The sequence below is a fragment of the Pantoea endophytica genome (assembly GCF_002858935.1).
Taxonomy (GTDB): Bacteria; Pseudomonadota; Gammaproteobacteria; order Enterobacterales; family Enterobacteriaceae; genus Pantoea; species Pantoea leporis.
This window is the reverse complement of record NZ_PJRT01000033.1, coordinates 288,358-346,028: the sequence shown is the minus strand read 5'-3', so window position 1 is coordinate 346,028 and position 57,671 is coordinate 288,358. Positions and strand designations below refer to the sequence as shown.

Annotated in this window: 51 protein-coding genes (2 of these 51 only partly in view); 26 read left to right on the top strand and 25 right to left on the bottom strand. The window is 55.5% G+C overall.

Annotation, left to right across the window (positions count from 1 at the left end):
- A protein-coding gene (locus tag PZBJ_RS22305) for a carboxylesterase/lipase family protein (RefSeq protein ID WP_101764326.1) crosses the window boundary here: on the bottom strand, positions 1 to 236 show its start. 1,282 nt of this gene lie to the left of the window's left edge; 236 of the gene's 1,518 nt are visible here — the first part of the coding sequence; it begins with the start codon at positions 234 to 236; its stop codon lies off the left edge, out of view.
- 192 nt (positions 237 to 428) lie between these two features.
- Here PZBJ_RS22305 and PZBJ_RS22300 point away from each other — a divergent pair, with 192 nt between their 5' ends.
- A complete protein-coding gene (locus PZBJ_RS22300; RefSeq protein ID WP_101764325.1) occupies positions 429 to 863 on the top strand; it encodes a DoxX family protein in 435 nt (144 codons plus the stop codon).
- 54 nt (positions 864 to 917) lie between these two features.
- Here the strand turns inward: PZBJ_RS22300 and hglS are convergent, their stop codons facing one another.
- Positions 918 to 2,255: a 2-oxoadipate dioxygenase/decarboxylase HglS gene (gene hglS / locus PZBJ_RS22295; RefSeq protein ID WP_206098232.1), complete on the bottom strand. Its 1,338-nt coding sequence runs from the start codon at positions 2,253 to 2,255 to the stop codon at positions 918 to 920.
- An 88-nt stretch (positions 2,256 to 2,343) separates the two neighbouring features.
- Positions 2,344 to 3,678 carry an MFS transporter gene (locus PZBJ_RS22290; RefSeq protein ID WP_101764324.1) on the bottom strand — a complete coding sequence of 445 codons (1,335 nt, stop codon included), beginning with the start codon at positions 3,676 to 3,678 and terminating at the stop codon, positions 2,344 to 2,346.
- Between the two features lie 322 nt (positions 3,679 to 4,000).
- Here PZBJ_RS22290 and PZBJ_RS22285 point away from each other — a divergent pair, with 322 nt between their 5' ends.
- Entirely contained in the window at positions 4,001 to 4,921 is a 921-nt protein-coding gene (locus tag PZBJ_RS22285) for a LysR substrate-binding domain-containing protein (protein WP_101764323.1), read from the top strand.
- On the opposite strand, the gene smrA is transcribed toward PZBJ_RS22285, so the two are convergent.
- Positions 4,918 to 5,484: a DNA endonuclease SmrA gene (gene smrA, locus PZBJ_RS22280; RefSeq protein WP_101764322.1), complete on the bottom strand. Its 567-nt coding sequence runs from the start codon at positions 5,482 to 5,484 to the stop codon at positions 4,918 to 4,920. The two genes, PZBJ_RS22285 and smrA, sit on opposite strands and share 4 nt — an antisense overlap.
- 296 nt (positions 5,485 to 5,780) lie before the next feature.
- Between smrA and PZBJ_RS22275 the strand changes: the two genes are divergently transcribed.
- Together PZBJ_RS22275 and uspE are read left to right on the top strand one after the other, a co-directional pair.
- Complete coding sequence (locus PZBJ_RS22275) at positions 5,781 to 6,533, top strand: fumarate/nitrate reduction transcriptional regulator Fnr (RefSeq protein WP_008106391.1); 753 nt, start codon at positions 5,781 to 5,783, stop codon at positions 6,531 to 6,533.
- 118 nt (positions 6,534 to 6,651) lie between these two features.
- Positions 6,652 to 7,608, top strand: coding sequence for a universal stress protein UspE (uspE, locus tag PZBJ_RS22270; RefSeq protein ID WP_101764321.1), 957 nt, complete (start codon positions 6,652 to 6,654; stop codon positions 7,606 to 7,608).
- 78 nt (positions 7,609 to 7,686) lie between these two features.
- Here the strand turns inward: uspE and pntB are convergent, their stop codons facing one another.
- Both pntB and pntA read right to left on the bottom strand, forming a co-directional pair.
- Positions 7,687 to 9,075 (bottom strand): Re/Si-specific NAD(P)(+) transhydrogenase subunit beta, encoded by a 1,389-nt coding sequence (gene pntB / locus PZBJ_RS22265; RefSeq protein WP_101764320.1) that lies wholly within the window; start codon positions 9,073 to 9,075, stop codon positions 7,687 to 7,689.
- Positions 9,076 to 9,086: 11 nt separating this feature from the next.
- Entirely contained in the window at positions 9,087 to 10,616 is a 1,530-nt protein-coding gene (gene pntA, locus PZBJ_RS22260; RefSeq protein WP_101764319.1) for a Re/Si-specific NAD(P)(+) transhydrogenase subunit alpha, read from the bottom strand.
- A gap of 539 nt (positions 10,617 to 11,155) precedes the next feature.
- On the opposite strand from pntA, the gene ydgH reads away from it, so the two are divergent.
- Complete coding sequence (ydgH, locus tag PZBJ_RS22255; RefSeq protein ID WP_101764318.1) at positions 11,156 to 12,112, top strand: DUF1471 family protein YdgH; 957 nt, start codon at positions 11,156 to 11,158, stop codon at positions 12,110 to 12,112.
- A 224-nt stretch (positions 12,113 to 12,336) separates the two neighbouring features.
- A complete protein-coding gene (locus PZBJ_RS22250; protein ID WP_101764614.1) occupies positions 12,337 to 13,728 on the top strand; it encodes an amino acid permease in 1,392 nt (463 codons plus the stop codon).
- On the opposite strand, the gene PZBJ_RS22245 is transcribed toward PZBJ_RS22250, so the two are convergent.
- Positions 13,725 to 14,138, bottom strand: a complete 414-nt coding sequence (locus PZBJ_RS22245; protein WP_008106403.1) for a hypothetical protein — start codon at positions 14,136 to 14,138, stop codon at positions 13,725 to 13,727. The genes PZBJ_RS22250 and PZBJ_RS22245 overlap by 4 nt on opposite strands.
- A gap of 176 nt (positions 14,139 to 14,314) precedes the next feature.
- Between PZBJ_RS22245 and rstA the strand changes: the two genes are divergently transcribed.
- From rstA to PZBJ_RS22220, 6 genes are all read left to right on the top strand, one after another.
- Positions 14,315 to 15,040, top strand: a complete 726-nt coding sequence (gene rstA, locus PZBJ_RS22240; RefSeq protein WP_101764317.1) for a two-component system response regulator RstA — start codon at positions 14,315 to 14,317, stop codon at positions 15,038 to 15,040.
- Positions 15,037 to 16,347, top strand: coding sequence for a two-component system sensor histidine kinase RstB (gene rstB / locus PZBJ_RS22235; protein WP_101764316.1), 1,311 nt, complete (start codon positions 15,037 to 15,039; stop codon positions 16,345 to 16,347). The genes rstA and rstB overlap by 4 nt, the downstream gene beginning before the upstream one ends.
- 12 nt (positions 16,348 to 16,359) lie before the next feature.
- Positions 16,360 to 17,847, top strand: coding sequence for a carboxypeptidase M32 (locus PZBJ_RS22230; protein WP_101764315.1), 1,488 nt, complete (start codon positions 16,360 to 16,362; stop codon positions 17,845 to 17,847).
- Between the two features lie 170 nt (positions 17,848 to 18,017).
- A complete protein-coding gene (asr, locus tag PZBJ_RS22225) occupies positions 18,018 to 18,488 on the top strand; it encodes an acid resistance repetitive basic protein Asr (protein WP_101764314.1) in 471 nt (156 codons plus the stop codon).
- An 81-nt stretch (positions 18,489 to 18,569) separates the two neighbouring features.
- Positions 18,570 to 18,650, top strand: coding sequence for a small membrane protein YdgU (gene ydgU / locus PZBJ_RS24555; protein WP_455843913.1), 81 nt, complete (start codon positions 18,570 to 18,572; stop codon positions 18,648 to 18,650).
- 116 nt (positions 18,651 to 18,766) lie between these two features.
- Complete coding sequence (locus PZBJ_RS22220; RefSeq protein ID WP_101764313.1) at positions 18,767 to 19,573, top strand: trypsin-like serine peptidase; 807 nt, start codon at positions 18,767 to 18,769, stop codon at positions 19,571 to 19,573.
- A 155-nt stretch (positions 19,574 to 19,728) separates the two neighbouring features.
- On the opposite strand, the gene hrpA is transcribed toward PZBJ_RS22220, so the two are convergent.
- Positions 19,729 to 23,625 (bottom strand): ATP-dependent RNA helicase HrpA, encoded by a 3,897-nt coding sequence (hrpA, locus tag PZBJ_RS22215; protein ID WP_101764312.1) that lies wholly within the window; start codon positions 23,623 to 23,625, stop codon positions 19,729 to 19,731.
- A gap of 230 nt (positions 23,626 to 23,855) precedes the next feature.
- Between hrpA and PZBJ_RS22210 the strand changes: the two genes are divergently transcribed.
- The 3 genes from PZBJ_RS22210 to PZBJ_RS22200 all read left to right on the top strand — a co-directional run bounded on the left by PZBJ_RS22210 (position 23,856) and on the right by PZBJ_RS22200 (position 25,956).
- The gene (locus tag PZBJ_RS22210; protein WP_101764311.1) at positions 23,856 to 24,455 is read left to right on the top strand and encodes an FMN-dependent NADH-azoreductase; all 600 of its coding nucleotides are present in this window, start codon (positions 23,856 to 23,858) and stop codon (positions 24,453 to 24,455) included.
- A gap of 88 nt (positions 24,456 to 24,543) precedes the next feature.
- Positions 24,544 to 25,248, top strand: a complete 705-nt coding sequence (locus PZBJ_RS22205) for a GNAT family N-acetyltransferase (protein ID WP_101764310.1) — start codon at positions 24,544 to 24,546, stop codon at positions 25,246 to 25,248.
- Positions 25,249 to 25,296: 48 nt separating this feature from the next.
- Positions 25,297 to 25,956: an NAD(P)H-binding protein gene (locus PZBJ_RS22200; protein ID WP_101764309.1), complete on the top strand. Its 660-nt coding sequence runs from the start codon at positions 25,297 to 25,299 to the stop codon at positions 25,954 to 25,956.
- 5 nt (positions 25,957 to 25,961) lie between these two features.
- Here PZBJ_RS22200 and PZBJ_RS22195 read toward each other — a convergent pair whose 3' ends face one another.
- The 4 genes from PZBJ_RS22195 to PZBJ_RS22180 are packed head-to-tail and all read right to left on the bottom strand — an operon-like array spanning position 25,962 to position 30,446.
- Entirely contained in the window at positions 25,962 to 27,275 is a 1,314-nt protein-coding gene (locus PZBJ_RS22195) for an MFS transporter (protein WP_101764308.1), read from the bottom strand.
- Positions 27,276 to 27,310: 35 nt separating this feature from the next.
- Positions 27,311 to 27,631, bottom strand: a complete 321-nt coding sequence (locus tag PZBJ_RS22190; protein WP_101764307.1) for a YdbL family probable chaperone protein — start codon at positions 27,629 to 27,631, stop codon at positions 27,311 to 27,313.
- A gap of 11 nt (positions 27,632 to 27,642) precedes the next feature.
- Positions 27,643 to 27,831: a YnbE family lipoprotein gene (locus PZBJ_RS22185; protein WP_008106429.1), complete on the bottom strand. Its 189-nt coding sequence runs from the start codon at positions 27,829 to 27,831 to the stop codon at positions 27,643 to 27,645.
- On the bottom strand, positions 27,828 to 30,446 hold the full coding sequence (locus PZBJ_RS22180; protein WP_101764306.1) for a YdbH family protein: 2,619 nt from the start codon (positions 30,444 to 30,446) through the stop codon (positions 27,828 to 27,830). Before PZBJ_RS22180 ends, PZBJ_RS22185 begins: the two co-directional genes overlap by 4 nt.
- 171 nt (positions 30,447 to 30,617) lie before the next feature.
- Between PZBJ_RS22180 and PZBJ_RS22175 the strand changes: the two genes are divergently transcribed.
- The gene (locus tag PZBJ_RS22175) at positions 30,618 to 31,610 is read left to right on the top strand and encodes a 2-hydroxyacid dehydrogenase (protein WP_101764305.1); all 993 of its coding nucleotides are present in this window, start codon (positions 30,618 to 30,620) and stop codon (positions 31,608 to 31,610) included.
- A 16-nt stretch (positions 31,611 to 31,626) separates the two neighbouring features.
- On the opposite strand, the gene PZBJ_RS22170 is transcribed toward PZBJ_RS22175, so the two are convergent.
- Entirely contained in the window at positions 31,627 to 31,899 is a 273-nt protein-coding gene (locus PZBJ_RS22170; protein WP_061718809.1) for a putative hemolysin, read from the bottom strand.
- Between the two features lie 189 nt (positions 31,900 to 32,088).
- Between PZBJ_RS22170 and PZBJ_RS22165 the strand changes: the two genes are divergently transcribed.
- Entirely contained in the window at positions 32,089 to 32,745 is a 657-nt protein-coding gene (locus PZBJ_RS22165; RefSeq protein WP_061718808.1) for an MgtC/SapB family protein, read from the top strand.
- A 138-nt stretch (positions 32,746 to 32,883) separates the two neighbouring features.
- Positions 32,884 to 36,411, top strand: coding sequence for a pyruvate:ferredoxin (flavodoxin) oxidoreductase (gene nifJ / locus PZBJ_RS22160; protein WP_101764304.1), 3,528 nt, complete (start codon positions 32,884 to 32,886; stop codon positions 36,409 to 36,411).
- Positions 36,412 to 36,467: 56 nt separating this feature from the next.
- On the opposite strand, the gene PZBJ_RS22155 is transcribed toward nifJ, so the two are convergent.
- Positions 36,468 to 36,668, bottom strand: coding sequence for a DUF2767 family protein (locus PZBJ_RS22155; protein ID WP_008106442.1), 201 nt, complete (start codon positions 36,666 to 36,668; stop codon positions 36,468 to 36,470).
- Between the two features lie 282 nt (positions 36,669 to 36,950).
- On the opposite strand from PZBJ_RS22155, the gene ttcA reads away from it, so the two are divergent.
- On the top strand, positions 36,951 to 37,886 hold the full coding sequence (gene ttcA / locus PZBJ_RS22150; protein ID WP_101764303.1) for a tRNA 2-thiocytidine(32) synthetase TtcA: 936 nt from the start codon (positions 36,951 to 36,953) through the stop codon (positions 37,884 to 37,886).
- A gap of 50 nt (positions 37,887 to 37,936) precedes the next feature.
- On the opposite strand, the gene PZBJ_RS24260 is transcribed toward ttcA, so the two are convergent.
- The 3 genes from PZBJ_RS24260 to PZBJ_RS22140 form a co-directional block, all read right to left on the bottom strand.
- Positions 37,937 to 38,083, bottom strand: coding sequence for a hypothetical protein (locus PZBJ_RS24260; protein ID WP_167391210.1), 147 nt, complete (start codon positions 38,081 to 38,083; stop codon positions 37,937 to 37,939).
- Positions 38,084 to 38,338: 255 nt separating this feature from the next.
- Complete coding sequence (gene zntB, locus PZBJ_RS22145; RefSeq protein ID WP_101764302.1) at positions 38,339 to 39,322, bottom strand: zinc transporter ZntB; 984 nt, start codon at positions 39,320 to 39,322, stop codon at positions 38,339 to 38,341.
- A gap of 121 nt (positions 39,323 to 39,443) precedes the next feature.
- Complete coding sequence (locus PZBJ_RS22140) at positions 39,444 to 41,063, bottom strand: peptide ABC transporter substrate-binding protein (protein ID WP_101764301.1); 1,620 nt, start codon at positions 41,061 to 41,063, stop codon at positions 39,444 to 39,446.
- A 209-nt stretch (positions 41,064 to 41,272) separates the two neighbouring features.
- On the opposite strand from PZBJ_RS22140, the gene mpaA reads away from it, so the two are divergent.
- On the top strand, positions 41,273 to 41,986 hold the full coding sequence (gene mpaA, locus PZBJ_RS22135) for a murein tripeptide amidase MpaA (protein WP_101764300.1): 714 nt from the start codon (positions 41,273 to 41,275) through the stop codon (positions 41,984 to 41,986).
- On the opposite strand, the gene ycjG is transcribed toward mpaA, so the two are convergent.
- The gene (ycjG, locus tag PZBJ_RS22130) at positions 41,955 to 42,941 is read right to left on the bottom strand and encodes an L-Ala-D/L-Glu epimerase (RefSeq protein ID WP_101764299.1); all 987 of its coding nucleotides are present in this window, start codon (positions 42,939 to 42,941) and stop codon (positions 41,955 to 41,957) included. The genes mpaA and ycjG overlap by 32 nt on opposite strands.
- A 154-nt stretch (positions 42,942 to 43,095) precedes the next feature.
- Here ycjG and tpx point away from each other — a divergent pair, with 154 nt between their 5' ends.
- The 3 genes from tpx (at position 43,096) to PZBJ_RS22115 (ending at position 47,297) form a co-directional block, all read left to right on the top strand.
- A complete protein-coding gene (gene tpx / locus PZBJ_RS22125) occupies positions 43,096 to 43,599 on the top strand; it encodes a thiol peroxidase (RefSeq protein ID WP_101764298.1) in 504 nt (167 codons plus the stop codon).
- A gap of 285 nt (positions 43,600 to 43,884) precedes the next feature.
- Positions 43,885 to 45,264 (top strand): glycoside-pentoside-hexuronide (GPH):cation symporter, encoded by a 1,380-nt coding sequence (locus PZBJ_RS22120; RefSeq protein ID WP_101764297.1) that lies wholly within the window; start codon positions 43,885 to 43,887, stop codon positions 45,262 to 45,264.
- Positions 45,261 to 47,297, top strand: a complete 2,037-nt coding sequence (locus tag PZBJ_RS22115) for a glycoside hydrolase family 31 protein (protein ID WP_101764296.1) — start codon at positions 45,261 to 45,263, stop codon at positions 47,295 to 47,297. The genes PZBJ_RS22120 and PZBJ_RS22115 overlap by 4 nt, the downstream gene beginning before the upstream one ends.
- A gap of 420 nt (positions 47,298 to 47,717) precedes the next feature.
- On the opposite strand, the gene tyrR is transcribed toward PZBJ_RS22115, so the two are convergent.
- The 7 genes from tyrR to pspA form a co-directional block, all read right to left on the bottom strand.
- Complete coding sequence (gene tyrR, locus PZBJ_RS22110; protein WP_101764295.1) at positions 47,718 to 49,283, bottom strand: transcriptional regulator TyrR; 1,566 nt, start codon at positions 49,281 to 49,283, stop codon at positions 47,718 to 47,720.
- A gap of 213 nt (positions 49,284 to 49,496) precedes the next feature.
- Entirely contained in the window at positions 49,497 to 50,570 is a 1,074-nt protein-coding gene (locus PZBJ_RS22105; RefSeq protein WP_101764294.1) for a YcjF family protein, read from the bottom strand.
- The gene (locus PZBJ_RS22100) at positions 50,567 to 51,964 is read right to left on the bottom strand and encodes a YcjX family GTP-binding protein (protein ID WP_101764293.1); all 1,398 of its coding nucleotides are present in this window, start codon (positions 51,962 to 51,964) and stop codon (positions 50,567 to 50,569) included. Before PZBJ_RS22100 ends, PZBJ_RS22105 begins: the two co-directional genes overlap by 4 nt.
- Entirely contained in the window at positions 51,945 to 52,193 is a 249-nt protein-coding gene (pspD, locus tag PZBJ_RS22095) for a phage shock protein PspD (RefSeq protein ID WP_007888070.1), read from the bottom strand. The genes PZBJ_RS22100 and pspD overlap by 20 nt, the downstream gene beginning before the upstream one ends.
- Before the next feature lie 47 nt (positions 52,194 to 52,240).
- Complete coding sequence (pspC, locus tag PZBJ_RS22090) at positions 52,241 to 52,588, bottom strand: envelope stress response membrane protein PspC (protein ID WP_101764292.1); 348 nt, start codon at positions 52,586 to 52,588, stop codon at positions 52,241 to 52,243.
- Complete coding sequence (gene pspB / locus PZBJ_RS22085) at positions 52,585 to 52,812, bottom strand: envelope stress response membrane protein PspB (protein ID WP_007888081.1); 228 nt, start codon at positions 52,810 to 52,812, stop codon at positions 52,585 to 52,587. Before pspB ends, pspC begins: the two co-directional genes overlap by 4 nt.
- 60 nt (positions 52,813 to 52,872) lie before the next feature.
- A complete protein-coding gene (gene pspA, locus PZBJ_RS22080; protein WP_008106471.1) occupies positions 52,873 to 53,538 on the bottom strand; it encodes a phage shock protein PspA in 666 nt (221 codons plus the stop codon).
- A gap of 164 nt (positions 53,539 to 53,702) precedes the next feature.
- Between pspA and pspF the strand changes: the two genes are divergently transcribed.
- The 3 genes from pspF to sapB form a co-directional block, all read left to right on the top strand.
- The gene (gene pspF, locus PZBJ_RS22075; RefSeq protein WP_101764613.1) at positions 53,703 to 54,701 is read left to right on the top strand and encodes a phage shock protein operon transcriptional activator; all 999 of its coding nucleotides are present in this window, start codon (positions 53,703 to 53,705) and stop codon (positions 54,699 to 54,701) included.
- Between the two features lie 470 nt (positions 54,702 to 55,171).
- Positions 55,172 to 56,794: an ABC transporter substrate-binding protein SapA gene (gene sapA / locus PZBJ_RS22070; RefSeq protein ID WP_101764291.1), complete on the top strand. Its 1,623-nt coding sequence runs from the start codon at positions 55,172 to 55,174 to the stop codon at positions 56,792 to 56,794.
- A gap of 2 nt (positions 56,795 to 56,796) precedes the next feature.
- Positions 56,797 to 57,671, top strand: partial view of a putrescine export ABC transporter permease SapB gene (gene sapB, locus PZBJ_RS22065; protein WP_101764290.1) — the 5' portion only. Its footprint extends 91 nt past the window's final position; only the first 875 of its 966 coding nucleotides appear in the window; its start codon is at positions 56,797 to 56,799; its stop codon lies beyond the right edge, outside the window.

Below are 57,671 nucleotides of genomic sequence, written 5' to 3'. Positions count from 1 at the left end.
GGATCGCCACCGCCGGCGGCCACGCAATAGTCACGATTTTGCCAGCTTGCTGCGCCCCATTCGGTCGCATCACGCACCTCTTGCCACGGCTGGACCGGCTGCGGCGGTCGCCAGCGTAAAGCGCCAGTAGGTGCAGCTGCGTACGGTATTCCTTTAAAGACAAAAAGATCTTCGTCCATCAGGCCTCTGAGTTCCCCTTCTGCGGTCATGATCCTCAGACGTCGTTCATTTTTCATCTCGGGTTCCCTGATAATGCATCGTTCCATTATTTGCAGGCCTTGGACGAATGTCCATGTTCTGAAAGCATTTGCAGATTAAGCCGAAACGCGGCGCGATTCTTTGAACAACTCCATCAAATATTTTGGCTAACCCCATCGAGGCCATTTGTTTTAAGGTTGCAAGTTAACCTGGCGCGACGGAGAAACACCATGTTTGGTGGCATTAATCAAATGTTCAACCGGATGTGCGATCACCCGGACCTTGGCAAACTGCTTTTGCGCCTGACGTTTGGCGGATTGCTGCTGTTTCATGGGGCGTTCAAAGTGGTGCATGGCGTGGGTTGGATTGCGCACATGCTCGCCGTCAAAGGAATGCCAGGTTTCATCGCTTACGGTGCTTACATCGGGGAAATAGCGGCACCTGTAATGGTGATCATCGGATTTTTGACGCGCCCTGCGGCGTTCATTATTGCGGTGAACATGATTGTTGCGACACTGCTGGTAAAAATGGGCGCTGTCTGGCATCGCACCGACGTTGGTGCGTGGGCGCTGGAGACAGAAGCGCTTTACCTGCTGGGTGCGCTCGCCATTATGTTTTTGGGTGCCGGGAAGTACACGCTGGTGCGTGACGCGCGCTTGCAATAACCACAAGAAAAGCAGCCGGTCTGCTGAATTTCAGACCGGCTGTAACATTTCTCCTCAGGCTACGCCACAGCGTTCCAGACTGCGCTGCTGCATCTGCTGGTACAACGCCATTTCATCCTGCACCGTGCAACCTAACGCGCTTTCAAAATCCGCTCGGCTGGCATTCCCCGCGCTGCGTGTTTGCGCCACGTCGCCCAAATTCGACTGGAAAATCCCCGCGGCACTGACCGGCAGGAAATCTTCATAAACGATCGGTTCGGCGCTCAAACGCTCTTCAGCCAGCAACTGCGTCACGCTTTCGCCCGCGCGTGGCGGCAGATGCTCGCCTTTTTCGGTCAGGCGATAGCGGAACCACGCCAGCTGCTGCTCGCGCAAAGACTCTTCGTCGTCGGGGAAATCACTAAACACCGCGCTAAGATGTTGCTGGTGATGCTGGTTATCGCTGCCGGTACCGGCTTCGGCCAGCAGACGATCGTAAAGTTCGCGTCCTTTCGGGGTGAGCGCCGCGCCGCGCTGTTCGATCTCACCAAAGCGCGCGGTGTGCGTCCCCGGCGTACCATCGTTAAAGTGCACCGCTTCTTCCAGCGCTTTGAAGCTGGTCTGGCGCAGCAGAATCGGTACTTTACGCTGCGGCGGGCCTTCAATCAGGGTTTTGGGATCGATGCCGCGTGAAGGCATCAACGCTTGCACCCGATCAATATCCAGCGTGCGCGGCGTCAAATGGTTGATGTGACAACCACGGAAACACACCACATCGGCAATCAGACGATGCTGCTGGCTCAGTGCGCGATAAGTGGCGCTGTCTACGGTGGTGTGCGCATGCCAGCGGAAGGTTTCCAGCGCTTCCTGCACGAAAGTGGCGGCATCTGCGGCGTTCAAACCGCCCTGCTGCTGATGCTTAGCGATCAACGCGCGGCAACCTGGCGTAAAGATATCGCGCGCGGCGAGAATTGCAGCGGCCTTCTCGCGCAGCGCCGCATCATCAATCAGTTCCAGACGCAGCAACGAAGTGAAAACGCGGAATGGATTATGGCGCAACGCGCGATCGCTGACCGGACGAAACGCCGTGGAGTGCACCGGCACACCGGCTTGCGACAGGTCGTAATACCCCACCGCTTCCATGCCCATTACGGCGAACATCTGGCGCAACGTGCTGAGTTCATCAGCCTTGCCGACGCGAATCGCACCGTGACGCTCGACGCTCAGGCGACTCAGTTCATCGGCGGCCGACAAGCGGTTTTTTAACTCGGGATTGGCTTCCAGCGTACGTTCATTAACAGCGGTGACCAACTGCGTCAGCGTGCCGTATTGCGGCACTTCCTGCTGATACAGGGTCGACATTGCCTGCGAGAACAGCGTGCGGATGGCATCGCTGCTGAGAAAGTTTGGCATCATCATCACCTTGGGCTAACGGGTTGTTGCTACTGTAGATCAACCCTTTAGCGGCGGGTAACAATTTCATGGAACTGTGATCGCCTTGTCACTCGGTGAGGTTTGACTGGTCACCAAAGCGACATTTCAGCACCAGCATGATGGTGGTTAACACGGCGGGAATCGCCAGCAGCAGGAAGATCTGACTGAACGTCCAGCCAAGCGTTAACAACTCGGCACCGACAAAGGCGCTAATGATGGCGCCGATGCGCCCTATGCCGTGCATCCAGCTGGAGCCGGTGGCACGCGCATGAGTTGGGTAATAACTGGCGGAGAGCGCATTCATGCCGGTATTGGCGCCGTTAAAACAGAAGCCGCTGCAGAAAGCGATGGCGCTCATTAAGCCGACCTGCGCGGGTGAAAAACCCAGCGCCACAATGGCAATGCCACCGCAGAAATAGATCACCGCCAGCGCCAGATTGGCGTTGATGCGGTCCATCAACCAACCCGCAAACAGCGAGCCAAGGGTTCCGCCGGCCTGATACATCGCCGTGACAATCGCCGCTTCCGTCACCGACATGCCGAGCGTGCTGATCAATGAAGGCATCCAACTGCCAATCAGGTAAACGAGGAACAGCCCCATAAAGTAGCCGCCCCACAACATCAAACTGCCGAACAGATATCGGCGCGACACCACGGTCGCCACCGAGCCTTTACGCGCGGTCGGCAGCTCAGTGCTTTGATAATGGCTATCCGGCTGCACGCTGCCGGGCAGCATACGTTCGAGGATGGCGTGAATACGTGCGGCAGGCGCGCGACGGCTAATCAGAAAACGTACCGATTCCGGTAAGCCGCGCACTAAAAAAGGCAGCACCAGCAGCGGCAGCACGCCGCCCATCAGCATAACGGAGTGCCAGTCATAGCGCGGCAGCAGCCACGAAGCGGCAAAGCCTCCCGTCGCGGCACCAAAGGTAAAGCCACAGAACACCACGGTAATAATAAATGAGCGGCGACGTTCGGGCGCGTATTCGGCCACCAGCGTGCCCACGTTGGGCATCGCGGCCCCAAGCCCTAAGCCGGTGAGAAAGCGGAACAGCATCATCTGTTCGATGTTCTGCGCCATCGCCGTGGCCAGCGTCCACAGACCGAAAAACAGCACGCTGATGAGGATCATCACGCGGCGACCATAGCGATCGGCCAGCGGTCCAGCGACCATCGCCCCCAATGCCAGACCAATCAGCGCCGCGCTGATCACCATGCCGAGTTGATGATTCGTGACGCCCCAACTGGCTTTCAGCGTGGGCGCAATAAAGCCCATCAGCGCAATGTCCATGCCGTCCAGCGCCACCACCACGAAGCACAGCGCGATTAAGCGCTTCTGCCAGCTGCTAAGCGCACTCTTATTGATAAGCTGGCGAACGTCTACTGCTTCAACGCTGGTCACGTAACGACTCCTGCACTTTTAACCGTTTAGGGCATCAGTTTTAGTAAAAAAAACGGCGCTTATCATAGCTCATCGTTAACAATAACAGGCACTCTTTTTGGATGTAATTGAGAATTATTCAACTTTTTACGCTGTATGTTATTGATTTTATAGCGCGTGAATAGGCTGCAAAAAGTGTCTTTTTCAGCTTTACTCATAAATACATCAGGTTAGCGGCGAAGCTTGCATAGCGGTGTTTTTGTTAATATAAATTTGCAGGCAAGTTAACATAATTAACGTTTCCTCATTGCTGCTCCTCGGAATAACTCATTATGTTGGGCGTATGGACAAAAATATCCTTTTCAATCAGCGCATTCGCTTGCGTCATTTACATACCTTTGTGGCGGTGGCGCAGCAAGGCACGCTCGGTCGTGCCGCTGAAACGCTCAATCTGAGCCAGCCCGCTTTATCGAAAACACTGAATGAGCTGGAAGAGTTGGCGGGCGCGCGACTGTTTGAGCGCGGACGCCTCGGCGCGCAGCTCACCACGCTGGGCGAACAGTTTCTGGTTCATGCGGTGAAAGTGCTGGATGCGCTTAATCATGCTGGTCAGAGCTTCAACGCGCCCCAGCCGGGCCGACCGGTGGTGATTCGGCTCGGCGCGCTGACGACTGCGGCGATGGGCATGCTGCCGCAAATTCTCGATCGCTTCCATGAACAGCAACCTAACACCACGGTGCAGGTTGCGACATTGCATAACAACGTGTTGTTGGCCGGTTTACGTGCCGGTGAGTTTGATGTCGGGATTGGTCGTATGGCGGACAGCGATATGATGGCCGGACTCACTTATGAATTGCTGTTTCTGGAATCACTCAAACTGGTGGTGCGCCCCGATCATCCGCTATTAAGCGAGAACGTTATGCTGTCGCGCGCGATGCAGTGGCCAGTAGTGATTTCGCCGGAAGGCACCGCACCGCGCCGTATCGCGCAGCATATGCTGAATGAGCAAGGTTGTACCTTACCAGCAAACTGCGTCGAAACTTCATCGACATCGCTGGCGCGACAGCTGGCACTGCGTTACGACTATGTGTGGTTTGTGCCTTCTGGCGCCATCAAAGAAGATTTGAATCACGATGCGTTGTGCGCGCTACCGATTGCCTCGCCGGGGCCGGGCGAACCGGTGGGCATAATTACGCGCAGCGGCAGTCCATTAAGCCTGAGCGCCGAAGTGTTGATGGCGACCATCCGCAAATTCCACAGCTAGCGACTGTGTTTTGCATGACGCTCACGGTTCTCAAGGCGCGCCTGTTCGGTTTTTCGTAAACCGACATAGAGCGCGCCCGCCCCACCATCTTTCGGCTGCGCCGTACAAAAGGTCTGCACTTCTGCAAACTCCGGCAACCATCGCGCCACATAGCTGCGCACGATATTGGCGTGCGACTCATCGTCGCGCCCTTTTCCATGAATAATCAATAGATTGCGCAACCCATGTTTATTGGCCTGCCGCATAAAACTGAACAGCGCCTGACGACAGGTTTCCACTGGCTGACGCAACAGATTAAGGCTGGCTTCAGGCGGATATTTGCCCAGTCGCAGCTTATCCAGCACGCCTTGCTGTACGCCTTCAACTTTAAATTCCAGCGGTGTTGTCAGTGGAACGATGTCGAGATAGCCACGCGTGAGGAAATTTTCCTGCTCGTCACTTTCCTGCGGCGCACGCGGCGCTTTAGGCGAAGGTGCGCGTAGCCATTGGGTATTAGCGCAATTTTTTAATGGTGTCACATCACCCATGGCATCACGGAAAAGGTCTTCATCATCAAGGTTCATGGTGTTTCCTCTCGCCTGGTGTTTGCCTGCGCGTCCAATTCGACGCTAAAGCAAAAGAGTAGCAAAGGATTATGGGCAAAACATCTGTCACTTTTTGCGCTGTATTAAGCGCGCTATAGCTGTAAACCTGGCAACAAAACGTTCCAGATCAATAAATGCGCTTCAATCAGACCAGCGCAAACCGCGTAATACCTGACATTTGTGGGGTTTTAAGGACATTTACTGCTCGGATGAGTTCCCTTCGCTTAGAAAAATGTTAAAATTGACCGCAGTCAACAATCATCGAGCGTAACTATATGATCCAGGAAAAACGCAGCATTCGACGTATTCAGTCTGGCGGTTGTGCCATCCATTGTCAGGATTGCAGTATCAGCCAATTGTGTATTCCCTTCACGCTGAACGAGCACGAACTGGATCAGCTGGATAACATCATTGAGCGCAAAAAGCCGATTCAGAAAGGCCAGACGCTGTTCAAAGCCGGTGATGAACTGAAATCTCTCTACGCAATCCGCTCCGGCACCATCAAAAGCTACACCATCACTGAACAAGGCGACGAGCAAATTACTGGCTTCCATTTGGCAGGCGATTTGGTGGGTTTTGACGCCATTGTTGGTGCCAAACATCCAAGCTTTGCGCAAGCGCTGGAAACCGCGATGGTGTGCGAAATCCCGTTTGAAACGCTTGACGACCTCTCCGGTAAAATGCCGGCGCTGCGTCAGCAGATGATGCGTTTGATGAGCGGTGAAATCAAAGGCGATCAGGATATGATTCTGCTGCTGTCGAAGAAAAATGCCGAAGAGCGTTTGGCGGCATTTGTCTGGAATCTGTCGCGTCGTTTCGGTCAGCGCGGCTTCTCACAGCGTGAATTCCGTTTGACCATGACGCGTGGCGACATTGGTAACTATCTGGGACTAACCGTAGAAACAATCAGCCGTCTGCTGGGTCGCTTCCAGAAAAGTGGCATGCTGGCCGTAAAAGGCAAATATATCACCATTGAGAACCACGCTCTGCTGGCAGAATTAGCTGGCCAGACCGAACAGGCCGCGTGATTCTGTGCCGGGTTAATAAAAGTTATTTTATTGATCCGGCAACAACTTTTCCGCTTCTGCCCTGTCGAAACTTAGGCTATCTTTAACCCAACTTGCTTTGGTTTAAGGAGATCGGCTTATGTCCCGGTACCAAAATATTCTGGTGGCTATTGATGCCCAGCAGGACGATCAGCCCGCGCTGCGTCGTGCGGTTTATCTCAATCAACGTATTGGCGGAAAAATCAAAGCTTTCCTGCCTATTTACGACTTCTCATATGAAATGACCACGCTGCTGTCGCCCGACGAGCGCTCCAATATGCGCAAAGGGGTGATCAGCCAACGTACCGAATGGATCCGCCAACAGGCCCAGGCATATATTGAGGCTGGCGTTGAAATTGAAATCAAAGTGGTTTGGCATAACCGTCCGTATGAAGCCATCATCCAGGAAATTCTGGCACATCAGCATGATTTAGTGTTGAAAATGGCGCACCAGCACGATCGCCTCGAAGCGGTAATATTTACGCCGACGGATTGGCATCTGCTGCGTAAATGTCCATGTCCGGTATGGATGGTGAAAGATCAGGCGTGGCCCGAAGGCGGCAAAGCGGTGGTAGCGGTCAACTTAGCCAGCGAAGAGCCGCATCATGATGAGCTGAATCAGAAGCTGATTCGTGAAACCACGCTGCTTGCCGAGATGGTGAATCACACCGAAGTGCATTTGGTCGGCGCTTACCCCATCACCCCGATCAATATTGCTATCGAACTGCCCGACTTTGATCCCAGCGTTTACAACGACGCGATTCGCGGCCAGCATTTAGTGGCGATGAAAGCGCTGCGTCAAAAATTCTCAATCAGTGAAGAGTTCACCCACGTGGCGAAAGGTTTGCCCGAGGAAGTGATTCCGGATATTGCCTCGCATCTGGACGCCGGCATTGTGGTGCTCGGCACCATTGGCCGTACCGGTTTGTCAGCCGCGTTCCTGGGTAACACTGCGGAACAGGTGATTGATCATCTGCGTTGTGATTTGCTGGCGATTAAGCCAGACGATTTCAAATCGCCGATTGATCACGATGACGAAGAAGATGAAGACGATTGATTAAAAAAAGGGCGGCTCGCCATGACCGCCCTACTTATTTCTACTCAGGGCGGTGAATCACATCACCGCCCTGCTTTTTTACAGCGCGCGCAGAATGCCTTCCACGCTCGCTTTTGCATCGCCAAACAGCATCTGCGTATTGTCTTTAAAGAACAGCGGATTCTGGACACCCGCATATCCGGTGCTCATCGAGCGTTTAAACACAATCACGTTCTGCGCTTTCCACACTTCCAGCACCGGCATGCCAGCGATTGGACTGCGCGGATCTTCCAGTGCGGCTGGGTTAACGGTGTCATTCGCGCCGATCACCAAAACGGTATCGGTATCGCTGAAGTCATCGTTAATCTCGTCCATTTCCAGCACCACATCGTATGGCACTTTCGCTTCCGCCAGCAGTACGTTCATGTGACCCGGCAAACGACCGGCAACCGGGTGAATACCAAAGCGAACTTTGATACCGCGCGCGCGCAGCTTTTCGGTAATCTCCGCAACCGGATACTGCGCCTGCGCCACCGCCATGCCATAACCCGGCGTGATCACTACAGAAGAAGAGGCTTTCAGCATTTCTGCCGTCTCTTCCGCCGTAATTTCACGGTGCTCGCCCACTTCATCGCTTTCGCCGCCTACGCTTACGTCGGTACCAAAACCACCGGCGATCACGCTAATAAAGGAGCGGTTCATCGCTTTACACATGATGTAAGAGAGGATGGCACCCGAGGAACCGACCAGCGCACCGGTAACGATCAGCAAATCATTGCTCAGCATGAAGCCTGCCGCCGCCGCCGCCCAACCGGAGTAAGAGTTCAGCATCGAGACCACAACCGGCATATCCGCGCCGCCAATTGACGCCACCAGATGCCAGCCAAACACCAGCGCAATGACGGTCATCAGCAGCAGCGCAAACACCTGCGCACCGGTGCTATCAGTTTGTACGAACCACAGCATCAGCAGGAAAGAGACCACCAACGCCGCGAGGTTCATTTTATGACGATGTGGCAGCATCAGCGCTGATGAGGAGATCTTGCCGCGCAGTTTGCCAAACGCCACCAGTGAACCGGTAAAGGTCACCGCACCGATGAAAATGCCGAGGAACACTTCGGTCAGATGGATATTTTCCATCACCGGCGCGAGGCCCGGCGCGTGATCGATGTAGCTGTTGAAGCCCACTAACACCGCCGCCAAACCCACGAAGCTGTGCAGAATGGCAACCAGTTCCGGCATTTCGGTCATTTCGACTTTTTTCGCCAGACGCAAACCAATCGCACCGCCGATCACCATCGCCAGCAGAATCCAGGCAACGTTCCCGGTGTTCGGGCCAAAAATGGTGGCGAGCAGCGCAATCGCCATGCCGCTCATACCAAAAATATTACCCTGCTTTGAGGTCTCGTGTTTCGAGAGACCGGCAAGGCTGCAAATAAACAGAATCGCGGCAACAATATATGCTGCAGTAACTAATCCGCCAGACATGTTGCTACCCCTTAATTCTTACGAAACATTTTCAGCATGCGCTGGGTGACGGTGAAACCACCGAAGATATTGATGCTGGCGATCAGTACGGCGATAAACGACAAAATCGTGACCCAACCGCCGTGGCCCATCTGCAGCACCGCACCCACCACAATAATGCCGGAAATGGCGTTGGTGACGGCCATCAAAGGCGTGTGCAATGCGTGACTCACGTTCCACACTACGTAATAGCCGACCACGCAAGAGAGCGCGAACACGGTGAAGTGTGACAGGAAGTCCGGCGGCGCGACGTTGGCCAGGCAGGCAAACAGCACCACCGCCAGCGCCAGCAGCAGATACTTGCGCCATGGTGAAACCGGTTTGGCTTCGGCCTTCGGCAGCGGCTGTGCGGCGGGTTGCGCTTTCGGCGCGGCGGAAACCTGAATCGGCGGCGCTGGCCATGTCACTTCGCCATCACGAATCACCGTCACCCCGCGCACCACCACGTCGTCGAAATCCACGGTAATTTCGCCGTTTTTCTCTTTGCACAGCAGTTTCAGCAGGTTGACCAGGTTGGTGCCGTAAAGCTGTGAGGATTGGGTTGGCAGGCGGCTTGGCAAATCGGTGTAACCAATAATCTTCACGCCGTTAGGGGTTAAGGTCACCTGATCGGCCACCGTCAATTCGCAGTTACCGCCAGTTTGCGCAGCCAGATCGACGATTACGCTGCCTGGTTTCATGCTGGCAACCATCTCGGCAGTAATCAGCTTCGGGGCCGGACGGCCAGGAATCAACGCGGTGGTGACGATAATGTCGACTTCTTTCGCCTGCGCGGCAAACAGCTCCATCTCTGCCTTGATAAAGGCTTCAGACATCACTTTGGCATAACCATCGCCGCTGCCCGCTTCCTCTTCAAAGTCCAGCTCAAGGAACTCGGCGCCCATACTCTGCACCTGCTCTTTCACTTCCGGACGCGTATCGAAAGCACGCACGATGGCACCTAAACTGCCTGCCGCGCCGATGGCCGCTAATCCCGCGACGCCCGCACCGATCACCATCACTTTGGCTGGCGGCACTTTACCGGCAGCGGTGATTTGGCCGGTGAAGAAGCGGCCGAATTCATGAGCGGCTTCAACGATGGCGCGATAACCCGCGATGTTCGCCATTGAGCTCAACGCATCCAGCGCCTGCGCACGAGAAATACGCGGCACCGAATCCATCGCCATCACGGTGACGTTGCGTGCTGCCAGCTTTTCTAACAGCGCGGGATTCTGCGCAGGCCAGATAAAGCTCACCAGCGTGCTACCGGCGCGCGTCAGTTCAATCTCCTGATCGTCCGGCGCATTCACTTTCAAAACGATGTCCGATTGCCACACATCATGAGTGTTAGTAATTGTGGCGCCGACGGCGATAAAGCTTTCATCATCAAAGCTGGCGCGAAGTCCTGCGCTCTGTTCAACGGTGACGCTAAATCCCAGCTTGATCAGTTGCTCAACGGTCTTTGGCGTGGCGGCCACGCGCGACTCGTTGGCTAACCGTTCTTTGGGTATCCCAATTAACATACTGTTTCCTTTCAACAATTAAAGGATGAGGTTCTGTAAGTGGCAAAAAGCTCAAAAGCCGAAACAGTGTTTCAGCTTTTTATGAGCAAAATGCACAATGTAACAAAGTCTTTATAACCTACTGAAAATATGAAGAGTGATCCACAGCGATAACGCCCACTTATGACATTCACACAAATATTCAGACCCAAAGATTGAATGCCATGTTTTGCCACTGCATTTGGTGTTTATTAAAAAATATTCTGCTGCGCAAAATCGTGTCATGTCGAATTAAGTGTTTTTAAAAACCTTTAATTAACAATGCGTTAACTATTATGGCACTAAGTGTTACCAGAATAAGTGGTTATCTGTGCAAAAAAGAGCCGTAACAGAAGTCAATGACAGGTCGATGAATAAACGGCAGAGATTGTCAATGTTATGCGCTTAAATTGGCTGAGACAGGCCGATTATTACATGCAATAATCAACGGCTAATCTGTTATACATCAAGAGTCCAGCACGTTTTCGTACTCATTTTGCGTAAGGCGAAGGATCATTTTTATGAAGCTGAAGAACACCATTCTGGCGTCAACCTTGTTATCACTGCTGGCAGCGAATGCGTTTGCTGCTAAAGAGTTAACGCCAGAGCAAGCGGCCGCGTTGAAACCATTCGAACGTATTAATATCAGCGGCCGTTTCAATGCGATTGGCGATGCAACTGATGCCATCTCCAAACAAGCCGATGCCAAAGGCGCTGACTCTTTCTATGTTCAGGGTATTAATGATAGCAACGGCAACGGCGGTAACTGGCGCGTAACGGCTGATTTGTATAAAGCTAACGCACCAAAAGCGGATGACTCCACTAAATATCGCACCTTCTCAGGCGTGAAAGAGCTGCCGAAAGCAGAAGCCTATCGCCTTGAGCCGTATGACACCGTGTCGGTAAATGGCTTTTTCTCCAGCCAGCCAGATGTTAATGAAGCGATTGCCAAGGCAGCCAAAAATAAAGGTGCGGCATCGTTCTTTATCGTGCGTCAGGTTGATGCTAATAACGGCGGCAACCAGTACGTGACCGCGTATGTTTACAAGGCTGATGCGCCAGAACGTAAAGTACAGAACACCTCTGATTCAATCCCAGCAGATTCTGAAGCCGGTAAAGCAGCATTGGCCGCAGGTGGCACCGCCGCCACTAAAGTGGCCATTCCTGGCGTGGCCTCTTCGGATACCCCAAGCCGCAACGTTGGTCGTTTCTTCGAAACGCAAAGCTCAACCGGCCAACGTTACACGGTGAAAACTGCCGATGGCCGTAGCGTGCAGGAAGTGAATGCGATTACTGCTGCGCAGATGCAGCCGTTTGACACCATCACCTTCTCCGATCACTTCGGTACCCCAACCGAAATCTCGGAAGCGGTTGGCAAACGCGCAGTGGAAAAAGGCGCTAAGTACTACCACATCACGCGTCAATGGCAGAACCAGAGCGGCGGCAACCTGACCGTCACCGCCGATCTGTTCAAGTAATAGCGATTAAGGGCGGCGTCCGTCGCCCTTTTCAAAATCTCCTTGATACTAACTGCATAATCTGTGCGCAGATTTGCATAGTCTTGCATTGCCTTCCCCGTTTGCACTCCGTAAAATCTGCCGCCTGTTTTTAGGGGATTCCGTTTCAAAGTTGGCTCATTGCCACGCGACACTCCAGCGGAATCGTCACCACCCAGCATACTCTGCTGTTTAGGATGGGCGTTTTGGATAAAAAATTAGGTCTTAGTGCGCTCACCGCGTTGGTACTCAGCTCTATGCTGGGCGCTGGCGTGTTCAGCCTGCCGCAAAATATGGCAGCGGTTGCCGGCCCGGCGGCGCTGCTGATCGGCTGGCTCATCACCGGCGTTGGCATCATCTTCCTGTCGCTCGCCATGCTGTTGCTGACGCGGCTGAAACCAGAGTTGGATGGCGGCATCTTTACCTATGCGCGCGCCGGATTTGGCGAGCTGATGGGCTTCTGCTCGGCGTGGGGATATTGGCTGTGTGCGGTCATTGCCAACGTCTCTTATCTGGTGATTGTCTTCTCGGCGCTGAGTTTCTTTACCGACACGCCGGATCGCGTGGTGTTTGGTGATGGCAATACGTGGCAGGCGATGCTCGGCGCGTCGGTGCTGCTGTGGCTGGTGCATTGTCTGGTGCTGCGCGGCGTGCAAACTGCGGCCAGCATTAATGTGCTGGCGACCCTGGGAAAACTGGTGCCGCTGTTGCTGTTTGTGGTGCTGGCGCTGCTGGCATTCAACTACGATCGCTTCCGCTTTGATTTCAGCGGCGTGGAACTCGGTCAGCCGCTGTGGCAGCAGGTGAAGCAAACCATGCTGATCACCTTGTGGGTATTTATTGGAGTGGAAGGCGCGGTGGTGGTTTCTGCGCGTGCGCGTAATAAACAGGATGTCGGACGCGCCACGCTGATGGCGGTGCTGGCCGCGCTACTGGTCTACTTGCTGGTTACGCTGCTGTCGTTAGGCGTGATTCCGCGTGCCGAGCTGGCGCAGATGCGCAATCCTTCTATGGCGGGTTTGATGAAGCATTTGCTCGGTCATTGGGGCGATGCGGTGATTGCGGTCGGATTGATTGTTTCGGTGTGCGGCGCTTATCTGAGCTGGACGATTATGGCCGCTGAAGTGCCGTTCCTCGCCGCACAACAAGGTGCCTTCCCGCGCAGCATCGCGCGTCAGAACCGCCACAACTCCCCTTCGGCGTCGTTATGGCTGACCAACGGCAGCGTACAGGTTTGCCTGATTTTGATCGCCTTAACCGGTGCGGATTACAACACGCTGCTGACCATCGCTTCAGAAATGATTTTGGTGCCCTATCTGCTGGTGGGTCTGTATCTGATTAAGGTGGTGCGCGGGCAGAACAAACCCTGGGCGATGTTTACCGGCGTCGGTGCCAGCGCGTATGGCGTTTGGCTGCTGTATGCATCGGGTCCTTTGCATTTGCTGCTTTCAGTCGTGCTCTATGCGCCCGGATTGCTGCTGTTTCTGTACGCACGACGCGGCGGCCGTGGCGACAAAATGTTGTCACAGCTGGAGCGTATCGCGATTGTGTTGTTGATTGCGGCGTCACTGCCCGCGTTGTGGCAGCTAACGAATTAGTGCGGCTGGACGGGAATGGAAACGCACAGCAGGTCATCCTGCTGTGTCAGATTGAGCGGCTTACGGTATTCCTGATGAATAGCGTCAAGCTGCTCCGCTGACAGCGGATACGGCAGCTGAATATCAAAGCGGCTGATGTGTTGTTGTTCGGCCAGGGTGATCAAACGCGCGATATTAATCTCGTCGCTCACCTGTGTTGAAATGATTTGTAATGCTAATTCTTTCAGATGGTCGTCGCTGGCCTGAAGATTGTGCGCCGATTTACGCGTCACCATGCCAAAAATAGGCATCACGCCATAAATGGCATCGACAAAACTCCAGCGTTTTTTGCAGGAAGCGGAGAGAAAATCACTGTAATTGAAGCAGATGCGATCACTGTATCCGGCTGAAGCCAGCTCTTTATCAGACACTCTCGCGCTCCTCCTGTTTTTCGTTACGGTTCCGAACCTTGCGCGACAACGCGCCGCTAATGATGGCACATTTCACGGTATACATACCAGTCACGCAGGGATATTTCGTGCGATAGCGTAGAGCTCAGGACCAGGAAAAGCTATGCTGCTGAGATTCTCATCCGTCACAGTGAATTATGAACAAAATCGTCTATGTGGAAGATGAGCCAGAAGTAGGCGAACTGATCGCCGCTTATCTTGGCCGCCACGATATTGAAGTTATTGTTGAAACGCGCGGTGACCGCGCCGAAGCCACCATCGCCCTGCACGATCCCGATTTAGTGATGCTGGATATCATGTTACCCGGCAAAGATGGCATGACACTGTGCCGCGATCTACGTGCCAGCTGGCAAGGTCCGATTGTGCTGCTCACCTCGCTCGATAGCGACATGAACCACATTCTGTCGCTGGAGATGGGCGCTAACGATTACATCCTCAAAACCACGCCGCCGGCGGTGTTGCTGGCGCGCCTGCGTTTGCATCTGCGTCAGGCGCATGCCGGTCAGCCGGAAGTGACGCCCGCCCTACAAAGCTCACAACGCGTGCTGCGTTTTGGTTCCCTGACCATCGACTCGCTCAATCGCCAGGTGACGCTGTTTGAGGAGAATATTGTGCTATCCACCGCCGATTTCGATCTGCTGTGGGAACTGGCGAATCACGCCGGACAGATCCTCAATCGCGATGCGCTGCTGAAAACCCTGCGCGGCGTGACCTACGATGGCATGGATCGCAGCATCGACGTGGCGATTTCTCGCTTACGCAAAAAACTCTACGACAGCGCCACCGAGCCATTCCGCATCAAAACCATCCGTAACAAAGGCTATCTGTTCGCGCCGCAGGCCTGGGATACCCGTTCCGCATGAGAAAGCTCTTTATTCAGTTCTATTTGCTGCTGTTCGTCTGTTTTCTGGTGATGACGCTGCTGGTGGGGCTGGTGTACAAATTCACCGCCGAACGCGCCGGGCGCCAGTCGATGAACGACTTGATGGCCAGCTCGCTTTTTTTGATGCGCAGCGAACTGCGCGAGATCCCACCGCGCGACTGGAGCAAAACCATTCGCAGCCTCGATCTTGACCTGTCGTTTGATCTGAATATTGAACCGATGAGCAAATATCAGCTGGGTGATGCAGACATGAAGCGCCTGCGCGCCGGGGAAATCGTGGCGATTGACGATCAGTACACCTTCTTACAGCATATTCCGCGCAGCCACTATGTGCTTTCCGTTGGCCCGATTCCGTATCTTTTCTATCTGCATCAGATGCGCATTCTGGATATCGCGCTGCTGGCATTTATCGGGATGTCGCTGGCGCTGCCGGTGTTTATCTGGCTGCGTCCGCATTGGCAAGAGATGCAGCGGCTAGAGAAAGCCGCGCAGCGTTTTGGCCGTGGCGAACTCGACGTGCGCACCCATTTTGAAAGCACCTCCAGCCTGCACAGTCTTGGCGTAGCGTTTAATCAGATGGCGGAGAACATCAACACGCTGGTTGCCAGTAAGAAACAGCTGATTGACGGCATCGCGCACGAGTTGCGTACGCCGCTGGTGCGACTGCGCTACCGGCTGGAGATGAGCGATAACCTCACCGCCACGGAATCCGCCGCGCTGAACCGCGATGTGGGCCAGCTGGAGAGTTTGATTGAGGAGTTGCTGACGTATGCGCGCCTCGATCGTCCGCGCGTTGATCTTCATCTGCAATCCTTCGATCTGGCGCAATGGCTGCGTGTACATATTGAAGACGTGCAAACCATGAATCCGCAGACGCAGATTTCGCTGGATATCCCGCAGCTGGAGAACGTCGGCAGCGCTGATACGCGCCTGATGGAGCGTGTGCTGGATAATCTGGTGAATAACGCCCTGCGCTATGCGCAACAGCGCCTGCGCGTCAGCTTATGGTTTGATGGCGCGTTGGGCTGTTTGCAGGTGGAAGACGACGGTCCGGGCATTCCACAGGAAGAGCGCGCCCGCGTGTTCGAACCTTTTGTACGCCTCGATCCGAGCCGCGATCGCGCCACCGGCGGTTGTGGTTTGGGTCTGGCGATCGTGCACTCCATTGCGCTGGCCATGCAGGGAAAAGTGTCGATTGAGAGCAGCCCGCTTGGCGGCGCCAGCGTTCGCTTTTGCTGGCCGGTTGATCTACCCTTGCGGGACATTGCGCCACGCTTACCGTCATAAGGAGCTTTTTACGTGACTTCAGCTTATCAAGAACTTAGCCGCACTTTTCAGCGTCTCTCCCGCTTTGGCCATTTAGGCGCCATTGCCGGTGTCGATATGCAAACCACTATGCCGCCGGGCGGCAGCCAGGCGCGCGGTGAAGCGATGGCCGAACTGAGCGTGTTCATGCACGAAGTGCTGACCGATAAACGCCTCGGCGGGCTGTTTGATGCCGCGCAGCAGGAATCATTGAATGATGTCGAGCAGGTTAACCTGAGCGAGATGCAGCGCGCCTGGCAGCAAGCGACGCTGCTGCCCGCCTCATTGGTGGAAGCCAAGTCGCTGGCCGGTTCGCGCTGTGAACACGCCTGGCGTCAGCAGCGTCCGGCGAACGACTGGCAAGGTTTCTCCGCCAATCTGAAAGAAGTGGTGAAGCTGAGCCGTGAAGAGGCGCAGCTGCGTGCCGATGCACTCGGCGTATCGCGCTACGACGCGCTGCTGGATGTGTTTGAGCCTGGCATGACCAGCGCGCAGCTGGATCAAACCTTTGGCGATCTGAAAAGCTGGCTGCCCGACCTGCTCCAAAAGGCAGTGGCGAAGCAGCAGCAAACCCCGATCGCGCAGCCGGTGGGTCCGTTCGCTATCGAATCGCAGAAACAACTCGGCCTGAGCGTGATGAAAACGCTGGGCTTCGATTTCAATCACGGCCGTTTAGATGTGAGTGCGCATCCGTTCTGCGGCGGCGTGCCGGAAGATGTGCGCATTACCACGCGTTACAACGAGAACGACTTCCTCAGCGCCATGATGGGCGTGATCCATGAAACCGGCCATGCGCGCTACGAGCAGAATTTGCCAAAACAGTGGCGCGGTCAGCCGGTGGCGCAAGCGCGTTCTACCGCAATTCATGAGTCGCAAAGCCTGTTTATGGAGATGCAGCTGGGGCGCAGTGAAGCCTTCCTGCAACATATCCATCCGCAGGTGGTGGCGCTGATGGGCGATCAGCCTGCGCTGGCGCTAAACAACTTTATCCGTCAGGCGCAGCGCGTGAAGCCGGGCTTTATTCGTGTCGACGCTGATGAACTGAGTTATCCGGCGCACGTGATTTTACGTTACGAGATCGAGCGCGCGCTGATTGAAGGCGAGATTGAAGTTGAAGATATCCCGGCGCTGTGGGACGAGAAGATGCAGCAATCGTTGGGCATTGATACGCGCGGTAATTATCGCGATGGCTGCATGCAGGATATTCACTGGACCGACGGTGCGTTTGGCTATTTCCCAACCTACACCTTGGGTGCGATGTATGCAGCCCAGCTGTTCCAGGCGGTGAAGCGTGCCATTCCGCAGGTTGAGACGCTGATCCAGCAAGGTGAGTTGCAGCCAGTGTTTGACTGGTTACAGCAGAACATCTGGCAGCACGGCAGCCGTTTCCCAACGCAGCAGCTGCTGATCAATGCCACCGGCGAAGCGCTGAATCCGCGCTATTTCCGTCAGCACCTTGAACAACGTTATCTCTCTGAGTAAACTGCGCGGCGGCCGATGCGGCCGCCCTTTTCGCTTCCTTTACGCCGCTTTGTACAATCCGTTACACGCCGATACCAATGCCTCACGGAAAGCCTGAATTGTTTTTCATATAGTGTTTTCACCGGCCCCGCAGTGGGCTACACATGAAAAAATAGTTCGAGGATTTTGCAATGAAAAAATTATTTGCACTGGTGATCGCCGCTGCTATGGGTATGTCTTCTGTTGCTTTCGCTGCTGAGACCACAGCTGCTCCAGCAACGCCAGCAACCACTGCAGCGCCAGCGAAACACAAAGCAGTACACCATAAGAAACCTGTTGCTCAGAAAGCGCAGGCTGCTAAGAAGCACAAAAAAGTAGAGAAGAAAGCGCCAGCTGCACAGAAAGCTCAGGCCGCTAAAAAGCATCATAAAAAAGCAACCAAGCCAGCGGCACAGAAAGCCCAGGCTGCGAAAAAGCACCACAAAAAAGCAACCAAGCCAGCTGCACAGAAAGCCCAGGCTGCTAAAAAGCACCACAAAGCAACCAAGCCAGCTGCACAGAAAGCTCAGGCTGCTAAAAAGCACCACAAAGTAACCAAGCCAGCTGCGCAGAAAGCTCAGGCTGCTAAAAAGCACCACAAAGTGAAAAAAGCAGCAAAATAAGATCGCCTTTAGCGCCAACACCGTATTGATGATTGAAAACACCCGGTTATGCCGGGTGTTTATTTACTGGAGTAGCGAAAAATGGTGCGTCGCTATCGCTTCGAAATTATTCTGATTGTGATGATCCTCTGTGGCATAGTTGCAGCCAGCTTTTTTATCTAGTCGTTGTAGCGTGCTGATTACTCCAATATTTCTCCCTTTTTCACCGCTCACCGACTATAGTTATCGCTCAAGCGTGATGACAACAACTTCTACTTATTCTCGCCATTGAGAGAACTATGCGCCTGGCTATCCTGTTACTCGTTGGTCTTTTCAGTTTTACCCACACAGCACATGCCGATGATGAAGATGGGCCAAGCCCGGAAGACATCAAAACGTTGTTCTTTGGCAAAGATCATCGCCAGGCGATTAGCGACGTGAGCGCCGCGCCCTGGGATGCCATCGGTCAGTTAGAGACCGAAAGCGGTAACCTCTGCACTGCCACCTTGATTTCTGCCCATCTGGCGTTGACCGCCGGACACTGTTTATTGGCTCCGCCCGGCAAGTTTGATAAGCCGGTGGCGCTGCGTTTTATGGCCACCGCGAAAGGTTGGCGCTACGAGATTCATGATATTGATGCGCGCGTTGAACCCTCTTTAGCGCGCCGGTTGCAGGCAGACGGCGAAGGCTGGATCGTGCCGCCGGGAGCCGCACCCTACGATTACGGACTGGTTATTTTGCATAATCCGCCCTCCGGCATTGTGCCGATTCCATTGTTTGAGGGTTCGCGTGGCGATTTAACCGCCGCATTGAAAACCACGCAACGTAAAGTGACGCAAGCCGGATATCCGGCCGATCATCTGGATACGCTCTATTCGCACAGCGATTGTTTAGTGACCGGTTGGGCACAGCGTGCAGTGTTGTCGCATCAGTGCGATACCTTGCCGGGCGACAGCGGTTCGCCGCTGCTGTTGAAGAACGGTGATGAGTGGCAGTTGATTGCGGTACAGAGTTCAGCACCCGCGCCGGCCGATCGTTACCGTGCCGATAACCGCGCGATTGCGGTGCCGTCCTTTAAAGATAAGCTGGAAGAGTTAGCCCAGTAATTCTGCGCTCTCAGGCAAAAAGGCGGGGCCGCTACGTAACGTCGTCGTGGCCCATCCCTGGGGCCGCTGCCCCGCCTTGCCGTTTTCTTCGCGAATTGTGCGATGTTAAAACCGCGCTGTTTCGTAGCGGCGCGATTTATCGCGCCATCCAACAATTAACTCAACTGCTCCATCGCCTGCAGAATACGCTTATCCGAAATTGGATAAGGCGTGCCCAGCTGCTGGGCGAAATAGCTAATTCGCAGCTCTTCCAGCATCCAGCGAATCGCCTGCACGTCGGCATCATCCTGACGCTGGGGCGGCAATTTATTCCGCCACGTCTGCCATGCTTGCTCCACCGCCTGCACTTTCAGCATACGCGCACGATCGCTGTGAGGATCGACCGGCAGCTTCTCAAGACGACGCTCAATACCTTGCAGATAGCGCAGCGTATCACCAAGACGCGACCAGCCATTGCCGGTGACGAAACCGCGATACACCAGGCCATTCATTTGCGCTTTGATATCGCCTAACGCCAGCGCCAGCGACATATCCACGCGTCCTTTAAGGAACTTGTTGATATTGAACACGCAGGTCAGGATCTGTTCGACCTGTTTAGCGATGGTGACCACGGTTTCATTCAAATCAGCACGCACTTTGTCGCGCAGCTGTTCGAAGTTTTCCTGTTGCCACGCCGGGCCGCCCGCCTCCGCCATCAGCTTATCCACGCCGCAGGCGATACAGTCATCGATCAGTTCCAGCACTTTGCCGTAGGGATTGAAGTACAAACCGAGTTTGGCTTTGTTCGGTAGCTTCTCGTGCAGATACTTGGTTGGCGACGGAATGTTGAGCAGCAGCAGGCGACGCTGACCGCGCCACATCATTTTCTGCTGTTCCACTTCGCTATCGAACAGGCGAATCGCCACGCTGTCCTTTTCATCCACCAGCGCCGGCCAGGCTTTGACCTGATAGCTGCCGCGCTTCTGCTCGTAGCTTTGCGGCAAATCGCCAAAGCTCCAGATGTGCAAACCGCTCTGTTCCAGGCCATCATCCGCCACTTTCGACAGCGTTTCCTGCACTTTGCCTTTCAGCAGCAGCCGCAGCTGATGCAGATTTTTGCCTTCCTGCAGCTTACGGTTGTGCTCGTCAACCACCCGGAAAGTCATTTTCAGGTGATCGGGCACCTGATCCCACTGCCAGGCTTCCCGGTTAATGGTTACGCCGGTCATGCGGCGAAATTCGCGTTCCAGCGCATCCAGCAACGGCAGTTCCATCGCCGTAACGCGGCCGAGAAACGCTTCGGCGTAGTTGGGCGCGGGTACCAGATTGCGGCGCACCGGCTTGGGCAGCGATTTGATCAGCGCGATAACCAGTTCGCGGCGCACGCCCGGAATTTGCCACTCAAAACCGGTCTCTTCGATTTGGTTCAGCAGCGGCAGCGGAATGTGCACCGTCACGCCATCGGCATCCGCGCCCGGTTCAAACTGATAGCTCAGTTTGAGTTTCAGGTCGCCTTGATGCCAGAAGTTGGGGTAATCGAGCTGGCTGACTTTGTCCGCGCCGTCTTTGATCAGCATTTGCTTATCAAAGCTCAGCAGATCCGGATTTTCTTTGCTGGCTTGCTTCCACCAGCTATCGAAATGGCGTGCAGACACCACGTCGCTGCCGATGCGGCGATCGTAGAAAGCGAACAGCGTTTCATCATCGACCAGAATGTCGCGTCGACGCGATTTGTGCTCCAGATCTTCAATTTCGTTGCGCAGTTTCAGGTTATTGCGGAAGAACGCGTGACGCGTCTGCCAATCGCCCTCCACCAGCGCATGACGGATAAACAGCTCGCGGCTCAGTTGCGGATCGATGCGGCTGTAATTAACCTTACGCGCCTGCACAATTGCCAGGCCGTAAAGCGTCACTTTTTCCGTCGCCATCACCGCGCCCTGTGCTTTTTCCCAGTGCGGTTCGCTGTAACTGCGTTTAATCAGATGCTGCGCCAGCGGTTCGATCCATTCCGGATCGATACGGGCGGCAACGCGGCCCCATAAACGGCTGGTTTCCACCAGTTCCGCCACCATGGTCCACTTCGGCGGCTTCTTAAACAGCCCGGAACCGGGGAAGATGGCGAAGCGCGCGTTGCGAGCGCCGGTAAACTCCTGCTTGTCGTTATCTTTCTGACCAATATGCGACAGCAAGCCGGTGAGCAAAGCGCAGTGCACTTCACGATACGGCGCGGGTTCGCTGTTGACCGGCATCCCCTGTTCCCGCACCACCTGACGCAGTTGCGTGTAGATATCCTGCCATTCACGCACGCGCAGATAGTTAAGGAACTCGGTTTTACACAAGCGGCGGAAGTGATTGCTGGAGAGCGCTTTTTGCTGCTCCTGCAGGTAATTCCACAAATTCACGAAGGCGAGGAAATCGGACTCTTTATCCTCAAAACGACGATGTTTTTCGTCAGATGCCTGCTTTTTATCCGAAGGACGCTCGCGCGGGTCCTGAATCGATAGCGCCGCGGTGATGATCATCGCTTCACGTACGCAGCCAAATTTTTGCGCTTCCAGCACCATGCGCGCCATACGCGGATCGACTGGCAACTGCGCGAGCTGGCGGCCCGAAGGCGTCAACTTGTAGGTTTCGTCTTCACTCAGCGTGATGGCGCCCAGCTCTTCCAGCAGGCGCACGCCATCCTGAATATTGCGCTTGTCCGGTGCTTCGACAAATGGGAAGGCAGCAATATCGCCCAGTCCCAGCGCGGTCATCTGCAGAATCACCGACGCGAGGTTAGTACGCAGAATTTCAGGATCGGTAAATTCCGGACGGCTGAGGAAATCATCCTCGGAATAGAGGCGAATACAGATACCTTCCGAAACGCGGCCGCAGCGCCCTTTTCGCTGATTAGCGGAAGCCTGCGAAATCGGCTCAATCGGCAAGCGCTGCACTTTAGTGCGGAAACTGTAGCGGCTGATACGTGCGGTGCCAGGATCGATAACATATTTGATGCCAGGCACGGTCAGCGAGGTTTCCGCCACGTTGGTCGCCAGCACGATGCGGCGTCCACTGTGCGACTGGAACACGCGGTTTTGCTCGGCGTTCGACAGGCGCGCATACAGCGGCAGAATCTCGGTGTGCGCAATATCGCGCTTCATCAGCGCATCGGCAGTATCGCGGATTTCGCGCTCGCCGCTCATAAAGATCAGGATATCGCCGCGGCTCTCTTGGCCCAGCTCATCGACCGCATCGAAAATCGCCTGCAGCTGATCGCGATCGGTGTCGTCAGCCTCTTCCACCATTGGGCGATAACGCACTTCGACCGGATACGTCCGGCCGGACACTTCAATCACCGGCGCATTGTGGAAATGGCGTGAGAAGCGCTGCGGATCGATGGTCGCTGACGTGATAATGACTTTTAAGTCGGGACGACGCGGCAACAGTTCGCGCAGATAGCCGAGCAGGAAATCGATGTTCAGACTGCGTTCGTGTGCTTCATCGATAATGATGGTGTCGTACTGCAGCAACAGGCGATCCTGCTGGATTTCTGCCAGCAGGATACCGTCGGTCATCAGCTTAACCTGGGTGGTTTCGCTCACCTGATCGTTAAAGCGCACCTTGTAACCGATGGTGCCGCCGAGCGAGGTTTCCAGCTCATCGGCAATGCGGTTGGCCACGGTGCGCGCCGCCAGACGACGCGGCTGAGTATGACCAATCAGCCCTTTAACCCCGCGCCCCAGCGCCAGGCAGATTTTCGGCAGCTGCGTGGTTTTACCCGATCCGGTTTCACCCGCAACGATCACCACCTGATGCTGACTGATCGCATCGGCAATGTCCTGCTGCTTCTGACTTACCGGCAGGTTGTCCGGGAAAGTGATGCGCGGTGTCGCCGCCGTGCGCTGCGCCAGGCGTTGCTCCGCCGCGACAAATTCCGGCTCCAGTTCAGCCACAATGCCCTGCTGCGCCGCAGGATTTTTCACCTTTGCAGCGCCCAGCAGTCGACGTCGCAGACGTTGACTGTCGCGCAGCGTCAGATTATCGAGCCGCGGCCAAAGGGAGGCTAAAGGTGAAGAGTCGGATGATGACATAGCGATGCGTACCTGTTGTTGCAGCGGGCAGATGATTTCCCGGCGGATTCAAGCAATTAATGGTCGGCATCATAACACAATTTGGAACACCTGCCTGAACGGGACGTGCGAGGTTATTCAATTATTTCGAACATTGATCTCGAAATATTGCGCTTTTACCTCGCGGGCTAACTCCGTACAGTGTAAAGCATTGAGCGGTAAGCCAACCGCGTAACGCACAGGAAAATACCATGAGCAAAGTTTTAGTTCTGAAATCAAGCATCCTCGCTGGTTACTCTCAGTCAAATCAACTGGCTGACTTCTACGCTGACGAAGCACGCGCTAAAGATGACTCGGTTACCGTACGTGATTTAGCCGCGCAGCCGATTCCGGTGCTGGATGGTGAGCTGGTTGGCGCGCTGCGCCCATCCGATGCCCCACTGTCACCACGTCAGCAGGAAGCGCTGTCTCTCTCCGATGAGCTGATTGCTGAACTGCAAGCCCATGACACCGTGGTTATTGCCGCACCCATGTACAACTTCAACATTCCAACTCAGTTGAAAAATTACTTCGATCTGATTGCCCGCGCTGGCGTGACCTTCCGTTACACCGAAGCAGGCCCGGAAGGTCTGGTGACCGGCAAACGTGCGGTGATCCTCTCCAGCCGTGGCGGCATCCATAAAGATACGGCCAGCGATCTGCTGACCCCATACGTGAAGCTGTTCCTCGGCTTCATCGGTATCACTAACGTGGAGTTCGTGTTCGCGGAAGGCATCGCTTATGGTCCAGAAGTGGCGACCAAAGCGGCTAACGATGCAAAAGACGCCATCAAACAAATTGTTGCTGCGTAATCATTTTTTTCGCATGATCAATGCCCGTCAGGCTTAACTGGCGGGCATTTTTTTTGCTGTTATTTTCAGCACAGCGAAAGGAGATGAAGTGACACAACACAATCAATATGGTCAGCCTATCGGTTTTGCGCTACCCGACTGGCAACCCGCAATCTTCCCGCCCGCTGCTATTCTCACTGGCCGCTTTTGCCATCTCACACCGCTTCAACTCAATCACGCGCCCGCTCTGTTTGCCGCCTTTTTGCTGGCACCCGACGATCGCGACTGGACCTGGCTTGGCGCATCGCAGCCGCAATCGTTAGCCGAGATGAACGATTGGATTGCTAACAAAATAGGTGACCGTGGATTGGTCAGTTATGCGGTGATCGATCAGGCTAATCAGCAAGCGGTTGGCGCGGTCTGTTTCGCCAATATCGACGTGCAGAACGGCGCGATTGAGATTGGCCATGTGACCTGGTCGCCGCTGATGCAGCGCAACGTATTGGGCTCTGAAGCGTTATATCTGCTGTTGCAGCAGGCCTTCGCGCTCGGTTATCGCCGCGTGGCGTGGCGTTGTGACTCCCTAAATCTGGCTTCCCGACGCGCCGCTGAACGCATCGGCTTTACCTTTGAAGGCCGCTTTCGTCAGGCAATGACGCGCAAACAGCGCAATCGCGATACCGATTGGTTATCAATCATTGATGGCGAATGGCCGCCGATTCAGCAGGCCTTAAGCCAATGGCTGGCGGTGGAGAATATGGATCAGCACGGACGCGAAAGGCAAAAGCTGCGCTGCTTTTTCCCCGCAGATTGACGTTGGCTATACTGACTCGCTGTTATCCACGCAATTTAAGAGGTACTCATGTCCAAGGTATTTATCATTGGCGGCGCAGGCAACATTGGCCGTCGTCTGGCATCACTGCTGGCCGCAAACGGGCACGTTGCGCGCCCGCTGTTTCGCAAAGCAGAACAGGAGCAGCCTTTGCGTGAACGGGGTGCGGAGCCGGTTAACGGCGATTTAACCGCGCTGGACGCAACATCGCTGGCCGCGCTGATGAAGGGCAGCGATGTGGTGGTCTTCACCGCCGGTGCCGGTGGCAAAGGCGGTGAAGAGATGACGAACGCCATTGATGGCAAAGGATTAACTACCGCAGTTGCTGCCGCGCAGCAGGCCGGCATCTCACGCTTTCTGCTGGTGTCGGCTTTCCCTGAAGCCGGCAGAAACAAAAACCTCTCCGCCAGCTTCGAAAATTACATGCGCGTGAAGAAAGCAGCCGATGTCGAGCTGGCGCAAAGCGATCTGGATTGGGTGATTTTACGCCCCGGCACGCTAACGGATGAGCAAGGCCAAGGCCGGGTGCGTGCTGGTTTGGCCATCCCGTATGGCGATATTCCTCGCGATGACGTGGCGGCAACGCTGGCTGAAATCATTGATCAACCGGCGGTCAGCCGGGTGATCATTGAGTTAACCGGCGGTGAAGTGCCGGTGCATGAAGCGGTTAAGCAACTGGCAACACGCTAGCGTCTTCAACCATCTGCTTCATCCAGCGAACGCAGATGGTCTTTTTTGTTTAGCGTCATCAGCGCCGGAATACTGATTGCAGCCGTGACCATGATGTACCAGGCGGGGATATCCAGATTCCCCGTTTGCTTAATCAGGGAGGTGATAATCAGTCCGGCACACCCCGAGAAAACTGCGTTAGAGAGTGAATAGGCCAGCCCCAGCCCGGTATAGCGGACGCGCGTGGGGAACATTTCAGCTAACATTGCCGGGCCCGGTCCTGCCAGCAATCCCACAATTCCACCCGCCACAAACACCACCAGCGCCTTGATCAACAGCGTTGAGGAATCGGCCTGCAACACTTTCAATAACGGTAATGCCAGCACCAGCAACAAACATGCCGCGATAACCATCACGCTGCGGCGTCCGATTTTATCGCTAAGCATGCCCGCTGGAATGATGGTGGCGGCAAAGCCAAGATTGGAGATCACCGCAATCAATAGCGCCTGGTTAAAGCCGGTGTGCAGCGAAGATTGCAGATAGGTTGGCATGATCACCAGATAGGTATAGCCCGCCGCTGACCACACCATCACGCGGCTGATTGCCAGCAAGATAATCCTGAGCGTCGCGCCAAAACTGGCGCTGACCGCCATTGGCTGATGCGCTTTTTGCGTTTGCTGCTGACGCACGAAGCTGGGCGTTTCTTCCATGCTATAGCGCAGCCACAGCGCCACCATCCCCATCGGCAAGGCGAGGAAGAAGGGAATGCGCCAGCCCCAACTGTGCATCTGATCCACACTCAACACCGCCGACAGCAACGCGACAATGCCAGCGCCCGCCAGCAGGCCCAACGCCACGGTGAATGATTGCCAGGCACCGTAACGTCCTCGCTGCCCTTTGGGGGCAAACTCTGTCATCAGTGACACCGCACCGCCGTATTCCCCCCCAGCAAACAAGCCCTGCAGAATACGCAGACCGGTAATGATCAGCGGCGCCGCCACGCCAATGCTGGCATAGGTGGGAATAATGCCGATCGCGGTCGTTACCAGCGTCATCATGATCAAGACAAAAATCAGCGTCGGCTTGCGCCCAATACGATCGCCCATGCGGCCAAAAAATATTGCGCCCAACGGACGGAAGAAAAAGGCGATGGCGAAGGAAGCGTAGGTCAAAATAATGCCGGTCAGCTCGGCTTCGCCTTGCAGGCGAAAGAAGTTCTGCGCGATCACCGTCGCGAGAAAGCCATAAACCGCAAACTCGTACCATTCAATGAAATTGCCCACTGAACCGGCGATTAAGGCGCGCTTCTGTGCATCCGTTGTCGTTTGAGGCATTGGCATTTTAAGCTCCCAAAAAGATTATCTGCGGATAAACCTTACTTACGCAGCCACTGCCCATTGATGCCGCGCACATACTCGCCGCTACCTGCGCGGTTCACCAGCTTTTCGCCGGCGATGCGCGCCACTTCGCTGGCAGTCAGGTTATTTTGCTGCGCCACGCGCTGATATTGCTGCAGGCGGCCATCGTTGATGCGCTTGACCAGCGCCAGCGTTTCTTCGTCCTGCTGACGCGCCGCCACATAGCCGCTGAGCGTTTCGCCCACGCGCCCCTGTTGACGCGCCTCATCCAGCGTGAGCGCCCAGGCAGACGGCATCAGCAGCAGCGCCGCAAGCAGCGCGATCCCCTTGCGTTTCATCATGCTTCTCCTCAAAACAGTCCGCTCTGATTCTTCAGCAGCGCTTCCACATCTTTATCCACCTTGATGTGAATCTCATGCTCAATTTTGACGTTCATATTGATGGTGATGGGCTCTTTCGGCGCCGCAACTTCAATGCGCGGCACGCAGCCAATCAGCGGCAGCCAGGCTGCCAGCACCAGTAATGCCCTGAGGCTCATGGTTGGGGATCCTTCTTCGAGGGTAAGGTGGCATTTTGCTCCACCCAGGATTGCAAATTATCGCCAAAGCGCAGGCTGCGCCACAGCTGGAACAAATTTTCCTGATGCCGGTAGTTCAGATTAACGGTCTGTCGGCGGTTACTGAACTGGCTAACGCCTTTCACTTCCGATTGCATGATTAGATTGCCGAAGTTATCCAGATCGATAGTGGCCCATGAACGCGAGATTTCCATGTAGCGCAGCCAATCCAGCGCCGCTCCGGCCGCAAAGTTATTGCTGACAATCGCGTCCGCCATATCTTTATCCAGCCGGAAGGTGAGCGGACCGCTGTTGGCGATCCAGCCCTTTTCAACCAGCCATTGCGGATTATTCACCCACAGCGGCAATTCGCCATTGACCTTGCCAGACATGGCAAACTGCTTGGGTTTGATCGCGCTGACCAGCTTGCTGAGATTGATCTCCTTCAGCGAGACGCGCGCCGCTTGATGCTGTGGCATGCGCAGTTCGGGCATGCTGACGTGTCCGCCTAACAGATCGAGATTGACGTTGCTGAGCGTTAACGGCTGGCGCTCCTGCCATGGATAGTGACCTTGCAAATCGGCGGTGATGTTTTGCAGCGAGAACTGATTTTTTACTTCGGCGATACGCAGTGAAACCGGGCCGCGCCGTCCAAGCTGCCATTGATGATCCTTCAGCCGGAACGGCAGCGAGAAATCGATGCCGTTGATTTCACTGTCCGGCATCCACAGGCTGCCGTTTTTCACCGTCCAGTGACCGCCCGCTTCAAAGCCCTGCTCGCTGGCCGCCGAGAATGCCACCTGCGCGCGCAGTTCACCCGATTGGATACGCATTTTTAAATCGCTGCTGAGCAGCGGCTGGAACACCGTCAAAGATTGCGCCGGCCACCAGGCTTCGCCGCGCAGACGTTCGCCGTCCCAGCGGCCATGCACGCGTACCGGGCCAATATCCTCCGCCGTCAGCTGACCGCGCCAGATAAACTGGCTGGGATCGCTGCCTTTGGCTTCAAAATTAAGTTCTGATGGCGGCAGCCAGCCGCCGTAGCTGAACTGGGTTTGACCGGATTTGAGCGTGAAGCCACCGTTAAACGCCGGATGCGAGGGATCGCGCTGCCAGCGCACCGGCGCATTGAGCGTCAGGCGCGGTTTAGCCACTTGCACCATGCCGTACGCCAGCTGATCGAAACCGGTATTCAGCGTGTCGAGGCTGATCAAAGTGTCCTGCCAGCTGCCGGTGCCCTTCACGTCCCATTTGGCGGTGAGCGGCTCGATCAGGCCGTCCCCCCAATAACGCCAGTTCCACACGCCGCTGTCGGGCCAGAAATCGCTGGCGCGGCCATCGAGATGCAATCTGAAACGACCAAAGCTGGGATCGTGTGCCTTAAGTATTGCCTGCAGGCGACCATTAATTCCGCTCGACGCCACCGTCACGCCCGCCAGCGGCCAGCGCGCTTCATCCACTTCCAGCGTTGAGAGCAAGCGACCGCGCAAACGCAGCAGCGCGCCTTGTTTCAGGGTCAATTGCGGATCGGTCAGCACGCCGTGCAGTAAGCCCGGCATGCTACCAAACAGCTGCAGATCGGCGAATTTGCTCTCGCCGGTCAACTGGAACGGCAAGGCGCTATCGACCATGCTCAGTTTGCCCGGGCCAACGCTTAATACCAGATTGCCTTTGCCGCCGCGCCCTTGCGTCAGCAAATTAAATCGCCCGCTGACCAGCGTGTTTTCCAGTCCTTGCTGCCAGTTTTCCAGCGTTAGCGCCATGCCACCTGATAGCGGCTGATCGGCCTGCGGCCAACGCCATTGACCTTGCGTAATACGAATCTGCCGCTCATCGACCTGCCACGGCAGCTGCAGCAGCGGCTGATCGTCATCCTGCTGTGTCACCGTCAGGGTGCCTTGCTGTTGCTGCCAGTTGAGCGCCAGCGCCAGCGGCTGCGGCCACTGCACAATATTGAGGTCAGCGCTGAGTTCGCCCGCTACCGGCAAGCCATCGGCAAAGGTTGGCAAGGTGACATCGCCATGCAGGTTGAGCGGTTTGGGCAGTAAAGGATGACTGAGCTGCAGCTGGGCAATCTGCAGCAGCTGGCCTTGCAAACGCGCATCCACACTCAGGTTGTCGCCCTGATAATGCAGCCGCTGCACATCGTTATTTAAGGTGAGATCGAAACGGCCGGCATATTGTTGCCACGGCAGAATGGTGATTTTTTGCAGGTGGACATCGGCGCCAGGCAACATTTTCTGCCAGTCAGCCAGGCTGCGCGGCGCACCGCTCGCTTCGCTGTGCGGCAGCGATTGCAGGCAGTCGCTATTGAGTTGGACTTCTCCCGCGCTAAGTTGCCAGCGCTTTTGCTGCCAGCCGAGCGCCGCATCGCTGACGTTTGCCAGTACACAATCGCCCGCCAAATAGCGCACCGCCGGGAAATGCAGCGCGCCTTGCTGCCAGCGCGGCGTGCCGTTGAGTTCCACTCGGGTGTTTTCAGGCAGCCAGATACCGGCCAGACGCGGCAACCATTGCGTGAGCGTCAGCAGCAATCCCAATAGCAGCAGTATCAGCGCCAGCAGCGCAGCAAGTGTTCGGCGAAGGCCACGCGTCATGGCAGTTAACGTTCCTGTTCTTTACACAATCCTGACGAGGAGCCAAATGATGGCATGTTACGTCCGGCAAATGAAGGTGTTAGCGACATAGTCTGGCTGAAGCACAGCAAAATGACGCGGAAAACGTTATCCTGTTGTGATACCGACGTTGCATTTTTCAGGAGCGAAACAATGAAAGTTGCGGTTTACAGCACCAAGCATTACGACCAAAAATACCTTGAACACGTCAACGACAGCTACGGATTTGAGCTGCAGTTTTTTGACTTCCTGCTGACACCGGCGACGGCAAAGAACGCCGCGGGCTGTGATGCGGTGTGTATTTTCGTCAACGATGATGCCAGCAAAGAGGTGCTTGAAGAGTTGGCGGCGCTGGGCGTGAAGCACGTTGCGCTGCGCTGTGCCGGTTTCAATAACGTCGATCTGGCGGCGGCGAAAGCGCTCGGCTTAAACGTGGTGCGCGTCCCGGCATATTCGCCAGAAGCGGTAGCGGAACATGCGGTTGGCCTGATGATGACGCTGAATCGTCGCATTCACCGCGCCTATCAACGCACGCGCGACGCAAACTTCTCGCTGGATGGCTTAACCGGTTTCAACATGCATAACAAAACCGCGGGCGTGGTCGGAACCGGCAAGATTGGTATCGCGGCGATGCGTATTCTCAAGGGATTTGGCATGCGCCTGTTAGCGTTCGATCCCTATCCAAGCCAGGCGGCGCTGGAGCTGGGCGCGGAATATGTCGATCTCAAAACGCTGTTCGCTGAAGCCGATGTGATTACGCTGCACTGTCCGCTTACGCCGGAAAACCACCATCTGCTCAACGCGCAGGCGTTCAGCCAAATGAAAGATGGCGTGATGATCATCAACACCAGCCGTGGCGGTTTGATTGATTCACAAGCGGCAATTGATGCGCTTAAGCAGCAGAAGATTGGTTCGCTGGGAATGGATGTGTATGAAAACGAGCGCGATCTGTTCTTTGAAGACAAATCGAATGACGTGATTCAGGATGATGTGTTCCGTCGTCTGTCGGCCTGTCACAACGTGCTGTTCACCGGCCATCAGGCTTTCCTGACCGCCGAAGCCTTGACGGCAATTTCAGAAACCACGCTCAGCAACTTGCAACAGCTGGAACGCGGCGAAATCAGCCCGAATCAGGTCACCGCCTAACCCTTCTGCGCCTGCCTTAGCGGGCGCAGCTTCCACCCATCAGCGCCTGTTCGTCACAGCGACGACCATTCGCCAACTGGCACATACCGATGCGTGAACCGTCTAACTGACGCGAAAACGCCAGCGATCCCCCGGCATTACTGCAATTCACTTCAGCCATTGATGACATCACAACGCGCGGTTGTACGTGGGCGGCAGTAGCTTGTTGCGGCGGTTCGTTGTCACTGTTACTGCTGCAGGCAGAAAGTAACAAGGTGGCGCCAGCCAGCAGGAAGAGAGCGGCTTTCATCGATGGGGCTCCGGGGATTGAGCGAAAAAGTCGCACCAGCATATGTCAGGTGCGCTGAGGGATCGATAGGCGACACAGCTTTTTACAAAATTTAATTTCATTGTTTGCAAGCAGAATTATCCTGTTTGAGACGTTTCCGCCCTTTTCGCCCGGCAGAGGGTTTGTTTTTCAATAACTAAGGAGAGAACGATGTTGACGGATATGCTTATCCGCATCGCGCTGGCTGGAATTCTCGGCGGACTGATTGGGCTAGAGCGGCAGCTGCGCGCCAAAGAGGCCGGTTTGCGCACCCATATCCTGGTCGGTATCGGTAGCGCGATGTTTATGCTGGTATCGAAATATGGCTTTGCCGATATGTTAGTCAGCGACCATGTAGCGCTCGATCCCAGCCGTATTGCGGCGCAGGTGGTGAGCGGCATGGGCTTCCTCGGCGCCGGTACCATCATCATTCAAAAGCAAGTGGTGAAAGGTCTCACCACCGCCGCCGGTTTATGGGTGACGGCGGCGATTGGTCTGGTGATCGGTAGCGGCATGTATGAAATCGGTATCTACGGCACCGTGCTGGCGCTGGTGGTGCTGGAGACGTTCCGTCGCATCAGTCACTGGCTGATTGGCCGTCACCATACGCTGCTGGTGCACCTCAAACCGAAAAGCGTGCCGCTGGTGCTGCTGGTGCTGCAACGCGAAAATGTGCGCTACGGTCACATCGCCGTAGTGAACCGTGATGAAGAGGTTGGTCTGTGCGAACTGAGCGTTGAGGTGACGTTGTCACGACGTACACCAATGCATAATATCTATGACAAAGTGATGGAAATCAAAGGCGTTCAATCGCTAGAGATGATGTAAAAATCATCAATGTTAGATTGCGGTGCGCTGCCATCTCGCTAGCACACAGATGAAAAAGTCGCGTCCAAGCCCTTTGCTAAACTGAACTGATAACCCCCGTAAAGTTTGCGGGTTTCTCAGCGTAGCAAAGGACGATTTATGATTACCGTCGACGGTAACGGTGCAGTGGCTTCAGTCGCCTTCCGCACCAGCGAAGTGATTGCCATTTATCCCATCACGCCCAGCTCAACCATGGCCGAGCTGGCGGATAGCTGGTCCGGCGAAGGCCGCCGTAATATCTGGGGCGATGTGCCGCGCGTGGTCGAGATGCAATCTGAAGGCGGCGCGATTGCCACGGTGCACGGCGCGCTGCAAACTGGCGCACTCTCAACCACGTTTACCTCTTCGCAGGGATTGCTGTTGATGATCCCGACGCTCTACAAACTGGCGGGCCAGCTGACGCCGTTTGTGCTGCACGTCGCGGCGCGGACCGTGGCGACGCACGCGCTGTCGATATTTGGCGATCACTCCGATGTTATGGCAGTACGACAAACCGGCTGCGCGCAGCTCTGCGCCTCCAGCGTGCAGGAAGCGCAGGATTTTGCCCTGATTGCACAAATCGCCTCACTGAATAGCCGCATCCCGTTTATCCACTTCTTCGATGGCTTCCGCACCTCGCACGAGATCAACAAGATCGTGCCGATCAGCGATGAAACCTTGCAGGCGCTGATGCCCGCCGAGGCAATTAACGCCCATCGCGCTCGTGCATTAACGCCGGATCGCCCAACGATTCGTGGCACATCCGCCAATCCTGATACCTATTTTCAGTCACGCGAAGCCACCAACCGCTGGTATGACGATTGCACCCAGCACGTTGAGGCTGCAATGACCGCGTTTGGCGAAAATACCGGCCGCCATTATCAGCCGTTTGAGTTTTATGGCCATCCGCAGGCCGAGCGCGTAATGGTGATGATGGGCTCCGGCTGCGGCACGGCTGAAGAGGCGATTGATGAGATGCTGCAGCGCGGCGAGAAAGTCGGGCTGGTGAAAGTGCGCCTCTATCGCCCGTTTTCGGCGGCGCATTTGCTGCAAAAGATCCCCGCTTCCGCCCAGCGGATTGCGGTGCTCGATCGCACCAAGGAGCCCGGCGCGCTCGGCGAACCGCTATTCCTGGATGTGATGACCGCGCTGGCTGAAGCTTACAGCCGTGGCGAGCGGGCGTCGCTGCCGAAGGTGATCGGCGGTCGCTATGGTTTGTCATCGAAAGAGTTCGCACCCGATGCGGTGCTGGCAGTGTTTCGTGCCTTGCTGCGCGAAACACCGCCAGCGCGTTTTACCGTCGGCATTTACGACGACGTCACCCATCTTTCGCTGCCGCTGGAAGCCAACATCGTGCCGAATCGCGCACGGCTTGAAGCGCTGTTTTATGGTTTGGGCAGCGACGGCAGCGTCAGCGCCAGTAAAAATAACCTGAAGATAATCGGTAACGCCACGCCGTGGCAGGTGCAGGGCTATTTCGTCTACGACTCGAAGAAAGCCGGCGGCCTGACGATTTCCCATCTGCGCGTCAGTGAATATCCGATTCAATCCGCCTATTTGATTCAGCAAGCCGATTTCATTGGCTGCCATCAGCTGCAGTTTATCGATAAGTATTCGATGCTCGATCAGCTTAAACCGGGCGGGATTTTTCTACTCAATACGCCCTACAGCGCTGAGGAAGTGTGGCCGCGCCTGCCGCAGGAAGTGCAGAGCCAGCTCAACGATAAACAGGCGCGATTTTATGTGATCAACGCTGCGCGTATCGCGCGCGAATGCCAGCTGGGCGCACGCATCAACACCGTGATGCAGATGGCCTTTTTCCAGCTGACCCAGATTTTGCCGGGCGATAGCGCGTTAACTGAACTGCAAAACGCCATTGCGCGCAGCTACAGCAGCAAAGGCGAAGAGCTTGTGCAGCGAAACTGGCAAGCGCTGGCGATGGCACAACAAGCGCTACAGACGGTGCCGCTGCAACCGGTAGACGATCGCAGTCCGCATCGCCCGCCGGTGGTATCCGATAGCGCGCCGGATTTCGTCAAAACCGTCACCGCAGCGATGCTGGCCGGCCTTGGCGATAAACTGCCGGTTTCGGCGCTGCCGCCTGATGGAACCTGGCCAGTTGGCACCACGCAATGGGAAAAGCGCAATATCGCCGAAGCCGTGCCGATCTGGCAGCCCGAACTCTGTACGCAGTGCAACCATTGCGTCGCCGCCTGCCCGCACTCGGCGATTCGCGCCAAAGTGGTTGATCCTGCAGCACTGGAAGATGCGCCAGCTTCGCTCGCTTCACTGGATGTTAAATCGCGCGATATGCGCGGACAGAAATACGTGCTGCAGGTGGCGCCTGAAGATTGCACCGGCTGCAATCTGTGTGTGGAAGTCTGTCCGGCCAGCGACCGCCAGCATCCAGAAATCAAAGCCATCAACATGAAATCACGCCTGGAGCTTGTTGAGACGGAAAAGGTCAATTACGCTGCCTTCCTCGCGCTGCCGGAGATCACCGCCGAGCAGCTGGAACGTATTGATATCCGCACCTCGCAGCTGATTACGCCGCTGTTTGAATATTCCGGTGCCTGCTCGGGCTGCGGGGAAACGCCCTATATCAAACTGCTGACGCAGCTGTATGGCGATCGCCTGCTGATTGCCAATGCCACCGGCTGCTCCTCCATTTATGGCGGTAATCTGCCTTCCACGCCTTACACCACCAATGCTGAAGGTCGCGGTCCGGCGTGGGCAAATTCGCTGTTTGAAGATAATGCCGAATTTGGTCTGGGCTTCCGCTTGAGCGTCGACCAGCAGAAACAGCGCGCGCTGAGATTACTGGATCAATGCGCTGCGCAGCTACCGGCGGCATTGGTTGACGCATTAAAAGGTGACAACGTCACCATCTCGCAACGACGCGAGCAGATTACACAGCTGCGCGCCCTACTAGCGGCTTCACCGCAGCCTGAAGCCAAAGCGTTAAACGAAGCAGCGGATGCGCTGGTGGCGAAATCGGTCTGGCTGATTGGTGGCGATGGTTGGGCGTACGACATTGGCTACGGCGGCCTCGATCACGTGATGAGCCTGAGCGAAAACGTCAACGTGCTGGTGCTGGATACGCAGTGTTACTCCAATACCGGTGGCCAGGCATCAAAAGCGACGCCGCTCGGCGCGGTGACCAAGTTTGGCGAACAGGGGAAACGCAAGGCGCGTAAGGATCTCGGCATGTCGACGCTGCTGTATGGGCATGTGTATGTGGCGCAGATTTCGCTGGGCGCGCAGCTCAATCAAACCGTGAAAGCGATTCAGGAAGCGGAAGCCTGGCCGGGACCCTCGCTGATCATCGCTTACAGCCCGTGTGAAGAGCATGGCTACGATCTGGCTTATAGCCACGAACAGATGCGCCTGCTGACCACCAGCGGTTTCTGGCCGCTTTATCGTTTTGATCCTCGACGCGCCGAGCAAGGTAAAGCCGCGCTGGCGCTGGATTCGCGTCCGCCGACCTCGGAACTCGAACAAGCATTAATGAACGAGCAGCGTTTCCGCCAATTGCAAACTCAGCGGCCAGAAGAAGCGTCGCAGCTGTGGCGTGATGCAACGGAAGCCGCCAGTCAGCGTTATCAGCGGCTGGCCGAGTTAGCCGGGAAAACCGAGAAAAGCGAGTAGATGAAAAAGCCCGGCGCGATTGCCGGGCGTTTCTTTGCTGGGTTAATGTTGATGGATTAACACGGCTTGAGCTGAACGATGGCCATCTCTACGGCCCGATTCGGTGAACCGGTGAGTTCACGATAGCGCAACTGTAGATTGCGCAACTCGCTGGCTAACACCTCTTTTTCGGTTGCTGCGCCACGCTGTGCCAGCTCCAGATAACATTGCCCCACCAGCCGACATGCCTCTTCAAAAACCATATCGTACGTTTGCATTTGCCGCTCCTCACCTAAAGAAAGTAAAAAAAGCACTTCGGCCATCCTGTCAGGCCCAGATGAGGTAAATATTTGCCCAGATCAATAAATAGCCAGATTGTTCTGACAAAGTGTGCGCCTTTGTCTCAAGCGCAATGAGTTATCATCAGAAAAGAGATCACTTCAGGCTAGCATTCGCGCCCGCAATCCGTACCATACGCAGTCATGTTTATAGGGTTTATTACCGTTGAAGATTGCTTCAGCCGCTAACGGCCCTCGCCTTCACTCTCAAGCGTGAAAATAATGTCAGAAAATCAAGAAGTAACAAAAAAAGAGCAGTACAACCTCAACAAACTGCAGAAGCGTTTGCGTCGCAACGTTGGCGAAGCCATTGCTGACTTCAACATGATTGAAGAAGGCGATCGCATCATGGTTTGTCTGTCTGGTGGTAAAGACAGCTACACCATGCTGGAGATCCTGCGTAATTTGCAGCAGAGCGCGCCGGTGAACTTCTCGCTGGTGGCGGTGAATCTCGACCAGAAACAGCCCGGTTTCCCGGAGCATATTTTGCCGGCCTATCTGGAACAACAGGGCGTTGAGTATCACATCGTTAACGAAGACACTTATTCCATCGTTAAAGATAAGATTCCTGAAGGCAAAACTACCTGCTCGCTCTGTTCGCGTTTGCGCCGGGGGATTCTGTATCGCACCGCCACCGAGTTGGGTTGTAGCAAAATCGCCTTAGGTCATCATCGCGACGATATTCTGCAGACCATGTTCCTCAACATGTTCTACGGCGGCAAGATGAAAGGCATGCCACCAAAACTGATGAGCGATGACGGTAAACATATCGTGATTCGTCCGCTGGCATACTGCCGCGAGAAAGACATCATTCGTTTTGCGGAAGCGCGCCAGTTCCCGATCATTCCGTGCAACCTATGCGGTTCGCAGCCGAATCTGCAACGTCAGGTGGTTGCCGATATGCTGCGTGACTGGGATAAACGTTATCCGGGCCGTATCGAAACCATGTTTACCGCGATGCAGAATGTGGTGCCATCACACATGGCCGACATTAATTTGTTCGATTTCAAAGGCATCAAACACGGTGATGCCGTGGTGGATGGCGGTGATTTGGCGTTTGATCGCGAAAGCTTGCCGGTGCAGCCCGCGGGCTGGCAGCCAGAAGAGGATGATGCGCCGAATCTCAGCGTACGTCTTGATGTGCTGGAAATTAAGTAATCGGTTTTGCTGTGAAAAAGGCGCGTCGCTTCGGCTACGCGCCTTTTTTATTAACGGTGCGGCGGAGGATCCTGGATCGGTGGGAATTCGGGATCGTGCGGTGGCTGTGCGGGTGGTATCGGCTGCGGTTGTGGAATCGGTTCGGGAATCGGTGGTGGATCGGTAGGAATCGGTTCGCTGGCAATGATCTCTTGCATGCCCTTCTCCTTGTCGCTGAATGTCCTTTAAGCATAGGAAAGGTTGGCCGAGCAAGCCAGGCGGACAAAAAAAAGCCGGCGGATAAGCCGGCGTCGTACGAATCAAATGTGCTATGCAGTAATTCAAAAAAGGAAGTAAGACAATATGGAGCGCAACGCCCATCGCTTGACGTTGCATTCACCTGCGGGGAAGAGTTTGCCCCGATTGCGCTGGCGGGATATTGATATCGATCAGGTTTAATCCGCTTTTCTGCCTTACAACCATTTCCGCCGTTTCAGCCATATTGCCACGCCGCCAACCATCACCAATAGCAGCACGCAGAAAGCGGTAAAGCCCAGCACCCAATTGCCGCCCGGAATGCCGCCGAGGTTGACGCCGAATAAGCCGGTAAGGAACGTGGCCGGTAAAAAAATCATCGCCATCAACGACATGGTATAAGTGCGGCGGTTCATCGATTCCGCAAGTATTGACGCCACTTCATCCGCCAGAATCGAAGTACGCGCCACGCCGGCATTGAGATCGTCCAATCCGCGACCTAAGCGATCGGCAACTTCTTGCATACGGCGACGATCGTCGTCGTTCATCCACGCCATCTTCTCGATAGCCAGCCGCGCATAGACATCGCGCTGTGGTGCCATATAACGACGCATCACAATCAGCTGCTTACGCAGCAGCGCCAAATCGCCGCGCGCTGGTACTTCCTGATTCATCAGCGCATCTTCCAGCTCGATAATTTTATCGTGCATCTCTTCGATAAATTCGCTGGCGTGATCGGTTAACGCATCGCACACATCCACCAGCCAGCTGCCGCCGTCAACAGGACCGTTACCTTGTTGTAGATCGGTCAGCACGGCATCAATGGCGTACACTTTGCGCCGGCGCGTCGAGACAATCAGCTTATCGTTGATAAATACGCGCATCGCCACCAGCTGATCGGGACGTGAATCGGCGTTATGGTTCACGCTGCGCAGCACAATCATGAAGCCGTCACCGAGCCGCGTCACGCGCGGCCGCATGCTGTCGCCCGCCAGCGCATCACGCACCGAATCGGGGATCAGCGGCGTGTTTTGCAGCCATTCCGCACTTTGCCGTTGGGTGTAATTGAGGTGCAACCAGCAGGGACGTTCGCAGTTGATGACGTCTTTATCTTCGATGGGAATCATGCCGCCTGCGCCATCCAACTGACAGGACACAATGGCATCGGATACTTGTAACGCTTTTCCTTCAATGACGTTCACGAACTCGCCTCACTATCAAAATCAATACGATACAGTCTAGCGTGGCGCAGACCAGTTGCAATCATCAGGCTGTGAGCAAAGATGACAGGCGGTGACAATCACCGCCTGCGGATGTGCGGGGTTAATGCTTCTCAATCCACAGCTCGCGGCTGTACGCCACGTCTTCAGGATTGGTGATCGGATAACCTTTCACCCACGGCTTGATTAAGCGGCCGTTGGTGTATTGGTAGATCGGCGCGATCGGCGCCTGATCGGCGATGATCTGCTCGGCTTTGTTGTAATCGGTGTTACGCGCCGCCACGCTGGTTTCAGTGCTGGCTTTGGTGATCACCGCATCGTAATCCGCACTGCGGAAGCGCGCGATATTGCCGGTGTGGGTCGAGGTCAGCAGACTGAGGAAGGTTGAAGGCTCATTATAATCGCCGATCCATGACGCGCGGATCACATCGAAACTGCCGCTATTACGGCTGTCGATATAGGTTTTCCACTCCTGATTTTGCAAGGTGACATCCACGCCAAGATTCTTCTTCCACATTGAAGCCACCGCGATAGCAATTTTCTGATGGCTTTCCGAGGTGTTGTAGAGCAGCGTCAAATGCAGCGGTTTGCCCGGTCCATAACCTGCCGCTGTCAGCAATGCTTTGGCCTGCGCGTTCAGCTCCTGCTGGCTATGTTGCTGCAGATAGCTCTTCATCGGGGTGAAACCGGCGGTAACGTCCGGCGTGAAGTGCCAGGCCGGTTTCTCGCCGGTGCCCAATACTTTCTCCGCAATGATGCGACGATCGATGCTCCACGACAGCGCCTCGCGCACGCGTACATCAGCGGTTGGCCCTTTCTCGGTATTGAACGCGTAGTAATAGGTGCCAAGCTGATCCGGCGTATACACCTGACCAGGCAACTCTTTTTTCAGCAGCGCGTACATGTTTTTCGGGAAGGATTCGGTGATATCGATATCGTTGGCACGATAGCGTTTGGTAGCACTGGATTCTTCATTAATCGGAATAAACGTGACTTTCGTCAGCACCGATTTTTGGTCATCCCAATAGTTAGCGTTGCGCACCAATACAATTTTTTCGTTCACCACGCGATCCTGCAGCTGATAAGCGCCATTGCCCACCAGCTTGCCCGGTGATGTCCAGCTGTCGCCCTCTTTTTCAATCACTTGCTTCGATACTGGATACATCGCGGCGTTGGCGACCATGCTCGGGAACCACGGTACAGGACGTGACAATGTCACCTTAAGGTGAGTCGCATCGGTTGCCGTCACGCCCAGCTTATCGGCGCTCATCTGTCCTTTGGTGATTGCTTCGGCGTTTTCAATGCCGCTCAAGGCGGCGAACCAGGCAAACGGCGAACTGTTCTTCGGCTCAACTAAACGTTGCCAGCTGTAGACAAAATCCTGCGCGGTAACCGGCTCACCATTTGACCAGCGCGCATCTTTGCGCAGGGTAAACATCCAGGTTTTGTTGTCGTTGCTGCTCCAGCTTAGCGCCACGCCCGGCACGATTTTTCCGTGGGCGTCCTGATTGGTCAGCCCTTCAAACAGATCGCGCATCACCTGAATTTCTGGCAAGCCAACCGCCTTCATCGGATCGAGTGAAGCGGGTTCATCTTTAATATGGCGAACAATTTCCTGGGTGCTGGCCAGCTGTGCGCCCGACGGCACGTTGGCGGCGAATGCGGGTGAGACAGCACTGGCTACAATTAAGGCAGTCAGCGTTTTGCGGAACGTTAGTTTCATCACCACTCCTTTACGCGAAAAAAATGGCGACCGCGAAGAGATTGTGTCGCCAGCAACTTTTGGCACTTTATCGCAAATTGCTGATTGATATATAGCTATTTCCCCGCAGGCTATTTACCGTTATGTTGAGGCTGGATTCCCGGTCACATTTTTACCTTAAGCGCCAGAAGGCTTTTGGCGGTGTTGGAAGCATTTCATAGAGGAACGTCATGTCGTCATACCATCCACGTCCGCTGCGCGGCAAGCTGGACGCTGTCTGGCAACAATACGGGCAATCGGTGCTGGGTGCACCGCTGCTGTGGTTTCCGGCACCCGCCGCCGATGCCGAAAGCGGGCTGATTATTGCTGGCACGCACGGCGACGAGAATGCCGCGATTGCCACCTTATCGGGCGCGATGCGCACCTTGCCGGACGCGCTGCGGCGTCATCACGTTGTTCTGGCGGTCAATCCCGATGGTTGTCAGTTGGGGCTGCGCGCCAACGCCAATGGCGTCGATCTCAACCGTAATTTCCCCGCCGCTAACTGGCAGCATGGCGACACGGTGTATCGCTGGAACAGCGAAGCGGATGAGCGTGATGTGGTGCTTTCAACCGGATCAGCGCCCTCTTCCGAACCAGAAACCCGCGCGCTGTGCCAGCTGATTCATCAGATCAAACCGCGTTGGGTGGTTTCGTGGCATGAACCGCTGGCCTGTATTGATGATCCGCACCACAGCGAATTAGCGCAGTGGCTGGCGCAGCAGACCGCGCTGCCGGTGGTGAGCAGCGTGGGTTATGCTACGCCGGGTTCGTTTGGCAGCTGGTGCGACGACCTCGGCCTGTTATGCATTACCGCCGAGATGCCGCCGATTTCGGTGGACGAAGCCACCGAAGTCTATCTGGAAGCGATGATCAATCTGCTGCGCTGGCAGCCAGCGGCTTGAGTACGCCGTGAGAAAAATGCAGCGACGGTTCAACATCGGCCGCAAGCCAGGTTGGACCGTCGAGATCCGCGAAGGTCGCGCGCGCCGTAAGCGGTAATGCCGCACGAATCGCCCGCGAGGTGCAGAGCATGCAGCCGAGCATAATCGCGAATCCCTGCTGCTGCGCCGCCTCTGCCAGCGCCAGCGCTTCCGTTAATCCGCCGGTTTTATCCAGCTTGATATTCACCATCTCATAGCGCCCTTTCAGCTGCGGCAGGCTTTCACGCGTATGGCAGCTTTCATCGGCGCAGATTGGCAGCGGATGGATAAAGTTGCCCAGCGCGCTGTCTTCTGCGGCCGGTAGCGGCTGTTCCAGCATCGCGACATTGAGGTCGGCCAGCAGCTGACAGCGTGCCGCCAGGCCTTCGGCATGCCAGGATTCGTTGGCATCGACAATCAAAGTCGCGTCCGGTACCGCGCTGCGTATCGCCACCAAACGTTCGCTGATCAGGTGATCGTCCATTTTAATCTTCAATAAACGCGCGCCATGTTGCCACAGCGCCTGCGCGCTGCTGGCCATCGCATCTGGCGTATCGATGCTGATGGTATGTGCGGTGACAATCTCTTCAGCCAGTTGCACCGCGCACAATTGCACCAGACTTTCGCCCTGCTGCTGTCGTGCCAGATCCCACATTGCGCAGTCAATCGCGTTGCGTGCCGCGCCCGCCGGTAACGCCTGTTGCAGCGCTTCTCGCGTCATGCCGCTTTGCAACGCGCTTAGCTGCGAGGCGATCTGCTTGAGCACCGACTCCTCACTTTCACCGTAGCGCGCGTAAGGCGTCGCTTCGCCAACACCTTTAACGCCATCTTGCTCGATTTCCACTACCACAACATGCGCCTCGGTGCGGCTGCCGCGCGAAATAACAAACGGCGAATGTAACGGCCAGGCTTCCGGATAACTCTTCACTGTTCTCATTATTTCTCCTTAAATCCGTCGCTTTAATGCGAGCCGGCTCGATTATCGCCAGGAAATGCGCTCGTAAACCCTTAAAAATTATGTCATAAACAAGCGCTATACCTGTTCTGACGTTCCAAAAGTCAGATATTTCATCGTTAAAAAAGGAAATCGCATGTCTCAGACTGTTCACTTTCAGGGCAATCCGGTGCCGGTTGCAGGCCAGTTCCCACAAGTTGGCGAGCAAGCTAAACCTTTCAACCTGGTCGCAAAAGATCTTACTGACGTATCCCTGGCTAATTATGCAGGCAAACGCAAAGTTCTGAACATTTTCCCAAGCATTGATACTGGCGTGTGTGCGGCATCGGTGCGTAAGTTTAACGAGCGTTCAGGTGAAGCGAACAACACGGTTGTGCTCTGCATCTCCTCCGACCTGCCTTTCGCCCAGTCACGCTTCTGTGGCGCAGAGAACGTCAGCAATGTGATCACGCTCTCTTCCCTGCGTGGCGCCGAGTTCAAAGAAAACTATGGCGTGGCGATTGCTGATGGCCCGCTGAAAGGCCTGACCGCGCGTGCCGTGGTGGTGCTGGATGAAAACGATAAAGTGATTTACAGCGAGCTGGTGAATGAAATCACCGAAGAGCCAAACTACGATGCCGCGCTGGCTGCGCTGAAGTAAATCTCTCGCCTGCCAGGCGAAACAAAAAGCACCGAATGATTAACGCGTCGGTGCTTTTTTTATGCTCACCTTCAGGATGGCTCAATTTTCAACCTGTTGATTTATCGCGATACGTAGCACTTATTCCCGCCATGTTGCATTTTTACTGTGATTCTTGTTACCCGTATCACATTAATTAAAAAACATAAAACCTGTAACAAATCCCGCAATTGTTCCCATCAGCATCGCTACCTATAACTAACCGTCAATTGCACTTAAGCGATTTAAAGACAGGCGGGAATCTTTATGCAAGCAAGCTTATCCATTAAAGAAAAGTTTAGTTACGGCCTCGGTGATATGGCCAGCCATATCGCCATCGATAACGTCATTATTTTTCTCACCTTTTACTACACCGATGTGGTGGGTTTGCCCGCAATCTTTGTTGGCACGCTGTTTTTACTGGCGCGCGTCGCCGATGCGGTGATCGACCCGGCGATGGGGATGGTGGCTGACCGAACCCGTTCACGCTGGGGCAAATTCCGTCCCTGGCTATTGATGCTCGCGGTACCGTTCGGCGTCAGCTGTATGTTGATTTATGCGGTGCCGGAAAGCCTGTCGCTGACTGGCAAGATGATTTACGCCGCCGTGACCTACAGCCTGATGATGCTGATGTACACCGCCATCAATATTCCTTACTGCTCGATGGGGGCGATTATCACCGCCGATGATAATCAGCGCATCTCCCTGCAATCATGGCGCTTCTTCCTCGCCACGCTGGGCGGCGCGATGTCCACTTTCCTGATGATCCCGCTCGCCACCTTGCTGGGCGGCGGTAACAAACTGGACGGTTACTTCGCAGCAATGTCGATAATGGCGACGCTGGCAACCCTGCTGTTTTTTATCTGTTTTCTCAATACACGCGAACGCATCAATGCTCCCGCTAACCACGGCAACTTTCTTGCCGATCTGCGCGATTTGCTGCGTAACGATCAGTGGCGCGTGGTCGCGTTGCTGGTGTTCTGCAATATCTCATTCGGCGTGGTGCGGCTCGGCGCGATGATGTACTACGTCACCTATTTTCTGGGTGATGCCAGCCTCTTCATGTGGCTGCTGGCCGCGCATATTGTCGGCAAAAGCGTCGGTAGCGTGCTGGCGAAACTGCTGACGCGCCGCCTGAACAAAATCACCGCCTTTACGCTCAGCGCCATTACTGCTGGCGTGCTAAGCATCAGCATCGTGTTCCTGCCCGGCTCGCTGGCGCTGTTGGTTGGCATGACATTCATCGTCTCCAGCTTCTATCAGGTCACCACCACGCTGATGTGGGTGATGATGGCCGACGTGGTGGATTACGGTGAATATCGTCAGGGAAAACGCCTCGATGGCACCGTCTTCTCGACTCTGCTCGCCGTATTGAAAATGGGCATGGCCATCAGCGGTGCGATTGTCGGCTGGACGCTTGGCCTGAGCGGTTACGTCGCTCAGGCACCGCATCAGCAACCCGCCGCCATGATGGCCATCGTGGCGCTGTTTTCGGTGGTTCCCGGCCTGCTGTCGCTGTTAAGCGCGCTGGCGATGCGCGGCTACAAACTTAACGATGCCACCATGCGCACCATCAATCAGCACAAAGTGTCAGCCCAACCGGCTGCCACTGCTTCCCCCCTTTTACAACCACAGGAGTTGTCATGAGTGAATTACGCGCCGAATCCCAGCGTATTATCTGGACATTTGACCGTCAGACGCTGGTTATCGAACCCTGGGGCGCGCATAGCCTGCGAGTACGAGCCACCTGTCAGCCCGAACTGATCGACCATGACTGGGCGTTGTTATCGCCTGCGGCTTGCGAGGTGGAGATCCAGCGCGAGCATGAATCTCTCAGCCTGCGTAACGGCAATATCACCGCCACACTGAATATTCGCGGCCAGCTGGCTTTCTATAATCAGCACGGCGAATTGCTGCTCGAGGAGTTCTGGCGTCAGCGCAGCACCGTGGGCATCGGTGCCAGCGAAAAGAGTCAGGACAAATACATCAGCGCCCTGAAGCTGGATGCGCGCGCCTTTCGACCGATTCCGGGAGGGAAATATCAGCTGAGCGTGCGCTTTGAAGCGCGTGCCGAAGAGAAAATCTATGGCATGGGCCAGTATCAGCAGGATTGTCTCGATCTGAAAGGCTGCACGCTTGAGCTGGCACAGCGCAATTCGCAGGCCAGCGTGCCGTTTATGGTATCCAATCTCGGCTACGGCTTGCTGTGGCATAACCCGGCCATCGGCGAGGTGACCTTTGGTAAAAACGGCACGCGCTGGCAAGCCGAAGTAACCGATCAGATGGATTACTGGATCACCGCAGGCGACACACCCGCTGAGATCGTGCGTCAGTATGGCCGCGCCACTGGCACAGCACCGATGATGCCCAGCTTCGCGACCGGTTTCTGGCAATGCAAACTGCGCTATCGCACTCAGCAGGAAGTGCTGGAGGTCGCGCGCGAATATCGCCGCCTGCAGCTGCCGCTCTCGGTGATCGTCATCGACTTTTTCCACTGGCCAAATCAGGGAACCTGGTGTTTCGATGCGCGCGACTGGCCAGATCCGCGTGCCATGGTGCAGGAGCTGAAAGAGATGGGCATCGAAACCATGGTGTCTGTGTGGCCCACGGTGGATAGCCGCAGTGATAACTATCGTCTGATGAAATCCAAAGGCTTGCTGGTTAACAGCGAGCGCGGCGTATCGGTGAACCTTGATTTTATGGGCAACACCACTTTTTTTGACGCCACGCATCCCGCCGCACGCGAGTTCGTCTGGCAGGAAGTTAAGCGCAACTATTATGACCACGGCATCCGCACTTTCTGGCTCGACGAAGCAGAGCCAGAATACCGCGCCTACGATTTTGATAATTACCGCTATCATCTCGGTCCGGTACAGGAAGTGGGCAATATCTATCCGCAGCTGTTTGCCCGCGGATTTTATGAAGGTCTGCAACAACAGGGCGAGAGCGAGATCGTCAATCTGGTGCGCTGCGCTTGGGCGGGCAGCCAGCGTTACGGCGTGCTTGCCTGGTCGGGCGACGTTCACTCCTCGTTCCATGCCTTACGTAATCAGTTCACTGCCGGGCTGAATATGGCGATGGCAGGTATTCCATGGTGGACCACCGACATCGGCGGTTTTCAGGGCGGGAATATTCATGATCCGGCGTTTCATGAACTGTTGATCCGTTGGTTCCAATGGGCGGTATTCTGTCCGGTGATGCGTTTGCATGGTTACCGCGAGCCACAAATTGCACCTGAAGAAGCCTGGCGCGATGGTATTGCGCAGTGTAACAGCGGCTCACCCAATGAGGTATGGAGTTACGGTGAGGAGAATTACGCGCTGATGAAAAGCTGCCTGCTGCAACGTGAGCAGATTCGCCCCTATATTGATGGCCTGATGCGCGAAGCCCATGAGCTCGGTGATCCGGTGATGCGCCCGCTGTTCTATCACTACCCGCAGCAGCCAGAGAGCTGGCAAGTGGAAGATCAGTATCTGCTGGGCCGCGACCTTCTGGTCGCGCCGGTACTGCACGCCGGGCAGCGTGAACGTGAAGTGTGGTTACCTGCTGGTGAACAATGGATTACCCGCAATGGTGAGTGCTATCAAGGCGGCCAACGCATCAGCGTCGCCGCGCCACTGAGTGAAATTCCGGTGTTTACGAGAGCAGGAAGTCAGGTAGACATCCGCGTGCCAGAGTAGATGCAGATTTACGAAAGGTCGCCATGAATGGCGTAATGCTTGTCAGTTAGAGAGCATGTTGCTTTAAATCTGGTGCGGGCACTGACACATCTGCTGCGTCACGGGCCGTCCTCGCGCCGCTAGCGCGGTACCTTCGGCTTTCACGTTGTGCCAACGGACCATTCGGGGATCGGCCGTCCTGGCCGGCCCCGAACTGCCTCACGCATCCATGCGTGAGGCTCCTGGCCCAACGTAAAAGCCTCAGCGCTGCGAATGGCCCTTTTGCCGCAGCAGACGCGCCAGCGCCTCTGGCAAATGTGCCCTTTTCAACAACACGCACGGAAGCTCCGTCCAGCGCACTCGTCGTTGGCTTAACCGACAAGGATTACGCCATAAATGGCGACCGCAGACAGAACGGCGTTGCGAAATGCACGCGCTCTATTACTCGCTCTCGTTGCGCTTCTGCCCTAACCCATATTCACGCAGCTTATTGGCAATCGCGGTATGCGACACGCCGAGGCGTTTCGCCAGTTTGCGCGTGCTGGGATAAGAGAGATAGAGACGCGTCAGCACCGAACGTTCGAAACGGCTGGTGATATCGTCCAGCGAACCTTCCATCGCCTCTTCGCCCAATGACACATCCAGCGCCTGCTCTGGCAACACAATATCTTGTGGTCCCAGCTCGTAACCTTCCAGCTGCGTCAGCGCGCGGTACAGCGCATTCTTTAACTGGCGTACGTTACCGGGCCAGTTATAACGCGTCAGGAATGGCGTCAGCTGCGATGAGAGGCGCGGACGCGGCAAGCCTTGTTCATCGGCGAAACGCGCGACAAACATTTCGGTGAGCGGCAGAATATCCAGTGGACGTTCACGCAGCGGCGGCAGATTGAGCGTCAGCACATTCAGGCGATAAAACAGATCTTCGCGGAACTCACCACGCTGCACCAGCTCAATCAAATTCTTCTGCGTGGCGCAAATCACGCGCACATCAACGTGGACTTCATGCTCTTCACCCACGCGGCGGAACGTGCCGTCGTTGAGGAAACGCAATAGTTTGGTCTGCATGCGTGGCGACATTTCGCCAATCTCATCCAGCAATACCGAACCGCCGTTAGCCTGCTCGAAGAAGCCTTTCTTGCCTTCCAGCGCATTGGGATAAGCACCGGCAGCGTGACCAAATAGCTCGCTCTCCGCCACATCATCCGGCAATGAGGCGCAGTTCAGCGCCAGGAACGGTTTTTTGCCGCGCGCGCTACGCAAATGACAGGCGCGCGCCAGCATATCTTTGCCGGTGCCGGTATCGCCCACGATTAACAGCGGCGCATCGTGCATCGCCAGCTTGCGCGCCTGATCGATCACCTGACGCATTTTTGGCGTAACCGCCACGATATGATCGAACTCCGATTCATCGGTAACGGTAAGATTCTGCAACTGTCGGCCCATACGCGCCGTCGATTTCAGGGTGATCATCGCGCCGACCGGCAGGTCGCTCTGGCCCTCTTCTTCTGCCAGATAAATTGGTCGCGCTTCCATCAGGAAATCGCGTCCCTGAATCACCACATGCTGCGCCTGTGCGTCAACGCGATCATTCTCCAGCCAGCGCTGGAAATTGAAGCCGGTGATTAAAGTGCCAACGTTTTGATTGCGCAGCTTCTGTTCATCAAGGGTAAACAGATTTTGCGCTGCCGGATTGGCCAGCTCGACTTTGCATTTCAGATCGATGGATAACACCGGTTCTGGCATCGCCACCAGCAGCGCGCTCAATGCGCGATGCTCGCGTTCAGAGGGCATAAACGAAACGGTACGCACATCTGTCACGCCAGGTGTACGGCGGATTTCCGCCATCAGATTGCTGAAGGGTTCAAACTCCAGCGCGGTAAAATTGAGGTAAATGCGACCGAGTGGCGCAATTTCGATGCCGCGCAGGTCGATATTGCGGGCAACCAGCAGGTCGAGCAACTCGCGCGCCAGACCGATTCGGTCCTGGCAGAAAACTTCCAAACGCATTGCGATGAGCCTTAGTCAGGTTTTGATTTTAGTGATAATACGCTAACTTGCAGCGCCTCAGAAGAGGCCTGTCAGGAAAAGTTGACAGCCAGAGGCAGGTGATAAAGGGAAGTGTAACGGAGCGACCAACAAAAATCCCGCCGAATATGCGTGGTAACACAGATAATTTTACCTTTCACGCCAGTTGCAGCGTGAAAGGTACGCAAGTGCTGATTATTTAGCAGCCTGCCCTGCTTTATCCCCACTTTTTACCAGGGATTCTTTCAGCTGACCGATTAACTCGCGACGGAAATCGCCCAGACGCGGCTTATCATCTTCCAGCCACGGTAACGGGCGACACAGCTCCATCGCTTTAATGCCGAGGCGTGCGGTGAGCAAACCAGCACCGATCCCTTGCGCAGCGCGGGTTGACAGGCGCGCGGCAAGATCCTGTGACATCCAATCCATCCCGACTTCGCGCACCAGTTCGGAAGCCCCGGCAAACGCCATATTGAGCAGCACTAAGCGGAACAGGCGGATGCGGCTAAAGTAACCCAGCTCAATGCCATAGATCGCCGCGATGCGATTGACCAGCCGCAGATTGCGCCAGGCGATAAACGCCATGTCTACCAAAGCCAGCGGGCTAACGGCGATCATTAACGTCGATTCGGCGGCGTGACGGCTTATTTCCCGGCGCGCCTGACGATCCAGCACCGGCTGCACCAGTTGGGCATATAATGTGACAATTTCACGATCGTTGTGGGTTTCATGCAGCGCCGCATGCCAGCGCTGCAGTGCAGGATGCGCCTGATCAAGCTGCGCCTGTTGCGCCAGCTTTTCACAGAACGCACGACCTTTGCCGACGCCGTGACTGTGCAGCAATTCGCGGCCAATATCGCGCTCTTCGGCCCGCTGACGCAGACGATATAAACGCCGCCATTCGCCAATCAGCGCACCCGCCCCCGCGGCGACAATCAATGTGCCCGCCACGCCGGTGCCGAGGGTAAACCAGTCGCGCAGCAGCCACGCATCGTGCAGCGTTTGCGCGCCCTGCGCCACCACGCTGACGCCGAAAATAGCGAGGCCAACGCCCACCATTTTACGCCACAGGCTGCGCTTCGGCCGCAGCGCGGCTTCCACCACTTTTTCGCCTTCGCCCTCTTCCAACGGCTCGGCTTCCGCCGTGGCGAGAAAGGCTTTCTCGCTGTCCGCGCTAAAGGTTTGTGCGGCGCGCAGCGGTTTTTCCGCTTCCACCGTCAGCGGACGGGCAAAATCAATGCGTCCTTTCAAAGGTGTTTCGTCGCTCATCGCAATTTATCTCCCAGTAAAAATTCCAGCGCGGCATCCATGCGAATATGCGGCAGCGGGCGATCAACATCCAGCTGCTGCGGCCGGAACTGTTCAAACTGAAATCCCTGCTGCTGCCAGAAATTGTGGCCAGGCAAGCGTGGCGGCACTTCGCCGGGATAAAACGTCAGCGCTTCATTATCGGCAAGACGATGACCGCGCAACGCCGGTAATTTCTCGCCACGATGATCAACCAGCCCACTTTCTGTGGCCTGCACCGAGGCTAAACCGAGGCAATCCATATTGATGCCTTCGAACGCCGCATTCTGCCACGCGTCCTGCACCAGTTGCTGCAGCAGCGACACCATATTGGCGTGCTGATCCGAAGTCACATGATCGGCTTTGGTGGCAGCAAACAGCAGCTTATCAATCACCGGAGAGAACAGACGGCGGAACAGCGTGCGCTGACCGTAGTGGAAACTCTGCATCAGTTGCGTCAAGGCGAGGCGCATATCGTTGAACGCTTGCGGCCCGCTGTTAAGCGGTTGCAGACAATCGACCAGCACGATTTGGCGATCGAAGCGCAGGAAATGATTTTTATAGAATCCTTTCACCACGTGCTGGCAGTAATAGTTGAAACGCTGCTGCAGCATGGCGAAGTTGCTGCCTGCTGGCGCTTGCGCCAGCTTGCTAACCTGCATCTCGTCGACCTGCGGCCACGGGAAGAACTGCAGCGCGGGCGCGCCGGCCATATCGCCCGGCAATACAAAGCGGCCCGGCTGGATAAAGTGCAAGCCTTCGCTTTTGCATTGGTGCAGATAGTCGGTCCAGGCAGCGGAAATCGCTGCCAGACGATTTTCATCGGCGGGCGCAAAAGGATCGAGATCGGCGCACAAGCTGCGCCATTGTGCTGACCAGCCTGCGCGATCGCCCTGCAGCAAGCCCACCATCTGACGTGACCAGCTGAGATAATCCTGCGCCAGCATCGGCAGATCCAGCAGCCATTCGCCAGGATAATCGACAATTTCAAGGTAGAGCGTGGCGGTATCTTTGAAATGGCGCAGCAGCGATTCATCCGGCCGATAGCGCAGTGCCAAGCGCATTTCGCTCACGCCGCGCGTCGGCGTCGGCCACATCGGCGGCGTGCCGTACAGTTGCGCCAGACCTTCGTCGTAGGTGAAACGCGGCGTGCCGAGTTCACGCTGCGGCACGCGCTTGACGCCCAGCAGGCGATCTTCGCGCACCACGGAAAACAGCGGCAAACGTGCGCCGCTGTGGACATTGAGAAGCTGGTTAACCAGCGAAGTGATAAACGCGGTTTTGCCGCTACGGCTTAAACCGGTTACAGCCAGGCGCAGATGGCGGTCAACACCGCGGTTCATCAACGCCACAAATTCATTTTGCAGTCTTTTCATCGTTCTCCCTGATGAATCGTGCCGATAAGCGTTTAAACGCTTTGCTCAGCAACGGTTCCAGGGCGGCCGCCAGCAACAGGCGCAGCGGACGGCGCGCCACCGATTTCACCGCCCAGCCAGCGATACCGCCGGGCCCGTAAGTTACTGCACTAATGATGATAAATTTCCCCGCCGACATCAACGCAGGTGTCGCGCGACGGCGCAGAGCAGTAAAACGTTGAGTTTGCATAGAGCCTCTTATCACAATAGAAGAAGTGGGCCCGAAAGCCCGGGAATTTAGATCTGGCGGAAGCGGCTGCGCACGCTAAACGTCTCTGAAGTGACGTAGCGTTCAACTTCACGCACCTTTCGCTCATCGCTTTGCAGCGTTGTTTCCAGCTCGTCGAGCAGTTCACGTGCGCTGGGTGCCCGTTCAGATGTCGCATCAACGGGTTTCTCGTCCAGCACAAAGCCCAGAATAAAATAGGCGACGATGGTGAACATAAACAGTCCAAGGAACAGCGACAACACCACAATCACACGCAGCAAGCGCACCGGAATGTCGAGGTACTCGGCGATACCCGCGCAGACGCCGCGTACTTTGCCCTGCTGCGGAATGCGCCACAGTTTACGACCATTCATCATGGTTGCCTCCAGTTTGGATGTTCGGCATCCAAAATGGCTTCCAGTGCTTCAACACGCTCACGCATGCGGCGCGCATCCTGGGTAATTTGTTGCAAACGCTGCAGGTCACTGGACGATAGATCGGCGCCGCCGTTGCGTTTGTTGCTGTAATGCAGCCATAACCAAATTGGTGCGACAAACAGCACGAAAATCGTTAAAGGTATGGCTAAAAAAAGTGCGCTCATTGACTCTCCTTAATCACTAACACCATTTTTAACTCGGGCCCGCAATCAGGCCCGTGGCGATCACTCAGGGCGATTCATTTTGGCTTTCAGCGCGGCCAGCTGCTGGCTGATTTCATCATCGGCTTTCAGCTCGGCGAACTCCTGATCCAGACCTTTTGGTTTACCAAAACGCTGGCTTTCTGCTTCTGCTTCCATGTGATCGATGCGACGTTCAAAGGATTCGAAGCGTGCCATCGCATCATCAATCTTGCCGCTGTCGAGCTGACGACGCACATCACGTGATGACGATGCTGCCTGATGGCGCAGCGTTAACGCCTGCTGACGCGCACGGGTTTCAGTGAGTTTTTTCTCCAGCTCACCGATCTCGCCTTTCATGCGGTCCAGCGTCTCTTCAACCTGAGTCGATTCCTGCTGCAGCGCAGCAATCAAATCGGTCAGCTTTTGCTTCTCAATTAAAGCAGCACGCGCCAGATCTTCTTTACCTTTATTAATCGCCAGCTCCGCTTTTTCCTGCCATTCGGCCTGTTGAATTTCAGCCTGCTCGCTGCGGCGCAGCAGCTGTTTCTTTTCGGCCAGCGCACGGGCTGAGGTTGAACGGACTTCTACCAGCGTATCTTCCATTTCCTGAATCATCAGGCGTACCAGTTTCTGCGGATCTTCGGCGCGCTCCAGCAGAGAGTTGATATTAGCGTTCACGATGTCGGCGAAACGAGAAAAAATACCCATAATGATGTTCCTCAAATTTTGTGTGTAGGTGCGCGAGGCGCTCTTCACTAATACAATTCGCGTGCCAACTTTTAATTTATTGATTTTACGCTATTTGTTTATTTTACATCCGCCAGAACATCGCTTAAGGTAGTGAAATTGATTAATCAGTGGCGAATTTCATCATGGCGAACAGTTCAGACAACCTGTTAGGCGAATCGAATAACTTTCTGGAGGTACTGGAACAGGTTTCGCGCTTAGCGCCGCTGGAAAAACCGGTGCTGGTGATTGGCGAGCGCGGCACCGGCAAAGAGCTGATTGCCAGCCGCCTGCATTATCTGTCAAACCGCTGGGAAGGTCCGTTTGTTTCGCTGAACTGCGCTGCGCTAAATGAAAACCTGCTCGATTCCGAACTCTTCGGTCATGAAGCGGGCGCGTTTACCGGGGCGCAAAAACGCCATCTTGGACGCTTCGAACGCGCTGATGGCGGCACGCTGTTTCTTGATGAACTCGCCACCGCGCCGATGCTGGTGCAGGAGAAATTGCTGCGCGTGATTGAATACGGACAGCTGGAACGCGTTGGCGGTAATCAATCTTTGCAGGTGAATGTGCGTTTGGTGTGCGCGACCAATGAAGATTTGCCGGCGCTTGCCGCCGCCGGTAGATTCCGCGCCGACCTGCTCGATCGCCTCGCCTTTGATGTGGTGCAGCTGCCGCCGCTGCGTGAACGCCGCAGCGACATACTGGTGATGGCCAACCATTTCGCCATTCAGATGTGCCGCGAACTGGGCTTGCCGCTTTTCCCTGGCTTCAGCGATCGCGCCCAGCTGACGTTGCTGAATCACAGCTGGCCCGGCAACGTGCGTGAACTGAAGAACGTGGTCGAGCGTTCGGTTTATCGCCATCACAGCGCCGACGATGAGCTGGATAACATTATCATTAACCCGTTCGCCCCCCGCACGCCGCCCACCGACGTCATTGCCCAGGCGGACGTATCTGCCTTGCCTTCCCTGCCGCTGGATTTGCGTCAGTGGCAAAATCAACAGGAACGCGAGTTGGTTGAAGCGAGTTTACAGCAAGCCAAATACAACCAGCGCCGCGCCGCCGAGTTATTGCGTGTGACGTACCATCAGTTGCGCGCCATGATGAAAAAGCACGGTATTCAGGCACGCGACGAGGATTAGCCAAATCGCCATAAACGTCGCCTATACGTATTCATTTGATTTTTCTTTTTTAAAGCAAATCGCACGGTGTTTTTTTCTAACTGTTTCGAGTGGATGCAAGGCGGCAAGCGAGGACATCCCTGGGAGCATACATAAGTATGTGACCAGGGTGGACGAGCGCAGCCAACGCAGCAGCCGCTCGAAACAGGACGAAAAAAAGCCCGCGGGTTAACGCGGGCAACTAATACTGGAAGCAATGTGAGCAATGTCGTGCTCTTCTTCGGTAGAGCCACCGTCGAAGCGCAGAAGAATAATAATCATTCTTATTATCATCTGTAAACCCCTAATTGAGAATTTTTCTCATCTCCACACAGAGATTGTGATTACCCCATCGCCAGTTTGGCGAAAAACACAGCAGAAGCGTCGCGAATTTGGGGAGTACGTGGCGTTTAAGATACACTCACGCTATTGCCTCAGAATCGTTGAGTTCTATGCCAAAATTATTCCCCTCTCTGCTGCTGGGTCTCAGCATAATGAGCGCGTCAGCGTGGGCCGCGCCAACGGACAACATCCGCAACAGCGGTTTTGTCTATTGCGTTAACGGCACGGTTAATACCTTCAATCCACAAATGGTTAGCAGCGGATTAGTCGTTGATACGCTGGCGGCGCAGCTTTATGACCGGCTGCTGGACGTGGATCCTTATACTTATCGGCTGATTCCCGACCTCGCCCAGAGCTGGGAAGTGCGTGATAACGGCGCAACCTACCGTTTTCACCTGCGTAAAGATGTCGCCTTCCAGCACACCAACTGGTTTAAACCGACGCGGAAAATGAACGCCAATGATGTGGTGTTCAGCTTTGCACGCATGTTTGATCGCAAGCATCCGTGGCACAACGTCAACGGCGGCAGCTATCCCTATTTTGATAGCCTGCAGTTTGCCGATTCAGTGCAGAGTGTGAAAAAGCTGGATAGCGATACCGTTGAAATCCGCCTGAACAGCCCGGACGCCTCATTCTTGTGGCATATCGCGACGCATTACGCGCCGATTTTGTCGCAGGAGTACGCCAATAAACTCAGCGCTAAAGGCCAGCAGGAACAGCTGGACCGCGAACCGGTCGGCACCGGCCCGTTCCAGTTGAGCGAATACCGTACCGGGCAATATCTCCGCCTGGCGCGTAATCCGCAGTACTGGAAAGGCGTGCCGCGTCTGCAGCAGGTGGTGATCGATTTGGGCGTCGGCGGCACCGGAAGGTTATCCAAACTGCTGACCGGCGAATGCGATGTGCTGGCCTATCCCGCCGCCAGCCAGCTGAGCATTTTGCGTGACGATCCGCGCCTGCGCATGACGCTGCGTCCTGGCATGAACATCGCCTATCTGGCGTTCAACACGCGCAAACCGCCACTGGATCGCCCGGAAGTGCGTCACGCGCTGGCGCTGGCGATCAATAACGAACGCCTGATGGAGTCGATCTATTACGGCACCGCCGAAACTGCCGCCTCCATTTTGCCGCGTGCGTCCTGGGCGTATGACAACGATGCGCGCGTCACCGAATACAATCCAACTAAAGCGCGTGAAGAGTTGAAAGCGCTGGGGCTGGAAGATTTACATTTACGTTTAGTGGTGCCCTCTTCCTCGCAGTCGTGGAATCCCAGCCCGCTAAAAACCGCTGAATTGTTGCAAGCGGATTTGGCTCAGGTTGGCGTGCGCGTCACTATCGCGCCGGTGGAAGGCCGCTTCCAGGAAGCGCAGTTGATGGAGATGAACCATGACCTCACGCTCACCGGCTGGGCAACCGACAGTAACGATCCCGACAGTTTCTTCCGTCCGCTGTTAAGCTGCGCGGCGATCCGTTCGCAAACCAACTACGCACACTGGTGCTCGCCCGCCTTTGATGAGGCTTTGCAGCATGCACTGTTGTCACAGCAGCTATCGGCGCGCATTGACAGCTATGACAAGGCTCAGCAGATTTTGGCGCAGGAGTTGCCGGTGCTGCCGCTGGCGTCATCGCTGCGTTTGCAAGCCTATCGGCATGATATCAAAGGCCTGGTGTTGAGCCCGTTTGGTAACGCTTCGTTCGCTGGCGTTTACCGCGATGAGAGCAGCGAGGAGTAAGCATGATTATCTATATTCTGCGTCGCGTGGTGCTGCTGCTCATCACCCTGTTTTTGCTGTCGCTGGTGAGCTTCAGTCTGAGCTACTTCACACCAAATGCCCCGCTCGAAGGCGCATCGCTGTTTGATGCGTGGTGGTTCTGGTTCAAGGGCTTGCTGCAGTTCGATTTTGGCGTCTCCAGCACCAACGGCCAGCCGATTGATCTTCAGCTGCGCGAAGTGTTTCCCGCCACGCTGGAGCTGTGCGTAATGGCATTTATTCTGGCGCTACTGGTGGGGATTCCGCTGGGAATTTGCGCCGGCGTGATGCGCAAAAAATGGCAGGATAAAGCCATTAGCGCACTGGCGCTGCTTGGCTTCTCGATGCCGGTATTCTGGCTGGCGCTGCTGTTTACGCTGTTCTTCTCGTTAACGCTCGGCTGGTTGCCGGTGTCCGGACGTTTCGACCTGCTCTATCCGGTGCAAAACGTTACCGGCTTTGCGCTGATTGATGCCTGGCTGAGCCCGTCGCCGTGGCGTCATGAAATGCTGGTCAGCGCCTTAACGCACATGATTCTGCCGGTGGTCGTTCTCGCCGTTGCGCCTGCTACCGAAATGATCCGCTTACTGCGCAGCAGCACCAGCGATGTGATGGACAAAAACTACGTCAAAGCCGCCGCCACGCGCGGCCTGTCGCGCTTCACGGTGATCCGCCGCCACGTGCTGCACAATGCGCTGCCGCCGGTGATTCCGCGCCTTGGGCTGCAATTTTCCACCATGCTGACGTTGGCGATGATCACCGAGGTGGTGTTCAACTGGCCGGGCCTCGGCCGCTGGCTGATTAACGCCATTCGCCAGCAGGATTACGCGGCGATTTCCGCTGGCGTGATGGTGGTGGG

Bases quoted from the DNA above. Each gene is read 5' to 3' on its own strand.
- PZBJ_RS22300 (WP_101764325.1), top strand. From the start codon at position 429: ATGTTTGGTGGCATTAATCAAATGTTCAACCGGATGTGCGATCACCCG.
- hglS (WP_206098232.1), bottom strand. From the start codon at position 2,255: ATGCCAAACTTTCTCAGCAGCGATGCCATCCGCACGCTGTTCTCGCAG.
- PZBJ_RS22285 (WP_101764323.1), top strand. From the start codon at position 4,001: ATGGACAAAAATATCCTTTTCAATCAGCGCATTCGCTTGCGTCATTTA.
- smrA (WP_101764322.1), bottom strand. From the start codon at position 5,484: ATGAACCTTGATGATGAAGACCTTTTCCGTGATGCCATGGGTGATGTG.
- PZBJ_RS22275 (WP_008106391.1), top strand. From the start codon at position 5,781: ATGATCCAGGAAAAACGCAGCATTCGACGTATTCAGTCTGGCGGTTGT.
- uspE (WP_101764321.1), top strand. From the start codon at position 6,652: ATGTCCCGGTACCAAAATATTCTGGTGGCTATTGATGCCCAGCAGGAC.
- pntB (WP_101764320.1), bottom strand. From the start codon at position 9,075: ATGTCTGGCGGATTAGTTACTGCAGCATATATTGTTGCCGCGATTCTG.
- pntA (WP_101764319.1), bottom strand. From the start codon at position 10,616: ATGTTAATTGGGATACCCAAAGAACGGTTAGCCAACGAGTCGCGCGTG.
- ydgH (WP_101764318.1), top strand. From the start codon at position 11,156: ATGAAGCTGAAGAACACCATTCTGGCGTCAACCTTGTTATCACTGCTG.
- rstA (WP_101764317.1), top strand. From the start codon at position 14,315: ATGAACAAAATCGTCTATGTGGAAGATGAGCCAGAAGTAGGCGAACTG.
- rstB (WP_101764316.1), top strand. From the start codon at position 15,037: ATGAGAAAGCTCTTTATTCAGTTCTATTTGCTGCTGTTCGTCTGTTTT.
- asr (WP_101764314.1), top strand. From the start codon at position 18,018: ATGAAAAAATTATTTGCACTGGTGATCGCCGCTGCTATGGGTATGTCT.
- ydgU (WP_455843913.1), top strand. From the start codon at position 18,570: ATGGTGCGTCGCTATCGCTTCGAAATTATTCTGATTGTGATGATCCTC.
- PZBJ_RS22220 (WP_101764313.1), top strand. From the start codon at position 18,767: ATGCGCCTGGCTATCCTGTTACTCGTTGGTCTTTTCAGTTTTACCCAC.
- hrpA (WP_101764312.1), bottom strand. From the start codon at position 23,625: ATGTCATCATCCGACTCTTCACCTTTAGCCTCCCTTTGGCCGCGGCTC.
- PZBJ_RS22210 (WP_101764311.1), top strand. From the start codon at position 23,856: ATGAGCAAAGTTTTAGTTCTGAAATCAAGCATCCTCGCTGGTTACTCT.
- PZBJ_RS22200 (WP_101764309.1), top strand. From the start codon at position 25,297: ATGTCCAAGGTATTTATCATTGGCGGCGCAGGCAACATTGGCCGTCGT.
- PZBJ_RS22195 (WP_101764308.1), bottom strand. From the start codon at position 27,275: ATGCCAATGCCTCAAACGACAACGGATGCACAGAAGCGCGCCTTAATC.
- PZBJ_RS22190 (WP_101764307.1), bottom strand. From the start codon at position 27,631: ATGAAACGCAAGGGGATCGCGCTGCTTGCGGCGCTGCTGCTGATGCCG.
- PZBJ_RS22185 (WP_008106429.1), bottom strand. From the start codon at position 27,831: ATGAGCCTCAGGGCATTACTGGTGCTGGCAGCCTGGCTGCCGCTGATT.
- PZBJ_RS22180 (WP_101764306.1), bottom strand. From the start codon at position 30,446: ATGACGCGTGGCCTTCGCCGAACACTTGCTGCGCTGCTGGCGCTGATA.
- PZBJ_RS22175 (WP_101764305.1), top strand. From the start codon at position 30,618: ATGAAAGTTGCGGTTTACAGCACCAAGCATTACGACCAAAAATACCTT.
- PZBJ_RS22170 (WP_061718809.1), bottom strand. From the start codon at position 31,899: ATGAAAGCCGCTCTCTTCCTGCTGGCTGGCGCCACCTTGTTACTTTCT.
- PZBJ_RS22165 (WP_061718808.1), top strand. From the start codon at position 32,089: ATGTTGACGGATATGCTTATCCGCATCGCGCTGGCTGGAATTCTCGGC.
- nifJ (WP_101764304.1), top strand. From the start codon at position 32,884: ATGATTACCGTCGACGGTAACGGTGCAGTGGCTTCAGTCGCCTTCCGC.
- PZBJ_RS22155 (WP_008106442.1), bottom strand. From the start codon at position 36,668: ATGCAAACGTACGATATGGTTTTTGAAGAGGCATGTCGGCTGGTGGGG.
- ttcA (WP_101764303.1), top strand. From the start codon at position 36,951: ATGTCAGAAAATCAAGAAGTAACAAAAAAAGAGCAGTACAACCTCAAC.
- PZBJ_RS24260 (WP_167391210.1), bottom strand. From the start codon at position 38,083: ATGCAAGAGATCATTGCCAGCGAACCGATTCCTACCGATCCACCACCG.
- PZBJ_RS22140 (WP_101764301.1), bottom strand. From the start codon at position 41,063: ATGAAACTAACGTTCCGCAAAACGCTGACTGCCTTAATTGTAGCCAGT.
- mpaA (WP_101764300.1), top strand. From the start codon at position 41,273: ATGTCGTCATACCATCCACGTCCGCTGCGCGGCAAGCTGGACGCTGTC.
- ycjG (WP_101764299.1), bottom strand. From the start codon at position 42,941: ATGAGAACAGTGAAGAGTTATCCGGAAGCCTGGCCGTTACATTCGCCG.
- tpx (WP_101764298.1), top strand. From the start codon at position 43,096: ATGTCTCAGACTGTTCACTTTCAGGGCAATCCGGTGCCGGTTGCAGGC.
- PZBJ_RS22120 (WP_101764297.1), top strand. From the start codon at position 43,885: ATGCAAGCAAGCTTATCCATTAAAGAAAAGTTTAGTTACGGCCTCGGT.
- PZBJ_RS22115 (WP_101764296.1), top strand. From the start codon at position 45,261: ATGAGTGAATTACGCGCCGAATCCCAGCGTATTATCTGGACATTTGAC.
- tyrR (WP_101764295.1), bottom strand. From the start codon at position 49,283: ATGCGTTTGGAAGTTTTCTGCCAGGACCGAATCGGTCTGGCGCGCGAG.
- PZBJ_RS22105 (WP_101764294.1), bottom strand. From the start codon at position 50,570: ATGAGCGACGAAACACCTTTGAAAGGACGCATTGATTTTGCCCGTCCG.
- PZBJ_RS22100 (WP_101764293.1), bottom strand. From the start codon at position 51,964: ATGAAAAGACTGCAAAATGAATTTGTGGCGTTGATGAACCGCGGTGTT.
- pspD (WP_007888070.1), bottom strand. From the start codon at position 52,193: ATGCAAACTCAACGTTTTACTGCTCTGCGCCGTCGCGCGACACCTGCG.
- pspC (WP_101764292.1), bottom strand. From the start codon at position 52,588: ATGATGAATGGTCGTAAACTGTGGCGCATTCCGCAGCAGGGCAAAGTA.
- pspB (WP_007888081.1), bottom strand. From the start codon at position 52,812: ATGAGCGCACTTTTTTTAGCCATACCTTTAACGATTTTCGTGCTGTTT.
- pspA (WP_008106471.1), bottom strand. From the start codon at position 53,538: ATGGGTATTTTTTCTCGTTTCGCCGACATCGTGAACGCTAATATCAAC.
- pspF (WP_101764613.1), top strand. From the start codon at position 53,703: ATGGCGAACAGTTCAGACAACCTGTTAGGCGAATCGAATAACTTTCTG.
- sapA (WP_101764291.1), top strand. From the start codon at position 55,172: ATGCCAAAATTATTCCCCTCTCTGCTGCTGGGTCTCAGCATAATGAGC.